Origin of the sequence: Flavobacterium sp. UBA5153 (genome assembly GCA_002413745.1) — a bacterium.
Classification (GTDB): domain Bacteria; phylum Bacteroidota; class Bacteroidia; order Flavobacteriales; family Flavobacteriaceae; genus Flavobacterium.
In genome coordinates this window covers 1-56,332 of record DHXP01000046.1, presented here as the reverse complement: position 1 = coordinate 56,332, position 56,332 = coordinate 1, and the positions used below count along the sequence as shown (strand labels likewise).

The 56,332-nt window shown below is 34.2% G+C and carries 39 protein-coding genes; 24 read left to right on the top strand and 15 right to left on the bottom strand.

From position 1 onward, the window contains the following. Both B2145_RS09560 and B2145_RS09555 read left to right on the top strand, forming a co-directional pair. Positions 1 to 681 (top strand): exo-beta-N-acetylmuramidase NamZ family protein (locus B2145_RS09560; RefSeq protein ID WP_291101531.1); only part of this gene is annotated, 681 nt, incomplete at its 5' end. A 193-nt stretch (positions 682 to 874) separates the two neighbouring features. Beyond that, positions 875 to 2,131 carry an exo-beta-N-acetylmuramidase NamZ family protein gene (locus B2145_RS09555; RefSeq protein WP_291101528.1) on the top strand — a complete coding sequence of 419 codons (1,257 nt, stop codon included), beginning with the start codon at positions 875 to 877 and terminating at the stop codon, positions 2,129 to 2,131. A 480-nt stretch (positions 2,132 to 2,611) separates the two neighbouring features. Here the strand turns inward: B2145_RS09555 and istB are convergent, their stop codons facing one another. Together istB and istA are read right to left on the bottom strand one after the other, a co-directional pair. Beyond that, positions 2,612 to 3,346 (bottom strand): IS21-like element helper ATPase IstB, encoded by a 735-nt coding sequence (gene istB, locus B2145_RS09550; protein WP_291101526.1) that lies wholly within the window; start codon positions 3,344 to 3,346, stop codon positions 2,612 to 2,614. 83 nt (positions 3,347 to 3,429) lie between these two features. Next, complete coding sequence (gene istA / locus B2145_RS09545; RefSeq protein ID WP_291101523.1) at positions 3,430 to 4,989, bottom strand: IS21 family transposase; 1,560 nt, start codon at positions 4,987 to 4,989, stop codon at positions 3,430 to 3,432. Positions 4,990 to 5,138: 149 nt separating this feature from the next. On the opposite strand from istA, the gene B2145_RS09540 reads away from it, so the two are divergent. Continuing rightward, positions 5,139 to 6,011, top strand: coding sequence for an IS1595 family transposase (locus B2145_RS09540; RefSeq protein WP_291101520.1), 873 nt, complete (start codon positions 5,139 to 5,141; stop codon positions 6,009 to 6,011). A 94-nt stretch (positions 6,012 to 6,105) separates the two neighbouring features. Here the strand turns inward: B2145_RS09540 and B2145_RS09535 are convergent, their stop codons facing one another. After that, a complete protein-coding gene (locus B2145_RS09535) occupies positions 6,106 to 7,077 on the bottom strand; it encodes an NAD-dependent epimerase/dehydratase family protein (RefSeq protein WP_291101517.1) in 972 nt (323 codons plus the stop codon). Between the two features lie 803 nt (positions 7,078 to 7,880). On the opposite strand from B2145_RS09535, the gene nagB reads away from it, so the two are divergent. From nagB to cmk, 7 genes are all read left to right on the top strand, one after another. Beyond that, positions 7,881 to 9,821, top strand: coding sequence for a glucosamine-6-phosphate deaminase (nagB, locus tag B2145_RS09530; RefSeq protein WP_291101514.1), 1,941 nt, complete (start codon positions 7,881 to 7,883; stop codon positions 9,819 to 9,821). Positions 9,822 to 10,070: 249 nt separating this feature from the next. Further along, positions 10,071 to 12,983: an FAD-binding and (Fe-S)-binding domain-containing protein gene (locus B2145_RS09525; RefSeq protein ID WP_291101511.1), complete on the top strand. Its 2,913-nt coding sequence runs from the start codon at positions 10,071 to 10,073 to the stop codon at positions 12,981 to 12,983. Between the two features lie 156 nt (positions 12,984 to 13,139). Continuing rightward, positions 13,140 to 15,068: an amino acid permease gene (locus B2145_RS09520; RefSeq protein ID WP_291101509.1), complete on the top strand. Its 1,929-nt coding sequence runs from the start codon at positions 13,140 to 13,142 to the stop codon at positions 15,066 to 15,068. 232 nt (positions 15,069 to 15,300) lie between these two features. After that, positions 15,301 to 16,608: an MFS transporter gene (locus B2145_RS09515; RefSeq protein ID WP_291101506.1), complete on the top strand. Its 1,308-nt coding sequence runs from the start codon at positions 15,301 to 15,303 to the stop codon at positions 16,606 to 16,608. A gap of 314 nt (positions 16,609 to 16,922) precedes the next feature. Further along, positions 16,923 to 19,373, top strand: coding sequence for an endopeptidase La (gene lon, locus B2145_RS09510; protein ID WP_291101504.1), 2,451 nt, complete (start codon positions 16,923 to 16,925; stop codon positions 19,371 to 19,373). A 166-nt stretch (positions 19,374 to 19,539) separates the two neighbouring features. Further along, positions 19,540 to 20,562, top strand: coding sequence for a type IX secretion system protein PorQ (gene porQ / locus B2145_RS09505; protein ID WP_291101502.1), 1,023 nt, complete (start codon positions 19,540 to 19,542; stop codon positions 20,560 to 20,562). 65 nt (positions 20,563 to 20,627) lie between these two features. Further along, entirely contained in the window at positions 20,628 to 21,308 is a 681-nt protein-coding gene (gene cmk, locus B2145_RS09500; protein ID WP_291101499.1) for a (d)CMP kinase, read from the top strand. Positions 21,309 to 21,310: 2 nt separating this feature from the next. Here the strand turns inward: cmk and B2145_RS09495 are convergent, their stop codons facing one another. The 9 genes from B2145_RS09495 to panB all read right to left on the bottom strand — a co-directional run bounded on the left by B2145_RS09495 (position 21,311) and on the right by panB (position 33,646). Beyond that, on the bottom strand, positions 21,311 to 24,727 hold the full coding sequence (locus B2145_RS09495) for a PAS domain S-box protein (protein WP_291101496.1): 3,417 nt from the start codon (positions 24,725 to 24,727) through the stop codon (positions 21,311 to 21,313). Between the two features lie 761 nt (positions 24,728 to 25,488). Next, positions 25,489 to 26,271 (bottom strand): hypothetical protein, encoded by a 783-nt coding sequence (locus tag B2145_RS09490; RefSeq protein ID WP_291101493.1) that lies wholly within the window; start codon positions 26,269 to 26,271, stop codon positions 25,489 to 25,491. A gap of 29 nt (positions 26,272 to 26,300) precedes the next feature. After that, positions 26,301 to 27,038 carry a nitroreductase family protein gene (locus B2145_RS09485; RefSeq protein ID WP_291101490.1) on the bottom strand — a complete coding sequence of 246 codons (738 nt, stop codon included), beginning with the start codon at positions 27,036 to 27,038 and terminating at the stop codon, positions 26,301 to 26,303. Beyond that, positions 27,029 to 28,357: an aldehyde dehydrogenase gene (locus tag B2145_RS09480; protein WP_291101487.1), complete on the bottom strand. Its 1,329-nt coding sequence runs from the start codon at positions 28,355 to 28,357 to the stop codon at positions 27,029 to 27,031. The genes B2145_RS09485 and B2145_RS09480 overlap by 10 nt, the downstream gene beginning before the upstream one ends. Positions 28,358 to 28,420: 63 nt before the next feature. Then, positions 28,421 to 29,764, bottom strand: a complete 1,344-nt coding sequence (locus B2145_RS09475; RefSeq protein ID WP_291101484.1) for a hypothetical protein — start codon at positions 29,762 to 29,764, stop codon at positions 28,421 to 28,423. A gap of 87 nt (positions 29,765 to 29,851) precedes the next feature. Next, positions 29,852 to 30,550: an RluA family pseudouridine synthase gene (locus B2145_RS09470; RefSeq protein ID WP_291101481.1), complete on the bottom strand. Its 699-nt coding sequence runs from the start codon at positions 30,548 to 30,550 to the stop codon at positions 29,852 to 29,854. 17 nt (positions 30,551 to 30,567) lie between these two features. Then, positions 30,568 to 31,989 (bottom strand): ArnT family glycosyltransferase, encoded by a 1,422-nt coding sequence (locus B2145_RS09465; RefSeq protein ID WP_291101478.1) that lies wholly within the window; start codon positions 31,987 to 31,989, stop codon positions 30,568 to 30,570. Then, positions 31,990 to 32,763: a glycosyltransferase gene (locus B2145_RS09460; RefSeq protein WP_291101475.1), complete on the bottom strand. Its 774-nt coding sequence runs from the start codon at positions 32,761 to 32,763 to the stop codon at positions 31,990 to 31,992. A gap of 64 nt (positions 32,764 to 32,827) precedes the next feature. Beyond that, the gene (panB, locus tag B2145_RS09455) at positions 32,828 to 33,646 is read right to left on the bottom strand and encodes a 3-methyl-2-oxobutanoate hydroxymethyltransferase (RefSeq protein WP_291101472.1); all 819 of its coding nucleotides are present in this window, start codon (positions 33,644 to 33,646) and stop codon (positions 32,828 to 32,830) included. Between the two features lie 171 nt (positions 33,647 to 33,817). Between panB and B2145_RS09450 the strand changes: the two genes are divergently transcribed. The 3 genes from B2145_RS09450 to B2145_RS09440 all read left to right on the top strand — a co-directional run bounded on the left by B2145_RS09450 (position 33,818) and on the right by B2145_RS09440 (position 37,644). Further along, positions 33,818 to 34,930 (top strand): sensor histidine kinase, encoded by a 1,113-nt coding sequence (locus B2145_RS09450; protein WP_291101470.1) that lies wholly within the window; start codon positions 33,818 to 33,820, stop codon positions 34,928 to 34,930. Next, the gene (locus tag B2145_RS09445) at positions 34,923 to 35,609 is read left to right on the top strand and encodes a response regulator (protein WP_291101467.1); all 687 of its coding nucleotides are present in this window, start codon (positions 34,923 to 34,925) and stop codon (positions 35,607 to 35,609) included. The genes B2145_RS09450 and B2145_RS09445 overlap by 8 nt, the downstream gene beginning before the upstream one ends. Before the next feature lie 100 nt (positions 35,610 to 35,709). Then, the gene (locus B2145_RS09440) at positions 35,710 to 37,644 is read left to right on the top strand and encodes a KUP/HAK/KT family potassium transporter (protein WP_291101464.1); all 1,935 of its coding nucleotides are present in this window, start codon (positions 35,710 to 35,712) and stop codon (positions 37,642 to 37,644) included. 136 nt (positions 37,645 to 37,780) lie between these two features. Here B2145_RS09440 and B2145_RS09435 read toward each other — a convergent pair whose 3' ends face one another. Next, positions 37,781 to 38,152 (bottom strand): DUF2809 domain-containing protein, encoded by a 372-nt coding sequence (locus tag B2145_RS09435; RefSeq protein ID WP_291101462.1) that lies wholly within the window; start codon positions 38,150 to 38,152, stop codon positions 37,781 to 37,783. A 6-nt stretch (positions 38,153 to 38,158) separates the two neighbouring features. Beyond that, a complete protein-coding gene (locus tag B2145_RS09430; RefSeq protein WP_291101459.1) occupies positions 38,159 to 39,586 on the bottom strand; it encodes an L-serine ammonia-lyase in 1,428 nt (475 codons plus the stop codon). A gap of 367 nt (positions 39,587 to 39,953) precedes the next feature. Here B2145_RS09430 and B2145_RS09425 point away from each other — a divergent pair, with 367 nt between their 5' ends. The 11 genes from B2145_RS09425 to B2145_RS09375 all read left to right on the top strand — a co-directional run bounded on the left by B2145_RS09425 (position 39,954) and on the right by B2145_RS09375 (position 54,257). Beyond that, positions 39,954 to 40,634 (top strand): response regulator transcription factor, encoded by a 681-nt coding sequence (locus tag B2145_RS09425; protein ID WP_291101456.1) that lies wholly within the window; start codon positions 39,954 to 39,956, stop codon positions 40,632 to 40,634. Continuing rightward, entirely contained in the window at positions 40,631 to 41,923 is a 1,293-nt protein-coding gene (locus B2145_RS09420; RefSeq protein WP_291101453.1) for a sensor histidine kinase, read from the top strand. Before B2145_RS09425 ends, B2145_RS09420 begins: the two co-directional genes overlap by 4 nt. A 75-nt stretch (positions 41,924 to 41,998) precedes the next feature. Then, entirely contained in the window at positions 41,999 to 42,418 is a 420-nt protein-coding gene (locus B2145_RS09415) for a PepSY-like domain-containing protein (RefSeq protein ID WP_291101450.1), read from the top strand. 162 nt (positions 42,419 to 42,580) lie between these two features. Continuing rightward, positions 42,581 to 43,603, top strand: a complete 1,023-nt coding sequence (locus B2145_RS09410) for a YncE family protein (protein WP_291101447.1) — start codon at positions 42,581 to 42,583, stop codon at positions 43,601 to 43,603. A gap of 69 nt (positions 43,604 to 43,672) precedes the next feature. Further along, positions 43,673 to 44,911, top strand: a complete 1,239-nt coding sequence (locus B2145_RS09405; RefSeq protein ID WP_291101444.1) for a TolC family protein — start codon at positions 43,673 to 43,675, stop codon at positions 44,909 to 44,911. Next, positions 44,880 to 45,830, top strand: coding sequence for an efflux RND transporter periplasmic adaptor subunit (locus B2145_RS09400; RefSeq protein WP_291101441.1), 951 nt, complete (start codon positions 44,880 to 44,882; stop codon positions 45,828 to 45,830). The genes B2145_RS09405 and B2145_RS09400 overlap by 32 nt, the downstream gene beginning before the upstream one ends. A 281-nt stretch (positions 45,831 to 46,111) precedes the next feature. Next, the gene (locus B2145_RS09395) at positions 46,112 to 46,732 is read left to right on the top strand and encodes a hypothetical protein (RefSeq protein WP_291101438.1); all 621 of its coding nucleotides are present in this window, start codon (positions 46,112 to 46,114) and stop codon (positions 46,730 to 46,732) included. Between the two features lie 117 nt (positions 46,733 to 46,849). Continuing rightward, entirely contained in the window at positions 46,850 to 49,915 is a 3,066-nt protein-coding gene (locus B2145_RS09390) for an efflux RND transporter permease subunit (RefSeq protein WP_291101436.1), read from the top strand. A 241-nt stretch (positions 49,916 to 50,156) separates the two neighbouring features. Continuing rightward, the gene (gene mprF / locus B2145_RS09385; protein WP_291101433.1) at positions 50,157 to 52,781 is read left to right on the top strand and encodes a bifunctional lysylphosphatidylglycerol flippase/synthetase MprF; all 2,625 of its coding nucleotides are present in this window, start codon (positions 50,157 to 50,159) and stop codon (positions 52,779 to 52,781) included. A 6-nt stretch (positions 52,782 to 52,787) separates the two neighbouring features. Further along, complete coding sequence (locus tag B2145_RS09380; protein WP_291101430.1) at positions 52,788 to 53,462, top strand: DUF998 domain-containing protein; 675 nt, start codon at positions 52,788 to 52,790, stop codon at positions 53,460 to 53,462. A gap of 27 nt (positions 53,463 to 53,489) precedes the next feature. Beyond that, entirely contained in the window at positions 53,490 to 54,257 is a 768-nt protein-coding gene (locus B2145_RS09375; protein WP_291101428.1) for an AcvB/VirJ family lysyl-phosphatidylglycerol hydrolase, read from the top strand. Between the two features lie 172 nt (positions 54,258 to 54,429). Here B2145_RS09375 and B2145_RS09370 read toward each other — a convergent pair whose 3' ends face one another. Beyond that, the gene (locus tag B2145_RS09370) at positions 54,430 to 56,112 is read right to left on the bottom strand and encodes a Na/Pi cotransporter family protein (RefSeq protein ID WP_291101425.1); all 1,683 of its coding nucleotides are present in this window, start codon (positions 56,110 to 56,112) and stop codon (positions 54,430 to 54,432) included. Positions 56,113 to 56,332 lie beyond the last annotated feature (220 nt).

The following is a 56,332-nucleotide window of genomic DNA, read 5'->3' as shown; positions in this document are numbered from 1 at the left end:
CCAAACGGACATTATATTGATGGGCCAGTTTTAGAGGAACAATCTAAAAGTTTTGTTGGAATGCACCCTGTGCCAATAGTATATGGAATGACAATTGGTGAATATGCAAAAATGATAAATGGGGAAAAATGGTTAAAGAATGGCGTTCAGTGCGACCTTACAGTTGTTCCATTAAAAAACTACACTCATAATTCTACATATAGTCTTCCTCTGAGACCATCACCGAATCTTCCTAATGATAAATCCATAAACTTATACGCAAGCTTGTGCCTATTTGAAGGGACAAATGTTAGCTGTGGAAGAGGGACTGAAATGCAATTTCAAATTTTTGGTTCGCCATATTTACCTATAGACAGCTATAAATTTGCTTTTACTCCTCAATCTAATTATGGTGCAAAAACTCCGTTAAACATGAATCAAGAATGCCATGGGTTAGATTTGTCAAAAACAGAAAACTTGAGTAGATTGAATTTCACATGGCTTATAGATGCCTATAATTCGTCTGCCCAAAAGGATAAGTTCTTCAATAAAGAATCTTTTAACGAATTGGCCGGTACAACAAAACTTAAAGAACAAATTGAACAGGGACTTACTTTCGAAGAAATTAAAGCAACTTGGCAAAAGGATTTAACTACCTTTAAAAAGATAAGAGAAAAGTACTTAATTTACAAATCTGAATAATTTAAATGTCTTTATTTAACAAAATTGAACTTAAAGCATAGTTTAATGTATGAAATCTAAAAGGAATAGATAGAGTTGTTACATATCTTGATCCAATAGATTTTAAACTTGGAGAATGCGTTACAGCTGGAGTTAGTTTGTTATAAATCAAATCTTTTAAACTATTAAATCAAACCTAAAAAAACAAATTCGTATGAGACGTAAGCAATTATCAAAAGGTATTTTTCTGATTTCAACACTATTTTTCTATTTTTTAACCATAAGTTGTAATGCTCAAAAAGTATCTTCTAAAGAAAAACCAGATATTATTGTTGGGGCAAATCAGTTAGATAAATATATAGATCTTTTAAAGGGTAAAAATGTTGCTGTAGTAGGAAACAATACATCGGTAATTTTTAAAAATGGCAAATCAAATTCCAATTACCAACACCTTGTTGATTCCTTGTTAACATTAGGCATTAAGGTTACAAAAGTTTTTTCTCCTGAACATGGTTTTAGAGGAGACGCTGATGCTGGAGAAAATTTAACAGATGCCATAGATAGTAAAACAGGTTTACCTATAGTTTCCTTATATGGTGAAAACAAAAATCCAGGACAAAAACAAATATATAATTATAGAAAACCGACACCGGAACACTTACGTAATATAGATGTTGTCGTTTTTGATATTCAAGATGTTGGCGTGCGCTTTTATACCTATATTTCTACACTTCATAACATTATGGAAGCTTGTGCGGAAAATGGAATCCCTGTAATTGTTTTAGATAGGCCAAACCCAAATGGAAATTATATTGATGGGCCAGTTTTAGAGAAACAATCTAAAAGTTATGCTGGACTCGGTGCAATACCAATAGTATATGGAATGACAATTGGAGAATATGCAAAAATGACAAACGGAGAAAAATGGTTGAAGGATGGTGTTCAGTGCGACCTTAAGGTTATTCCATTAAAAAACTACACTCATAATTCGACATATAGTCTGCCTCTAAGGCCATCACCGAATCTTCCTAATGATAAATCCATAAACTTATACGCAAGTTTGTGTATGTTCGAAGGAACAAATGTTAGCAGTGGAAGAGGGACTGAAATGCAATTTCAAATTTTTGGGTCACCATATCTACCTAAAGATAAATATAACTTTACATTTACCCCTCAGCCTAATTTTGGTTCAAAAACTCCAGAAAACATGGGTCAAGAATGTTATGGGTTAGATTTGTCAAAAACAGAAAATTTGAGTAGCTTGAATTTAACATGGCTTATAGATGCCTATAATTCGTCTGCTCAAAAGGATAAGTTCTTCAATAAAGAATCTTTTAACAAATTAGCTGGTAACACCAAACTGAAAGAACAAATTGAACAGGGGCTTACTTTTGAAGAAATTAAAGCGACTTGGCAAAAGGATTTAATAACCTTTAAAAAGGCAAGAGAAAAGTACTTAATATATAAATAATAAATTAAAGGAATTTATATGTATTATCTATAAATGCCCTATAACTGTATACGTTAAAAATATCGAGGTTTTAAACCCTCGATATTTTTTTGTATTAAATAGGTCGCAGCATAATATTTTCTCATATTATTAATTAACTTGGGTATGAGTACGTAAAGAAAAGTTGTACCTAACCATTTCTTTACTTATAAAGTGTAATGAAAGCTAAAATATTCTTTCAAATAAATTTTTAGGTATAGGCGTTTAGGTCGCAATTTGTTATTTTTGCCTAATGTCAGTAAGTATTCCGGCGAAACTGTACCACCTATTCCGGTAGAAAGTGTACCACTTTTTTAATGATGTTTTCTGTGGTTAAAATTAGANNGATGTGTTTTTATCTGAATTTGGTAAGTATTCCGGCGAAACTGTACCACCTATTCCGGTAGAAAGTGTACCACTTTTTTAATGATGTTTTCTGTGGTTAAAATTAGATAATTTTTTTTAGTTATTTTTCATTTTTTTACGCATCGATTCACCCTTAAGTTCGAACCGAATTGCGGAGTGAATTATCCTATCCAAAATTGCATCTGCTATTGTTTTTTCTTGGATTAAATCATACCAATTTTTTACAGGAATTTGAGAACTGAAAATAGTTGATTTCCTCTGATTTCGATCTTCTATCAAATCCATCAATATCATTTGTTTTTCTTGATCTATTGCTTGTATTCCAAAATCATCAAGAATCAATAAATCGTGACTTTCTATTTTAGCAAGCTCTTTGATATAGGTTCCATCTGCTTTTGCTATCATTAGTTTATGAAAAAGTTTCCCTAAATTATAGTACAATACTTTGTATCCTTTTATGCAGGATTGCAGCCCTAATGCCGTTGCCAAATAGCTCTTCCCTGTGCCTGTGCAGCCCGTAATTATTATGTTTTCGTGTCTGTCAATGAAAGAGCAGTCTGACAATCTTGTTAGCAAATTTCTATCTAAACCACGTTCCGATGCGTAGTTTATTTCTTCGATTGATGCTTGGTAATGGAACCGAGCGTTCTTTAATAATCGCTCGGTTCTGCTGTTGTTGCGCTGATTGTCCTCGGATTCTATGAGCCAGGCAATAAATTCATCGTTGGTAAATGTGTCTTGGTTTCTGGTCTCAAACGAGGATTCGTAAGCCCGTTTCATCCCTGCAAGACGGAGTTTTTGCATTTTTTCAATTGTTGAGGTAGTGTTCATGATTTGATTTTTTTTGTTAATAATATAAAAGTTACTGGGTTATCATAAAAGACATTGGGTTGTTTTGGTTTCTTCATAAAATTTTAATTGTAATACTCTGACCCTCGGATATTTTCGTGTTGAATTGGGATTGTATAAAACAATTTCACTTGATCTTCTAGCTTGTCAAGTCCTTTTTCTAAGATGTTTTTTATCGGATTATATCCCACGGCATCAAAGAGTAGGGCTCTTTTACAGGCATTGTCGAGTCGTTGGTTTCCAACTTTTTTAGCCATACTTAATATGCCCATACAGCTTTTATAATTCTGCTCTGGGTATTGTTTTTGCAAGAGTATTTTCTCGATAGATTCCTTTGTGTTGGCGCCAATTTTAGCAGCCCAATTTATAAAGTATTCCGAACTCCAATCCAAGTTATAAGTATGGCTCGCAGGCAAGTGTTCTTTTAAAGTTACGTAGTCAAAGGCTTTTCGGCTACGAGAATGAAAGGCGACACGGGTTTGCTGATGATAAATTTCCACCACGCTTTGAGTGAGAATCATCTTGATTTTCTTTCCAATTAAAGTATGGGGAACGCTATAATAATTCTTATCCGGAGAATAATAAACGTGGCAGTTTTTCTGCACCGTAGCCGTTTTGTAGTCTCTTAACTCGTATTTCTCGATTGCCAAGGGTTTTAAGCAGGCCTTTTCGTTGTCATGAAAAAGTGTCCAGCGACTGTGTTCTTTTTTCTGGAAAGGACTTTTATTATGCGCTTCCAAGCATACTTTTATGGCGGCGTTTAGCTCGCCAATGCTGTAGAACTCCGTATTCCTCAAGGACGCATAAATACGGGTGTAGGCAATGTTTACAGCACCTTCAACCAAGGGTTTGTCCTTTGGTTTTCGAGAACGGGTGGGCATTACAGAGGTATTGTAATGCTCTGAAAAACGGGCGAATTGTTCGTTTACAAAAGGTTCGTATTTGTCGGATTTGGTAACAGCCGACTTTAAATTATCAGGAATTACACAGGCGGGAACGCCTCCAAAGAAGAAAAAAGAATTTTGGACACTGGTTATAAAATCGGGGATTTGTTGAGAAAAAGAGGCTTCAATATAAGTGTATTGACTCGCTCCAAGGGTAGCCACAAAGACTTCTACGGGTTTTATTTCGCCCGTTTGCCTGTCGATTATATGTAGTTTTTTGCCTGCATAATCAATGAATAGTTTCTCTCCATATTTATGGCTCACAGGCATATAGCCATCCGATTTCTTACTCCATTGCCTGTAAGACTCGCAGAAACGGCTATACATTACCCCCTGGGGATGTTTCTGTTTGTATTCGTCCCACAAGATATAGCGGGTAACACCAACACGTTTGAGTTCCTTTTCTACATAAGGATAAAATGCCAATAATTCTTTCTGAATCACATCAGTATTACTGCTGGAAATACTTTGTGGGGTTCCAAAAAGCTCGTAAATATCCTCACTTGTAAGCTCTAAAAGTTCCTTGAAGTTTAAATCCGAGGCTTCAATATTAGTGACATATTTTAAAATTGTAGTTCTGGATTTCCCAATGCTTCGAGCGATTTTTCGCATAGAAAATCCCATTTCTTTCATTCGAATAATTTCTCGTATCATAATTGACCCTATTGTTTGATTGCTCATATTTTGTGATTTTAGTATCACAAAATACAGCTAAAAAACATCGTCAAAAAGTGGTACACTTTACGCCGGAATAGGTGGTACAGTTTGCACTGGAATGGGTGGTACAGTTTGGATTGGAATGGGTGGTACAGTTTGGGGTGGAATACTCAATGTCAGATAGAAATATTTTTAGAGGAGTGAATTCGATAAAGTTTAACCAACGATTTAAGGATGATAATGATTGTTTAGAATATTTAGCCCAAGTAAAGTGGGCAGAAGGTTATAAATGCAAACGATGCAATAATGATAAATTTGGCACAGGCAAAAACATTCAAAACAGGAGATGTACAAAATGTAGATATGATGAAAGTCCTACAGCGGGTACTATGTTTGAGAAGTTTAAATTTTCAATTCTAATAGCATTTCATATTGCATTTAAAATTAGTAGTAAGAAAAAAGGAATGTCCTCTTTAGAATTAAGTCAAGAATTTGAATTACGTCAAAAGACTTGTTGGGCATTCAAACTAAAGGTACAACAAGCAATGAAAAGCAGCCTTAAAAGCCCATTAACAGGGATTGTTCACGTTGATGAGTTTGTTGTTGGTGGTCCAGAAGAGGGTAAAAAAGGTAGAAGTAAAGGATTGAAAAAGTTGATTGTTTTAGCTGTTGAGATTTTAGAAGATGGGGTTGGAAGGGCATATGCGGAAACTATAGAACATTCCTCGGCAATTGAATTAGGTGAATTTTTGACAAAATATGTTTCGAAAGAAGCTTATCTCGTCTCTGATGAATGGAGAGGATATACCCCTTTGAAAAAAGAATTTAAAAACCTAAAACAAGTTCCTTCAAAAGGCGGAAAAAATTTCAAAGAGTTACATATTCATATTATGAATATCAAGGGATGGTTGAGAGGGATTCATCATCATTGTAGCAAAGAGCGTATGCAAAATTATCTGGATGAGTACCATTTTAGATATAACAGAAGGTCAAATATGGATACAATCTTCGATGTGTTAATAATAAAAATGGTAAATTATAAATAAATGTCAATAAAATAAGTACTTAACAAATGCGACCAAAGTGCCTATACCTATAAATTTTATATTGCTTATGTTGTTGAAAATCAATTTTTATGATTTAGTTCTTTTCAAAATATTGTTTAATTGACTCTTGAATAGCTTGTAAAGAGGTATAATGAGGCTGATAGTTTAATAATTTTTTAGCCTTTTCGATACTAAAATTGGGACTATGAGCTAAATGATCCCATGTAAGCTCTGCATCTCTTTGATTAACTGTTTTTTTCCATTCTTCCCAAGGCAAAAAACTTAGATTAGCTTTCTGGCCATACCATGTGGCCATTGCAGTTGCGTAGCCTCTTAATGTAAGGGCTTGTTCGGAGACTATATGAAAACTTTCTCCTACCGAACTATTCCAGTTTGTTAGCGCTTTCATAAAGGATTGAGCAACGTCAGCTGCATGAACGTGGTGAAGGGTTTCCATGCCGTTATTTGGTAATGTAATTTCTTTTCCTTCTGCCAATCGTTTGAATATTTCAGGGTTAAGATTTCCTGCTGGGTTTATTGGAATCCATCCAGGTCCCACCATATGTCCAGGATGTAATATTGTTGCAGGAAATCCTTTTTGACGTGAAGCTGAAATTAAATAGGATTCAATTGCAGCTTTATTAATACCGTACTGACCGATAGGATTACGATTTTGCGATTCAATTGTGGGAACTTGTTCGCTATGACCATGTACCCATGTTGTTCCGCAATGCAAAAAATGCTGTACTCTGCCATCAAGTGCTTCTACTAAATTTTTAGCACTGTCAAGGGTAAAGCATATAAGATCTATTACCACATCGGGAGAAAGTTTTTGGATTTGTCTACCAAATATTTTCTTCCTATCCGCCTCAATACGGTCAATCACAATAAATTCAACTGATTGCCAAGCTATATGAAAGCTGTATGGCTTATTCTCTTGACGGCTAATGCAGATTACTTCATGTCCAGCTATTACCAATTGTGGAACTAAAAAAGTACCTATGTGTCCGGTACCTCCAATAATAACAATTCTCATTTTACTCCCTATTATATTTTTTTTTTTCATTTTTTTTTGATTACTCCATATCAATGACTTGATAATGATTGCGAATGAGTTTGGGTAATACGTTTGATAATGTATGATTCTAAGCAATAAAAATAAACAATTAAGGGGAGTAATAAAACTAAAATAGAATTCATAAATAGTTTATTTGACTAATATAATTTTGCAAAATAGATTTGCTGCCGATTTACAGTTTTTTAAGCTATTTCCTCTTGATTGCAGTTTTACTAATGTATCAATGCAAAATAATTGTAAATTTATAAATAAAAATGCATAAATTATATGTTTTTGCGAGTATTTTTGTTTGAATAAGGAGATTTCACTAAATGGCCTGTATAGTGGGTCAACTGTAAGAGAACTTATGCCTGTTTCCACAAAAAAATGCCCGTAATAATGCTAAGATTTGTTTAATTACTCTGCTGTGGTGACTTTTTTTAAAATATTCAGTTAGATATTAATTTTGTTTACAAACCTTCGGTCTCTTTAGAATACCAAATAAATAATAGAAGTGCCCCAACTAGATCACTAAACATAATAGTTCTGGCATTTCCTTCCAATTTAAATACATTAACCATAACTTCAATTATTGTAAAACTGCGTTTACAGAAATCCCAATCGTTCATAATTGTCCAAGAAATCAAATGCCATAAACTTATAACTTTTTAGGCCATTTTTTGTTTATTGCAGTTTTGATAAAATTTAGTTGCAATAAAATATATATTTAACTAATAAAAATGCATAATATTGCATGTTTGTAAGTATTTTTATTTTAAATTTGCTCTATTCATAATAATTAATAGAATATAATGGAAGTTAAACCAATAATTTACCCAAAAAGTATCAAATACGACGAAGCCGGAAAATTTGAAGAAACCCGATTTGAGAAAATACACAATGTTATTTTTTCGACAGCTAAGGAAGGATCAATTGTGGTGGCTAAAGAAATTGCTGATTTGATAATTGATAAACAGGCAAAAGGCGAAATATGCGTTCTTGGACTGGCAACAGGTTCTTCACCCATAAAAGTGTATGAGGAATTGATCCGAATGCATAAAGAGGATGGTCTTAGTTTTAGTAATGTAATCTCATTTAATCTGGATGAATATTATCCTATGACTAAAGAGAACAATCAAAGCTATCATTATTTCATGCATCAGCATCTTTTTAATCATATCGACATAAATCCCGAAAATGTAAACATTCCTGATGGAGCGATATCCATTGAAGAACTGAATCAATATTGTATAGATTATGAAATGAAAATTAAAAATGCGGGAGGTCTCGATTTTCAGTTATTAGGAATTGGTCGTACAGGACATGTTGGTTTTAACGAACCAGGGTCACACATCAATTCCGGAACCCGAATAATTACTTTGGATCATATTACAAGGGTAGATGCTTCTTCAGATTTTAATGGTATTGATAACGTTCCTAAAAGAGCGATTACCATGGGAGTTTCTACCATACTTAGATCTAAAAGAATTGTATTAATGGCTTGGAGCCAAAATAAAGCAGATATAATAAAAAGAACGATTCAGGGAGATATAAGTTCTGAAGTTCCTGCTACATTTTTGCAAAATCATAATAATACCACTTTCGTTTTAGACCAATCTGCAGCCTCAGAATTAACCCGATTTAAAACGCCATGGTTGGTTCAAGAATGCATTTGGACTCAAGAATTAAAAAGCAAAGCTATTGTTTGGCTATGCGAAAAAACAAATCAATCCATTTTAAAACTTACTGATAGAGATTATAACAATAACGGAATGTCAGATCTTTTGGCTAAAGAGGGTTCTGCTTACGATTTGAATATTAATATGTTCAATGTATTGCAGCATACCATTACTGGATGGCCAGGAGGAAAGCCCGATACAGAGGATTCTCATAGACCCGAAAGAGCTAACCCTGCTAAGAAAAGAGTGATCCTTTTTAGTCCTCATCCGGATGATGATGTGGTTTCTATGGGAGGAACATTTTCTAAATTAATCAAGCAAGGACACGATGTTCATGTGGTATATCAAACCTCTGGAAACATTGCAGTTACGGATGATGAGGCGCTTAAATTTGCTGAAGTATGTAATGATTTTGTTGGAGAAGATATTAGTAAAATAAATTTTTCTGCAGTTATAGATTTTTTGAATAATAAAACAGAAAATCAGATAGACTCTATTGAAGTTCGCAAATTGAAAGGTCTTATCAGACGACGGGAGTCATACGCTGCTACAAGATACATTGGTTTAAAAGATGAAAATACGCATTTTTTAGATCTTCCTTTTTATGAAACGGGACAAATAAAGAAAAATCCATTGGGAACAGCAGATGTTGAAATTGTTGCAGCTATTATCGCAAAAATAAAACCTCACCAAGTATTTGCTGCCGGCGATTTAGCGGATCCGCATGGTACTCATGAAGTTTGCCTTAATGCAATATTTGCTGCAATGAAACAACTCAAATCAGAGCCTTACATGAATGATTGTTGGTTGTGGTTGTATAGAGGTGCTTGGCATGAATGGGATATTCATGAAATTGATATGGCCGTACCATTAAGCCCAGACGAAGTTATGCTAAAAAGACACGCTATTTTGTACCATCAATCTCAAAAAGACAGAGTTATGTTCCAAGGGAACGACTCAAGAGAATTTTGGGTAAGGGCCGAAGATCGTAACAAGCATACTGCAAAATTGTATGATGATTTAGGCCTGTCTGAATATGAAGCTATTGAAGCTTTCAAACGTTTTGATTACTAAAATAAATTATATAATATATTACCAAATAGTTTAAAGTACTAATTCAATTCGAGAATCAATAAAATCATTATTTTTCACTTGATTTTCATTTCAATTATTTTAAATGTTATGATTATATAAATTGGGTTTATCGGGCTAACTGCCATTCAATAGAAATTAATATTAAACTTAAAGTTTTCTTACCAAAATTATCAAATTATAAAGGCCTATTTTTATATTTGTGAAAATAACAGCAATATATTACACTAAATGTTAACCAATCTCCAATTACAGCAATTATCCGAATCGTTAGACGGAACTCTTTTATTCGACGACCTTCATAAAACCCTTTATGCCACTGATGCTTCTGCTTATAGAATGATACCGCTTGCAGTTGCTTATCCAAAAACGAACGAAGATATTGTCAAGCTGATTCATTTTGCAACAGAAAATAAAATTTCTTTAACACCAAGAACAGCCGGGACTTCCTTAGCTGGACAAACGGTCGGAAATGGAATAATTGTGGATGTTTCAAAACATTTTACCAAGATTATTTCATTTGATGCAATCAAAAAAACAATAACGGTGCAACCTGGAGTCATTCGGGATGAGTTGAATTTATATTTGAAGCCGTACGGTTTGTTTTTTGGACCCAATACCTCCACTTCGAGTCGTTGTATGATTGGAGGAATGGTGGGCAACAATTCCTCGGGAACTACTTCAATTCGATACGGAGTTACCCGTGATAAAATTATGGAGATAAAAGCGATTTTGAGTGATGGTTCTTTGGCAATATTTAACGAACTTTCTTCGAATGAATTTATCGAAAAAACAAAAGGCACTTCGCTAGAAAGCAAAATTTACAAAACCATTTATGAGGAACTTTCGAATGAAGAAACCCAAAAAGAAATTGTTGCCGAGTTTCCAAAACCCGAAATTCACAGACGAAATACGGGATATGCAGTTGATTTATTATTAAAATCGGAATTGTTTTCAGGTGACGAGAAAACTATAAATCTCGGCAAATTACTTTGCGGAAGTGAAGGAACTTTAGCATTCTCAACTGAAATCACCTTGAAAGTGGATGATTTGCCTCCAGTAAATAATATTATGGTCGTAGGTCATTTCAACAGTATTCAGGAAAGTCTCGAAGCGGTTGTCGTGGCGATGAAACATCATTTGTATACCTGCGAAATGATGGATGACACGATTTTGGATTGTACCAAAAACAATCGAGAGCAAGCAAAAAACAGACTTTTTATAGAAGGAAATCCCAAGGCGATCATGATGTTCGAAGTTGCTTCGGATTCAATGGAAGATGCAGAAAATCAAGCCAATGCTTTAGTTGCCGATTTGCAGAAAAACAATTTCGGTTATGCCTTAATTAAATTATATGGAGTCGATATTGATAAAATTATTGAACTCCGAAAAGCTGGTCTTGGTCTTTTGGGAAGCATCGTTGGCGACAATAAAGCCGCAGATTCCATTGAAGACACTGCAGTGGAATTGAGCGATCTGCCTAATTATATCGCCGAATTTTCAGCGATGATGAAAAGTTACGGTCAAGAAGCGATTTATTATGCACACGCCGGAGCGGGCGAATTGCACTTGCGTCCGATTTTGAATTTGAAGAAAAAAGAAGATTTGAAACTGTTTCGAACCATCGCCACCGAAGTGGCACACTTGGTAAAAAAATATCGAGGTTCGTTGAGCGGAGAACATGGCGACGGAATCGTTCGTGGGGAGTTTTTGCCGTTTATGATTGGCAACAAAAATTACGAATTGTTAAAACGAATCAAAAAGGCTTTTGACCCCAATGAAATTCTAAACATTGGAAAAATTGTAAATACTTCAAAAATGGACGAAAACCTTCGGGTGGAATCCGGCAGGGTGGAACCAGATATTCAAACAATCCAGGATTTTTCGGATAGTATGGGGATTTTGCGGGCTGCCGAAAAATGCAACGGTTCCGGCGATTGCAGAAAATTGCCTTCGGCCGGAGGAACTTTGTGCCCCAGTTATCGTGCCACCCGCAATGAAAAAGATACCACTCGGGCTAGAGCCAATGCTTTGAGAGAATATCTGACCCATTCCGAAAAAGAGAATAAATTCAATCATAAGGAATTGTACCAAGTTTTCGAATTGTGCGTGAGTTGCAAGGCTTGCGCAAGCGAATGTCCCAGCAATGTGGACGTTGCAGCTCTGAAAGCAGAGTTTTTATACCAATATCAAAAAGCAAATGGTTTTTCTATCCGGAATAAAATCTTTGCCAATAATGCAAAACTGAATAAACTGGGAAGTCTCTTGCCGAGTTTTACGAATTTTATGGTAAATCTACCTTTGGTAAAGAAAAGTATGGGAATAGCTCCAAAACGAGAAGTTCCCTATTTGGCCAAAATCACTTTTAGAAAATGGTATGAAAATCACCGAACAATAATAAAAAGAGATTCTTTTACAAACGGAAAAGTCTATTTGTTTTGCGATGAGTTTACCAATTATTATGATGTTTCTGTTGGAATTGACACTTATGAATTATTGACAAAATTAGGGTATGAAGTCGAAATAATCGACCACGAAGAAAGCGGAAGAGCCTATATCTCGAAAGGTTTTCTTAAAGAAGCGCAAGCCATTGCGAATAAAAATGTGACAATCTTCAAGGATTTAATTTCAGAAGATACACCATTGATAGGAATCGAACCCTCGGCAATTTTGACTTTCAGGGACGAATACTGTCGATTGGCAAAGGATAAAGAAAGTGCCGAGAAATTGGCAAAAAATGTACTTACCATTGAAGAGTTTTTCAAAAAAGAAATTACAACGGGAAAAATTCATTCGGAGCAATTTTCTGATGTTGAAAAATCCATAAAAATTCACGGGCATTGTCATCAAAAATCATTGAGTTCCATTGAAGCTACGTTTGCGATGTTGAATTTACCAAAAAATAGTTCAGTTACAATATACAATTCGGGTTGTTGCGGGATGGCAGGTTCCTTTGGTTACGAAAAAGAACATTATGACATCAGTATGCAAATGGGTGAAGACACTTTGTTTCCAAAAATTCGATTAACAGATACAACAACGGCAATCGCCGCCGCAGGAACAAGTTGTCGCCATCAGATTTTTGACGGAACCAATAGAAAAGCGCTTCATCCGGTAACTATTTTGAGAACTTGTTTAAAATAAGAATTACTTTTTTAAAGTATAAATTAAATTTGTTAGGCTAAAATTTATCAAATTAAAATTGATTTATATATTTGATTTTCGAATAAGATTTACATTATTTGCAAAATAAAACTACAAAATTCACGGAATATTTATTTTAAAGATAAAATTTACAATATGGCATTTTCAAGTTTATTTAGAAAGAAGACGGTTCAGGATATTTTAAAACAAGTTGCAAAAAACGAAGCTGATGGACACAATGCGTTGGGGAAACACTTAACAGCTCGTGATTTGACTGCTTTTGGAATTGCAGCAATCGTTGGTGCAGGTATTTTTAGCACCATTGGTAAAGCCAGTTCTGATGGGGGCCCGGCAGTAATATTTCTATTCTTGTTTACGGCCTTAGCTTGTAGTTTTGCCGCTTTTGCTTATGCTGAATTTGCCTCGATGGTTCCCGTTTCAGGAAGTGCTTACACGTATTCTTATGTAGCCTTTGGTGAAATAGTTGCTTGGATTATTGGCTGGGCCTTGATCATGGAATATGCCATTGGCAATATAACGGTCGCCATTTCGTGGAGTGATTATTTTACGGGTTTACTCGATAGTATGGGCATTCACTTGCCCCAATGGGTTCAGATGGATTATTTAACTACCTCGAATGGATTTAAAGATGCCACTGCCTTGATGCAGGGAGGAAAATCTTTCGGAAATTTAAGTTCCAATTTACAAGCTTCTTACACGGCTTGGACAACTTCTCCAACTTTGGCAGGTTTTCATTTTGTTGCCGATTTACCGGCATTACTGATAATTATATTGATTACAGCTTTGGTTTATCGCGGAATGAAAGAATCCAGAAATGCAAGTAATATGATGGTTGTCGTAAAATTATGCATTGTACTTTTAGTTATTGCTGTCGGTGTTTTTTATGTAGATACAGCGAATTGGCATCCTTTTGCTCCAAATGGTGTTGGAGGTGTTTTGAAAGGAGTTTCGGCGGTGTTTTTTGCATACATTGGTTTTGATGCGATTTCCACAACTGCCGAAGAATGCAAAGATCCTCAACGTGATTTGCCACGAGGAATGATGTGGGCTATTATCATTTGTACTATTTTATACATCGCAATTGCATTGGTGCTTACAGGAATGGTTAAATATAATGAGTTGAATGTGGGAGATCCATTGGCTTTTGTATTTGATAAATTAAATCTAAAATGGATGTCGGGAATTATTGCGGTGAGTGCCGTTATTGCTATGGCGAGTGTTTTATTGGTTTTTCAAATGGGTCAACCAAGAATTTGGATGAGTATGAGCCGTGATGGTTTATTGCCAAAAAAGTTTTCGACAATACATCCAAAATACAAAACACCTTCTTATGCAACAATCGTTACCGGTTTTGTTGTTGCCATTCCGGCTTTGTTTTTGAATTTAACAATGGTTACTGATTTATGCAGCATAGGAACTTTATTTGCCTTTGTTTTGGTATGTGCCGGAGTTTTGGTATTGCAAAACAAACCCAATATTCCTCGAGGAAAATTCAAAACTCCTTATGTAAATTCTAAATATATTATGCCGTTCATGATTGCTGTTGGATTGTATTTTTCTTTTGGTTATAATAAAATAGCAACAATGGATTTCTTGACCAATGAGAGACAAATCAATACGCCGGAAGTTATTGTTACTTCTTTAAATAAAGAAAAATCAAAAGAAGTATTCGATTTCATTTCCAATAATTATGCTGATAAAAAAGTGGTTTCAGACGATTTAGAAGAAGTTTTGAGTGGTTTTAAAGCGGACGATGTCCAGTACAAAACGGTCGTGGATTCATTGCCTATTGATAATTCATTGAAATACGAAAGCGGTTTCAGTCTTTTTAAACATAAAATTCCAATGTGGATTTTCCTGATTGTTTTAATGGGATTAACGGTTTGGTCCAATAGACAAAATTTATCCTTAATTCCATTATTGGGTTTGATTTGCTGTTTGTATATGATGGCGGAATTGAGCGTTTGGAACTGGATCTATTTCACGATATGGTTGCTTATTGGACTTTCGATATATTTTGGCTTCAGCCGTAAAAACAGCAAGTTGAATATTCTGGAGGCATAAATTGAATTTAGTTTTGAATTCAAACACAATGAAATAAAAGTCATTGGATTTGGTTGGCAGATTGAAATTTCACATAATTACAAATCATTTATTTGCCCCAAATCCCACTAATTTTTGCAGATTAATCTGCAAAAATTAGTGGGATTTGGGGCGATTTTTTTTGGTGCTTGAAAGCAAAACAAACTTTATTATATTGTTTTTAACTATATTTGAAACCAATAAAATTGCACAAATGGAAAATTTACCAAAAGGAAGTCCTAAATTAATCAATGCTTGGGCATTTTATGATTGGGCAAATTCGGTTTATTCGTTAGTAATTGCCACGGCGGTTTTTCCCATCTATTATGAATCTGTGACCAGCGGGAATAATGGAATGATAAATTTCATGGGAACTCCATTTCACAATACCACTTTGCTGTCCTATTCCTTGTCATTTTCGTTTTTGATAGTTGCTTTTTTATCACCTATTTTATCTGGGATTGCAGATTATACGGGGAATAAAAAGCGATTTATGCAGTTTTTCTGTTATCTGGGGTCCATCTCCGTGATGACTTTATTTTTCTTTAAAGATCAGGATACATTATGGATAGGTATCTTGGCTACTATATTGGCAAGTATCGGTTTTTGGTCTAGTATTGTTTTTTATAATTCGTATTTGCCAGAAATTGCTTTTCCTGAACAGCACGATAGAGTGAGCGCCAAAGGATTTATGTACGGCTATTTTGGGTCTGTAATTTTATTGACTTTTAACTTGACTATGGTGATGAAACCCGAATGGTATGGAATTTCAGATCCTACATTGCCCGCAAGGATCTCGTTTTTATCCGTTGGAATTTGGTGGATGGCTTTTGCACAAGTGACATTTTATTATTTGCCCAACAATGTTTATAATAAAAAACCCCGAAAAGATTTTATTTTTAAAGGGTTAAGGGAACTAAAAGTGGTTTTGAAAAGTTTAAAAAAATTGACGTCCTTGAAACAATTTTTAACTGCATTTTTTCTTTACAGTATTGGTGTTCAAACAATTATTTTGTTGGCTGGAATTTATGGAAAAATTGAATTGGGAATTGAAACGAGCCAATTGATAATCACTATTTTATTGATACAATTGGTGGCTATTTTTGGTGCCTATATATTTTCAAGAATTTCCGAAAGAATTGGAAACATCAAAACACTGAAACTTACCATTGCCATTTGGGGGTTAATATGTTTTGCGACGTATTTATTGGATAAAGATAACAAATATATCGATTTGCAATTCTATTCGCTTGGAGGAGCAATAGGAATGGTGCTTGGCGCAATTCAATCTTTGTCACGTTCTACTTATTCAAAATTATTGCCTGAAACCGAAGACCATGCCACTTTCTTTAGTTTCTTTGACGTGACCGAAAAAATTGCCATAGTTTTGGGAACTTTTATTTTTGGTTTCGTGGGATCAATAACTAATTCGATGCGGAATTCTATTTTTATTCTCGCTGTTTTCTTTTTGCTGGGCTACATCGTGTTAAGCTTTATGAAAAAAACGGAGTTTGTTGAATAAATTTTTATCCGATTTTTTTGGTTCCAATGAAAAATAACTTCTGACGATTCATTTTATCGTGTCTTTTTTAACAGGAGTTATCTTTTTGAATTTATGGAAGAAGATTGTTTTTCCAAATAATATTGGATTCTTAAAACCTCTTTTTTAAGGGGAATAATTCGTTTTAGATTAAATTTTGGCATAATGATTGTCTATTTTTAATGTTAAGCGAGTTAACCGTGTCATACATCGATTTTATTTAAAATTATTGTTTTGATACCTTATATTTGTTTAATAAATGAATGTTTTTAATGACAAAAAGACTCAAATAACACATGTCAAATCATAAAATACTTACTCTTGACAATCTGTCACTTCAAGAATTTGACTCAGAGGCAGATTTAATACCTTTATTGACTCCCGAAGACGAGGAGGAAATGAATAACGAAGAATTACCGGATTCCCTACCCATTTTGCCTTTGAGAAATATGGTTTTATTCCCTGGAGTTGTAATTCCAATTACTGCCGGACGCGATAAATCCATAAAACTGATTAATGATGCTTATGCAGCAGGAAAAATAATAGGAGTGGTTGCCCAAAAAAATGAAGAAGTTGAAGATCCTACAAAAAATGATATTCATAAAATAGGAACCGTTGCTCGAATTTTACGGGTTCTAAAAATGCCGGACGGTAATACAACTGTCATTCTTCAAGGGAAAAAGCGTTTTCGAATAGATTCCATAATTTCGGAAAGCCCTTATATTACGGCTAATATTAAAGAAGTTCCCGAGAAAAGACCGGGAAAACACGACACAGAATTTTTGGCAATTATTGATTCCATCAAGGAGTTAGCCATTCAAATTATAAAGGAAAGTCCCAATATTCCTACTGAAGCCACATTTGCCATAAAAAATATTGAAAGCCAATCGTTTTTAATCAATTTTGTCACATCTAACATGAATTTATCTGTTAAGGAAAAACAAGATTTATTATCGATTAATGCTTTGAAAGAAAGAGCGCTTGAAACCCTTCGTTACATGAATGTTGAGTTGCAAAAACTCGAATTGAAAAACGATATTCAATCTAAAGTTCGTTTTGATCTTGACCAACAGCAACGCGAATATTTCCTTCATCAACAAATGAAAACTATCCAAGAAGAACTGGGTGGTGCTTCACAGGAAGAGGAAATGGACGAAATGAGCTTGAAAGCCAAGACCAAGAAATGGGACGAAAAGACACAAGCACACTTCGAGAAAGAATTGGCTAAAATGCGAAGAATGAATCCGCAAGCGCCTGATTTTGGTATTCAAAGAAATTATTTGGATCTGTTTTTGGAATTGCCATGGAACGAATATTCCAAAGATAATTTTGATTTAAAACGAGCACAAAAAATTCTGGACAGAGATCACTTTGGATTGGAAGAAGTGAAGAAAAGAATGATAGAACATTTGGCAGTTTTGAAATTGCGAAATGATATGAAATCACCAATAATCTGTTTGACTGGACCTCCGGGTGTTGGTAAAACATCCATTGGAAAATCAGTTGCCGAAGCTTTGGGTAGAGAATATGTAAGAATATCACTTGGTGGTTTGCGTGATGAAGCAGAAATTCGTGGTCATCGAAAAACCTATATTGGTGCAATGCCCGGAAGAATTATTCAAAGTTTGAAAAAGGCAGGAACATCAAATCCTGTTTTTGTTTTGGATGAAATAGACAAATTGTCAAGTAGTCATCAGGGTGATCCATCTTCGGCATTATTAGAGGTTTTAGACCCGGAACAAAATAATTCATTTTATGACAATTTCCTTGAAATGGGTTATGATTTATCGAAAGTGATGTTCATTGCCACTTCAAACAATATGTCCGAGATTCAACCTGCATTGAGAGACAGAATGGAAATTATAAAAATGTCGGGTTATACTATTGAAGAAAAGGTAGAAATTGCTCGTCAGCACTTGTTTCCAAGACAATTGAAGGAACATGGTTTGACTACCAAGGATTTAGCCATTGGAAAAAAACAATTGGAAAAAATCGTTGAAGGCTATACTCGTGAGTCTGGCGTTCGTGGATTGGAAGCAAAAATTGCCCAAGTTATTCGTAATGCTGCAAAATCAATTGCGATGGAGGAGGAGTATAACAAGAAAGTGACTGACGAAGATATTGTAAAAATTCTTGGTGTTCCAAGACTGGAAAGAGACAAATACGAGAGTAATGACGTAGCGGGAGTAGTGACAGGTTTAGCTTGGACAAGTGTGGGTGGAGATATTCTTTTTATAGAATCCTTGATTTCTCCTGGAAAAGGGGCGATGACCATCACAGGAAATTTGGGGACAGTAATGAAAGAATCAGCAACGATAGCACTGGAATATATTAAAGCCAATGCTGAACTTTTAGGTCTAAATCCAGATATGTTGTTAAAATACAATATCCATTTACACGTTCCTGAAGGAGCAACACCAAAAGACGGACCAAGTGCAGGAATTGCCATGCTGACTTCTTTGGTTTCTGTGCTTACGCAAAAGAGAGTGAAGAAAGGATTAGCCATGACAGGTGAAATAACATTGCGCGGAAAAGTATTGCCCGTAGGCGGAATAAAAGAAAAGATTTTGGCCGCCAAAAGAGCCAATATTAAGGAAATTATTTTGTGTCACGAAAACAAAAGCGATATCGATGAAATAAAACCGGAATATATTGAAGGACTAACTTTCCATTATGTTAAGGAAATGGATGATGTATTGAAAATTGCCATCACCAATCAAAAGGTGAAAAACGCAAAAGTATTATAGACAATAGATTTTCAAGAAAGTAAAAATTCCATCCCGAAGTTTCGGGATGGAATTTTTATTTCATTAGAATTCGCTCCGAAACTTCGGAAAGAAAATGAAAATTTATGCCATTATAATTTTATCTTCGCATTTGTGTTTTTATTATACAGAAAAAGCAATTTAAAGTATGCTCAAAAAACTTTACTTAGTTACCTTATTTTTGGGTTGCACTGTGTCTTACAGCCAAATAGGGGGTAAGTATGTTTATCAGTTTCTAAATTTGGTTACTTCTCCAAGACAAGCAGCTTTGGGAGGAAAAACGATTACGATTTATGATGACGACGTCAATCAGGCACTTTTTAATCCTGCGGCAATAAATACTGAAATGGACAATCATTTGGCCCTAAATTATGGAAGCTATTTTGGAGGCGTTACCTACGGAACAGCCTCTTATGCTTATACGTTTGATAGTCATTTACAAACTTTTCAAGCAGGAATTAATTATGTGAATTATGGTAAATTTGAAGGTTATGATGAAAATGGTCAACCCACAACCCAATTTACAGGTAGTGAAATCGCCCTTTCATTTGGATATGCATACAATGTTCCCAATTCAAATCTATTTATAGGTGCCAATGCAAAATTGATTTCTTCGACTCTGGAAAGTTATAATTCTGTTGGTGGAGCTATCGATATTGGAGCAATTTTTATAGACGAAAAAAACGACGTCAATTGGGGTTTGGTGATACGAAATATAGGAACACAGTTTACAACTTATTCAGGCACAAATGAAAAATTACCATTGGAAATTATGGCAGGAGTTTCGCAGGAGTTAGAAAATGTGCCCATTCGCTGGCACCTTACTTTTGATAATTTGCAGCAGTGGAATATTTCTTTTTCTAATCCTGCTCAAGTTCAAACAACACTTGATGGAAATAAAACTGAAGAAAAAATATCAGTGATGAATAATGCTTTGCGTCACGTAATTTTTGGAGTGGAACTTTTTCCAAAAAAATCGTTCAATCTTAGATTGGGATATAATTTTAGAAGAGCAGAAGAATTGCGAATTTTGGAACAACGTAATTTCTCAGGAATTTCGGCAGGATTTGGATTAAAATTCAATAAATTAAAATTCAATTATTCCTATTCAAGATATACATTGGCAGGAAATACAAGTTTATTTGGTTTAACCATTAACTTTCAGGAATGATTTGTTTTTGGGTAACAGATGAAAGAGTTAGTACAATAGATTTTCGGAACTTTAAATTTTAGACTTTGAACAAAAAAATTACCATTGCGATAGACGGATTTTCATCGACCGGAAAAAGCACATTGGCCAAAGAATTGGCGAAACATTTAGGATATGCATATGTAGATACGGGAGCAATGTATCGTGCAGTTACTTTGTTTGCAATGCAAAAGGGATACATTGGTGAAGATTTTTTTGACAAACAATCACTTATAGACAGTTTGCCTTTTATAAAATTAGTATTCAAATTCAATCCAGATTTGGGTTTTTCAGAAATGTATTTGAATGAAGTTAATGTAGAAAAGGAAATTCGTACCATTGAAGTTTCTAATTATGTAAGTAAAGTGGCCGAAATACCAGAAGTGCGTTCAAAACTGGTAGAGCAGCAAAAAGAAATGGGCAAAAACAAAGGAATTGTGATGGACGGCAGGGATATAGGAACCGTGGTTTTTCCCGATGCCGAACTCAAGATATTTATGACGGCAAGTGCAAAAACGCGAGCACAAAGACGTTATGAGGAACTTATTCAAAAAGGGGATAAAGTTAGTTTTGAAGCTGTTTTAAAAAACATTGAAGAACGTGATTATATCGATACGCACCGAGATGATTCTCCATTGGTAAAGGCTAAAGATGCAATAGAATTGGACAATTCGACTATTTCGAAACAAGAACAATTTGAAAAAGTTTTAAAATTAATCAAGGTATAAATTTAGTTTATCCATTTGATCATTGTTTCTTCAATAACTCCTTTTTTAATGGGTTTTGAGATATAATCATTCATTCCCGCTTCTATACATTTATCTTTTTCCTCTTTATCCGTTCCCGCGGTCACGGCAATTATTGGAACGTTCTTGCCTGTTTCCAGATTCCGTATGGCCTTTGTTGCTTCCCAACCGTTCATTATCGGCATCTGGATGTCCATGAAAATAATATCTGGATTTATGGTTTCAAATTGTACAAAAGCTTCTTGACCGTTTAAAATTTCAAAAACAACCGCATTTAAAAACACTTTTTTAACAATTGTATTCAATAATAACATGTTGATTTTATTGTCTTCAACAATCATTACTTTAAGTTGTTTGGAGTTATGGTCATTTGTTTTAAAAATAACGTCATTATCATTATCGTCAGGACTATGCATTTGGCTTTCGTTTGCCTCTTCATTACTGGTATTTAAATCTATATCAAAATAAAAAGTGCTGCCCAATTCTATTTTACTTTCAAGTTGCAAATGGCTGTCCATTAAACCTAATAATTGATTCGAAATAGTTAGACCTAATCCTGTTCCTCCATATTTCCGGGTTGTTGAGTTGTCTTCTTGGGAAAAAGCCCTGAAAATTTTCTTCTGGTTTTCTTCGAGTATTCCAATGCCTGAATCTATCACTGCAAAACGGATAATGGTTCTGGAACCATTTGTTTTTTCAAGTACTGAAACGTTTAATTTAACGGAGCCTTTCTCTGTGAATTTTACGGCATTAGACAAAAGATTGATCAGAATCTGTTTTAAACGAACAATATCTACCCAAAAGTATATTGGAACTTCCGGAGAGATATTTAGTTCTAAAAGAAGCTTTTTTTGATTGGATTCGTAAAATATTAAATCATTTATTTGACTCAAAATTTCCCTAATTTCGAATTTTTCGATAAATAAATCTAGTTTTCCCGCTTCAATTTTTGAAAAATCAAGAATGTCATTTATTATGTTTAACAAGGAATGAGCGGATTGGTTTACGGTAATCATATATTTTTCTTGAATATTTTCAAGATTGGTTTTCATTAACAAATCAGTAAAACCAATTATTCCGTTTAACGGCGTCCTGATTTCATGGCTCATATTGGCAAGGAATTCTGATTTTGCCTTATTGGCAGCTTCAGCTAATTGTTTTGCTTTTATGGCATCCTCGGCTTCTTTTTTATTTGTTATATCAAAAAATATCCCTCCAATATAACCAACTTTATCATCTTTTTTAATGGCATCTCCAAATTCTTCAACCCATACAGAATGACCGTTTTTATGGATGATTCTATAAATTATTTGGATCTTGGTGTTTTCTTCGATTAATTTTTTTGATGCATTTAGGGCATATTCCATGTCATCAGGATGAACTAAATCAATGAAATTAATTTTGTTTTCAAGAAATTCAGATTTATTATAACCTGTTAAGTTTTCTATTTCATCATTAATATAAATCTTGCTCCATTTCTCGTCAATATTAGATAAATATACAGTACCTGGAATATTATCGGCTAATAAGCGAAACTTTTCCTGGCTTTCAAATAGTATGGTTTCATTTCTATTTCTTTCCAATGCTGAAGAAATATTATTGGCAAGTGTCTGAAGAATATTGATTTCATCTTCCTTCCATTTTTTTTCCTTGTCACAATTATCAAAACCTATAAAACCTGAAAATTCATTTTCAATGTATATCGGTAAAATGAGTATCGTTTGAATTTTGTTGGCCAATAATAATTCTTTAAAAAAAGAATCTTTGAGTTGGCGGGTAACGGATTTGAAATGTTTTTTGTTTTTTGCCTGAGTTATGACTTCTTTTAGATTTTCATAAGTAAACTTTCGTAACTCAGTAATTTGCAAAGGAATGCCTTCCTTTGCCCATTTGAATTTTTGGCTGAATAAATTAGTTTTAAAATCTAACTCATAATAAAAAAGATGGTCTGATTTTGTTGCTTTTCCCATTATTTCATAGGTCTCGATAAACATTTCATTGATGTTTTTACTCGATACGAATTTTTCGGTACACAATGCCATTGCAGATAACAGTTTGCTCTTGTATCTCAGTTTTTTCTCTGCTTCATGCCGCCTTTGTGATGTTATGGCTAAAGAAATTATATCTGATATTGTTCGGGCAAAACTGATGTCTTCATCGTCCCAATTTCTTTGAACTTTTGTAGTCTCAAAACTAATGGTTCCAACTAAATCTCCATTGGAAAAAACAGGAATGTCAAGAACCGACGTAATGTTTTTTCTTCTAAAATAGCTTTCTTTGAATTCAGAGAGTTCCCATTTGTTGAAAACATCTGGAGCGCAAATTTGAATTTTGGTCTTTATTGATTCAAAATATACTGGAAATTCCTCTCTTTTTAAAACCACTTTTTCTCCATATTCATTGGTGTCTAGTTTATATAATTTTTTACGAGTAATGGTATCATCGGTATATTTCCAAAAACTGACCCGGTTACAGCCAGAAGATTTTGCGGCAGCTACTATAATTGTTTCGATTACTTCATTAAAATTTTTATAACTCCTGAAATTTGTCGTAGATAAAATTTTAATGGTTGTATTATACTGTTCTATTTTTTCTTGGCGTTTTTGATTTTTAGCTTCTATGTTTTTTAAATTGGTAATATCTCTGGCAATTCCGGAGTAACCAATAATTTTACCTGAATCATTCCTGCGGATAATTACTTTTTGGGAAACCCACAGTTCTTCTCCGTTCTTTTTCATTAACGGAAATTCAATAGTTGGGAAATCATCTTTGTTTTTTAGCAAAATATGATAAAACCCCATTATGTTATTGATGGAATCTTTTCGTAAGAATTCCGAATAATTTCGGTTAATAATTTCATTTTCATTATAACCTAAAATATTGATTGTGAAAGTATTAATAAATGTAAAATTGAAATTATCATCTACTTCAAAAATAATGTCAATTGAATTTTGAATCAATTTTTCATATTGATTTTGAATGTTAATTTCTTTAGTTATATCATTTCCTACCCCAATAATTAGATTTTCGGAGTGTTTTTTATCTTTCCATTGGATGTATTTGTATTCGCCATTTTTACATTTTAATTTTCTGATATATAAACTCTCGTCAATATTATTTTCATAATATTTTTCTTTAAAAAATTCCGGATCTTCGGTAAGTTTCCAAAATCCTAATCCCATAACTTCTTCTACGGAATATCCTAAAATTGAGGTTATCGTTTCACTACAAAAAGAAATTTCACCCATCTTATTTGTTGCGATTATAAGTGAGTTTCCTTTATTTACAATTTCATTGGTAAAACGGAATTTGTCTTTAATATTTAATAAAGATACGTGTCTTACATAATTTATTATCAGAACTATTAAAGTGTAGTTAAATAAAATATCGGTTGATTCCAATGATATTATTTCAAAAGCAAAAAGGATGAATAGGAAGACAAAAACGGATATGACAAAAAACCAATACAATTTTATTGGTTTTAGAACATCATAGGAAAAGAAAAAGGATATTACAAAGGCTATAAGGGGTAGTATATCAAATGAATTAAATATTATATTTCTGGAGATTGAACAAAAAGAGATTATAAAAACTACCTTAAAAATATGCTGTATGTTCCGAAATACATAGGATGATTTTTTGCTGACAAAATAAATTATCAAGAAAAAAGCACCTAAACTGCAATTTATGATTAATAAACTTTTAGGTCTCACATTGAAAATTTCGAAAGTAATTTCTATAAGAGGAACTAAAATTCCTAAAAACAAGAAATAGAGTTGGTATTCTTCATTTTTCGATTCCTTTTTGGGGTAGTCTTCTGCGTATTGATTATTTAGTGCAGATTTAATTTTTAAAAATTTGTAAATCAATAAAAAAACAAATAAAATTAAAAATGGAACTACAATTCCAAATAAATGATTACTGATAATCAATTGATCTATCGAAATAGAACTATCGATAAACATAATGTCAGGAATAGAAAAAAAATCTTTTAGGCTCGAAATAATTGTTAATAAAAGATTATACGACATGTTATGTAGAACTTTTTGGTTAGGTATAAGATTAGATTTGGGGTCGCATCTTAAGTTTATAAAAATAAGTTTTTTTTTGTAATAATGACAAATAAAAAAATTAGTTATTATTGTCAGAAAAATCACTAAAATTAAGTAGCTGTTTTCTCTGATTCGCTTTCAGATTCAAATCCAATAATTGTACTATAAATACAATAATTCATTGAATATATAAATGGAATTGTGAAAAATATCCCAATAATAAATCCGATTAAACCCGTCATCGACGCAACACCGGCCACAAATACTAATCCAAACAATAATAACGGTTGTTTTGTAACAATTGTAATACTTGATTTAATGGCATCAACAGCTTTCAATTTTCCAAAAACAATAAGTGGAATTGTCAAAAAAGTTAAAAATGATATTAACAGGGCAATCAACGAACCAATCATTTTGATTCCTGAAAAATCAAGTAGAAGGGAAAATCCTGAACTAGCTAATGTAATTAAGAAAGTTGAGACAAAAATTTCCTTAAAATAAGGAGCTTTGTAATATTCGAACATTGTTGAAACATGAAATTCTTCTCCTTTTTCTCCGCAATCTGCCATTTTTAGAAATCCTGCCTGAAAAGGGCTCATCAAACAGGTAAATAAAATTAGACTAACTGAATAAATTAACAGAAAATTTTCCGAAAAATTCTCGGGTTTTAAATTCTCGGGTTTTAAACTTTCGGTCACGGTGTCAACACCAAAAATAGAAACTGCCACCCCTGCAATCAGTACTCCAAAAAGAATTGTAAAAACCAAAAGCATTAATCCGGCATACAGGGCTATTTTTTTATAATTTTCGAATGTATGTTCGAAAACAATTCCAAAATCAAGAGGGTATCCATTGGTTTTTATTTCTTCTATTTTGTCTTTTATGAGCTTCATATTTTAGTTATTTGTTGATTGTAAAAATGTTATATTTTATAATATACTTCTTCAAAAGGGATTCTGAAACGTTCTCCGTAAACACCATGTTCCTCTCGGAGACCGCAAGCTATTACCATATTTATTTCGGATGAAGACGGCAAATTTAGTATTTTCTTGACTCTTAACGAGTCAAAACCTTCCATTGGGCAGGTGTCATAGTTTATGGCCGCCATACTTATCATAAAGTTTTGTGCGGCAAGTCCGGCACTTTTATGCGCTACAACACGCATGTCACTTTGCCTTGCTTGTCTATAAATGGGTCTAAAAATTCCAATGATTTGAAACGCCAGAAACTTTATCATTCCTAGAATCCCCAAAAAATCAAAGTAAAGGCTTGGCACAATTTTTTGGTAATAATTCATCGCAAACTTTTCCCTTTTTGAATATTCGGATGCTGGTTTATTTCCATATTGTGATTTTAAAAAAGCAATATTCGATTGCGCTCTTTTTTTCCACAAATCTTTTCTGACCACAACAACAACCATTTGTTGTGCCGTTTTTGCCGCATTTTGGTCAAAACTTGCCGTTGTGAATTGCTGTAGAATTTCAGGAGAAACGATGTGGTAAAACTCCCAGAGTTGCATATTACTGCTTGTGGCGGCCAGAGTTGCCAATTTGATACATTCTTTTATTTTTTGGTCATCAATGGGTTCATTCTTAAAAACCCGAACGGAACGTCGATATTGTATGGCAGCACTTACCGTTTTTTCATTGGTTACAACCATTTCAATATTTTTTTAATTGATGTTAACTTGTCTTTATAAGGTGCGTAACGCATTGGTAAATCTAACCAATTTGCTTTTTTTACGATTCCTTTTTTGTGCGAAAAAATGTCAAAACTCAGGCTTCCATGATAAGCACCAATGCCGCTATGACCTACACCTCCAAAAGGCAATCTCTTATTGGAAAAATGAACCACAGTATCATTGATGCAACCTCCACCAAAAGAATAGTCTTGAATTATTTTTTTTGAAAAGGCGTGGTTTTCGGTAAAGAGGTATAATGCCAATGGTTTTTCGTATTTGGAGATCACAGTATCAATTTCTGCATCATTTTCATAAGTAAGAATAGGTAATATCGGTCCAAATATCTCGGCTGCCATAATTTGACTTTCCAATGAAGTTTCCTCAATGAGAGTAGGGGCGATATAGCAAGTTGTTGCATCGGTTTGTCCCCCAAAAATCACTTTGTCTGGCTCAATCATGTCAACCAGGCGTTGCCAATTTTTTGTATTGATAATCCTTGCAAAATCAGGCGATAGTGAAGGATTGGCGCCATAAGCTTTGGTAATTTCGTCCTTTAAATAAGTTACGAAATGGCTTTTCATATCCTTTTGAACCAAGATATAATCGGGTGCAATACAAGTTTGTCCTGCATTAATGAATTTCCCCCAGACGATTCTTTTGGCTGCGAGTTTTAAATTGGCAGTTTCGTCAATTATACAAGGATTTTTTCCGCCAAGCTCAAGTGTCACTGGAGTCAGATTTTCTGCGGCTGCTTTTGCCACAATTTTGCCCACGGCGACACTTCCCGTAAAAAAGATGTAATCCCAGCGCTTAGAAAGTAATTGTTGTGAAACTTCAATCCCGCCTTCAATAACTTCAACATGGTTTTTATCGAATATTTTACGAATTATTTTAGCAATAATTTCGGAGGTTTTTGGTGTGAGTTCCGACGGTTTCACCACGACTTGATTTCCTGCAGCAAAGGCCGAAATCAAAGGACAAAGTGCCAATTGGAAAGGATAATTCCAAGGAGCAATTACTAATACTTTTCCATAAGGTTCTTTATAGATATAATCTTTGGAGGGAAAATTGAGTATTGATGGAAATACTCTTTTTGGTTTGGACCAACGTTTTAAATTCTTTATGGTATCTTTTAATTCCAAAATAACATAACTGGTTTCCGTGAGCACTGCTTCAAAAGCAGGTTTTTTGAAATCGTCGTATAAAGCTTGAATAATTTCGTTTTCATGAATGATAATGGCATTCAACAACTTTGTCAAGGTTTCTTTTCTGAAGTTGATGTTGGTTTTGTTTTCCATAATTCAAAATGGTGTCTTTTAGCTATTGAAAGTTATTTTGGAAACGGGATAAATCAGTCTAAATTATAGAAACCCAAATCGATATCCCATGTAAATATCGGCTTGTTTACTATTACTTGTTAGCGCCGTTATTATTGAGTTTGATCCAAGGAAAAATCCGCTTAATCTAAATCCTAAACCACCAGTTGTTCCTGAAATTTCATTAAAAGCGATTGGCATATATGCTTCAAAAAAACCTAAAGAGACTCTTGGTGTAACTGAAAAAATATTTTGGGAGGTGATTTGGCTATTTTTATTATTATTGTTCATTTTTTGTTGCAAAAATAGCGTAACATTCAATTTTGGAATTACTTTTAAATCGGCATAAAGATTTAAAACCGTTGGAAGTTTTACCTTGAAATCTTTTTTATCATCGACAAGGGTTACATAACCACTGTTCAAAAGGATATTTTCGATGTCTTTTACACCATTGGCATTTTGAAATTGATTTAAATTTAAACTTTGCGTACCTTGTATTTGTAATTTATAATCTTTTGAATAATTATCATTTGATTTGAAAGTCATACTTCCCATGTTTTTTAGGGCAGCACCCACCTTCAATTGATATGATTTTCCAGAACCTTTCAATTGATAGTCAAAACCAATGTCTGCAGCCATTCCGTTTAAACTACCAAAAAGAGATTGTGTATAATCACTGGTGTTATTAAAGCTATTGGCCAGACTACCCGTATAAGCAATATTCAAATTGGCATTGGCATCGGTAAGTTCTGAATTTCCAAGGGCATTTGTGGTAATTTTTCCCTGAAAATTTCCAGCGCCAATGTTAGCATAAGAACCCGGAAACAAAAGTTTTAATGTTAGGCCACCACTAAGTTTGCTTTTTTCATTTTCATAAATTTTGTGGGCAACTGAGAAACCAATTTCACCCCAAGCTGTAGTATTTATCCGTTGGTTGTTAGTATTGGAAATTATACTTGACCCACCGAAAGAATTTAATAGACTGTTTGTGAAAGCTTTACCAAGATTTGGATCAACATCAACAATGGTTGCTTTAACATGACCTTTTGAAGTTACCGCAAATCCCCAGTCTAATAATTTTATTGCGGCTCCCAATCCGTAAAATTCCGCATCAACATTAAAATTTACCGCACCGTCCCCCTTAAAAATCAAGTTTTCTAAATTATTTCCATTTACGATATCTTTAAAACCAACTTTATTATTGGATACATTAAGACTTGCAGAAAGCAGTTGTACTTCAAATTTGCTGTTTAAATTTGATAATTCCGATGGATTCATTCCGACATTTATAATCCCGACACGGGTGGAAGTACTTATTCCAGAATAATGATCTTGTGCAAAGGTTTGAATAAAAAATAAGGAACAAAAAATAAGCACGATGTTTTTCATAATAGTAGGTTTTTTTTGATGTTCCAAATGTAATTAAATATGTCAATTTATTATAAAGGGAATTGTTATTATTTAAACAAATTTTAATTATATTTCACTCAATGTATTCCAAATCACATCATTTGGAACTGGGGCGACAATTATGATATTTTCTTTGGAAACGGGATGTATGAAGACTAATTTTCTGGCATGAAGATGAATGCCTCCATCGAGATTACTGCGATCGAAACCGTATTTCAAATCGCCTTTTATGGGTGACCCGATAGCCGAAAGTTGCGCTCTAATTTGGTGATGTCTTCCTGTATGAAGATTGATTTCCAAGGCAAAATAGTTGTTGAGTTCTTTGATAATTTTATAATCTAAACTGGCAATTTTACTATCGGTAACTTCCTTACTATGTGCTTTTGAAGTATTGTTTTTCTCGTTTCTTTTCATAAAATGAACGAGTTTGTCTTCGGATTTTAAAGGCTTGTTTTTTACGATTGCCCAATAGGTTTTTTGGGTTTCCCTATTTTTGAACAATTCATTCAACCGCACTAATGCTTTACTGGTTCTGGCAAAAACTACTATTCCGGTTGTTGGCCTGTCCAATCTATGCACGACTCCCAGAAAAACATCTCCGGGCTTGTTGTATTTGTCTTTGATGTATTCTTTCACAACATCGGATAGTGGTTTATCACCCGTTTTGTCGCCTTGCACAATATCTCCCACACGCTTGTTAACCACGATAATATGATTGTCTTCGAGCAGGATTTGTAAGTTATTCTTGTCAGATAGTATTTTCATCAACTATTGTTGCTTCTTTATTTGGTTACAAAAATGGAGGTTTTATAATTGCTTTCCGCCAAATTCATTTTTTCGAAATATTTTTTGGGGATTTCTTGTTCGTTTTTCGTTGGAATTACGAAAAATATCTTTTTGTTCAAACTTAAAATGGAATCCAATTCCACTTCGGATTTTAGAACTTTGGCTTTGCCATTCGTATAAAATTGCCCCGAATAATTTTTTTCTTTCCAATAATACAACGGTATTTGTTTTTTTTCGTTTTTGGCATTTAGATTTTCCAAAAGATACTTATCGGAATTCATATAATAATCTAATTTTCCCGTGGCAAATAATGCAAAATAAGCAATAAATACTATAGCTGGAAAAATCAGTGCAATGCGAATTATCAGTTTCTTTTTTGTAAAATCTTCCCACCAATAAACGATTAAAAACATTATTGGGATTGCTACTGGAAGCATATAAGTATGCAGAATATTTTTAGAAAGCGTGAAAAATAGGGGAGTCCAGAGCATCCATAAAACCAAGAATGAAACCCAGCTATTTTTGAATATTGTTTTTCTTGTTTTCCATAATTTATACAACACAATTTGCATCCACGGAAGTCCAAAAACGAGCATAAAAGCCCAGATCATTCCTTTTGGTTGAGAGTGACCACTGCCGTATAAATCGCCTTTCCAGCCAGGTTCTACAAAGCGTTTGTAGTGTTCTCCCACTATGAAATAATCGAGAAAACCGGGTGTTTCTTGCTCTGCAAAATAATACCAAGGAATGGCAATTATTGCTGTTATAAGAATTCCGATGATTATCGAAAATTTAGAAAACAGTTCCCGAAATCTTTTGATATCCAAACAACACCATAAAAAAAGTGGTGGAAAAGTAAGTACAATTATTAATGGCCCTTTTGCCAATAATCCAAATCCTAACGCAACAAAAAACACATAATTCCAATAGGTTTTTCTCTCACTTTTCATAGTTTGCCAAAAGGAAATCATCATTATCGCAACACAAAATTCCAGAGTTGTATCTGTTGAAACAACGCCTGTATGGATTAAGAATTCAGGCATGGTCAATAAAATAAAACCTGGCAAATAAAAAGAAATCCCGCTCTTTTTCGCAATTTTTCCTGTAATAATTATTAATAGAATGCTTAATAAAAAAGAAGGGAATCTTGCGGCAAATTCATTTACTCCAAAAACAGCAAAACTTCCTGCAGATAGCCAAGTGGATAAGGGTGGTTTTGCCCAAAATGGAATTCCATAATCTATTTGTAAAACAATCCATTGGTTTGTTTCTTGCATAATTCTTGCAATTTCGGCATATCTTGCCTCAGTTTTATCCAATAAAGGAATTGTTGCTGTCAACAACAATCTAAAAAATGCGATAAGTATTACGGAAATGTATAGAATATAGGAGTTGTTTTTCAATTTTTTTGAAATCATTTACTGTAAGTTTGGGTTAGATTTATTCTTTGCTATTTTTTTATATTTTCGGCTAATTTCAAATAAATCAAGCCAAAGCTTAAAAAAATAGGTTGCTTTTACTTTAGAATCTCCCTTTTCGATCCATAATTTCAGTGGAACTTCGTGCATTTTTTTTATGGCTTTTTCCTTCCCGAAAATATGAATCATCCTGTAAAATATTTCCACGTCAAACAACCATTTTGATATGAATTCTTTTTGGAACAACTCCTCCGAGATCTCTTTTGTAAAAAGTTTACTGCCGCATTGCGTGTCATAAACTTTGATGTCAAGTATGTTAGAAATAAAAGTGGCCACGACTCTTCCTATCAAAAACCGACTGTTTTCACGTTCAATCGTAGAACCAATTTTCCTGATTCGTGAACCAAAACTAAAGATTATTTCCCCTTGCAAATGATTCCGGAGTTCAATAAATTCTTCTAATGTCGTTGCTAAATCAGCATCGAGATAACCAATGTATTGGTGTTTGAAGTTTATGTTGCAATAATTTATTCCCACTCTAACGGCTTCAGCTTTGCCCGAATTTTTTTCCAAAGAAAGAATGTGAATTTGAGTTTCGTGTTTTGACTTTAAAACATTTAGAATTTCCAAGGTATTATCTGTGGAACCATCATTTACAAAACAAATAAATGCCTCTGGATTATTTTCCAAAAAATTGGAATATTCACTATTTGAAATACCTTTTTCTTCATTATAACAAGGTATAATAATGGTGGTATTAGGTATTGGTAACATATAACTATTGTTTTATTTTTTGTCAAAAATACAGTTAAAATTACATTTTAACTTTAATTAAAAGTTAATACTGTTCTTTCTCATTTGGAAAGTCACTTGATTTTACGTCAGCAACATATTGGCTGATGGCAGTTGTCATCCCTTCATACAAATTCATATAGCGACGCAAAAATCGTGGACTAAACTCATTATTCATTCCCAGCATATCGTGAATGACCAAAACTTGACCATCAACGCCACCACCAGCTCCAATCCCTATTACGGGAATAGAAATACTTTGGGCCACTTTTTCGGCTAAATGTGCAGGAATTTTTTCGATAACTATTGCAAAGCAACCCAATTTTTCTAAAAGCTTGGCGTCTTCCATTAATTTTTTGGCTTCTTCTTCTTCTTTGGCACGAACGGTGTATGTTCCGAATTTATAAATAGATTGTGGGGTCAAACCCAAATGTCCCATAACGGGAATTCCGGCATTCAATATTCTTTTAATTGACTCTTTAACTTCACTTCCTCCTTCCAATTTCACGGCGTGTCCACCACTTTCCTTCATAATTCTTATGGCAGAACGTAACGCTTCTTTTGGGTCAGACTGGTAACTTCCAAAAGGCAAATCAACCACAACAAGCGCTCTTTCAACTGCTCTTACTACTGATGAGGCATGATAAATCATCTGATCTAAAGTAATGGGCAAAGTCGTTTCATGTCCAGCTATAACATTCGAAGCCGAATCTCCAACTAATATCACATCAACACCAGCTATATCAACGATTTTTGCCATGGTATAATCATAAGCAGTAAGCATGGAAATTTTTTCTCCGTCGGCTTTCATTTCGCTTAATGACTTTGTGGTAATTCTTTTATAATCTTTTTTTGATGCAGACATTCTATATATTTAGGAATTAAGATTTAGGAATAAAAGTGTAAAATTAGTCAAATTAAACATAAATCAAACAATCATAATATCTTTATAAAATCTTTATATCAAGTCGTGTTATATTATAAAATACTTACATCGTATCATTTAACTTTGTACCATTAAAAACAAGTAATTATTGTGAAAAGTATTTTAAGTCAAATAAAAATAAAAAATCAATATTTAATAAGCCTCTTGTCGGTAAGTATTGTTGCTTCACTATGTTTGTTTACCAGAAATTACCTGGAACATAAAGTTGTTGGTTATTTATTATTGGTCGTAGTTTCTTTATTAGCCATGTTTTTAGATATTCTTCCGGTGTTAATAAGTGCTGTTTTAAGTGCATTAATTTTAAATTTTTTCTTCATAGAACCGTATTATACATTTCATATTAATAGTGCAGAAGATACCTTATTATTGTTTTTATTCTTTCTGATAGCCCTCATTAATGGAGTTTTAACCCATAAAATCAGAAAGGCAGAAAAAATATTGCAAATAAAAGAGGTTAGGGTGAGTACAATGAAACTCTATAATGCGTTGTTAGATTCATTATCACATGAATTGCGCACACCCATTTCTACAATTATGGGTGCAATAGATACCATACAAAGCAAAACCATAACTATTTCCGATGAAAATAAGCAAAAATTATATTCAGAAATCGAAAAAGCATCCTTACGATTAAATCATCAAGTGGAGAATTTATTGAACATGTCCAGACTAGAATCGGGAGTAATACAGCCAAAAATGGATTGGTGTGATTTAAAAGAATTGATTTATAATGTTTTAGATAACCTAAAAGATGATTTGCAGTTTCATAAAATCGTAGTTAATGTCAATGAAAATTTGCCTCTTTTCAAATTAGATTATGGTTTGACGGAACAAATTATTTATAATTTGATTTTTAATGCTTCACAATATACGCCAAAGGGAGCCAAAATTGAAATCAAAGTGGAATACAATCCAAATGTTGATTTTGAATACAATCCAGAAAAATCAATGCCTTGCGTGATAACAATTGCCGACGATGGAAACGGTTTCCCTGTAGAAGAAATCGACAAAGTATTTGATAAGTTTTATAGATTACAAAATTCAAAAACGGGTGGAACAGGACTTGGATTATCTATCGTAAAAGGTTTTGTTGAAGCCCAAAACGGCACAATAACATTAGAAAATGGCGAGGAAGGTGGTTCTGTTTTTAAAATTAGATTCCCAGCATTAATTATGAATACCAAAGATATCTCAAATGAATAATTCAGCCAAAATATTAATCATAGATGATGAAGTCCAAATCAGGAGGCTGCTTGAAATTGCTTTAGATTCAAATGGATACGAAACTATTTTTGCCGTAAATGCAAAAGAAGGTTTGTCGCTAGCTGCAAATCATCAACCGGATTTAATCATTCTGGATTTGGGTTTGCCAGACGAAGACGGACAAGTTGTTTTAAAACGACTGAGAGAATGGTATAAAAATCCTATCCTAATTTTAACAGTGAAAAACACCGAAGACGAAATTGTAAAAGCACTTGATAACGGAGCCAATGATTATTTGTCAAAGCCATTCAGAACGCAAGAATTGTTGGCAAGAATTCGAACCGCATTGCGTAATTTAATTCAGCACGAAAATGAACCCCTAGTCGAGTTTGGGGATGTTTTTATTGATTTTACTTCGAGAATTGTCAAGTTAAAAAATGAAATTCTAAAACTTACCACAACCGAATATAATTTGCTTTCCATTTTAGTAAAGAATGAAGGGAGAGTTCTGACACATCAATATTTGCTGAAACAGGTGTGGGGAAACAGTTATTCAGATCAAACACAATACTTACGCGTTTTCGTGGCCCAACTCCGCAAAAAAATTGAAGAAGATCCAAATAGACCCAAATTTATCATAACAGAATCCGGAGTGGGTTACCGCTTTAATATGGATTAAAAAATTAATTATTTTTTCAAAATGGATGTAATTATAGTGGTTCAAATCATTGTGATAAGGATTTCCATGCCAACAAAATTATCTTAAAATTAAATTTAAAATGAACAAATCTACCCTTCAAAAAGTCACTGCTGCATCGCTTTTAGTAGCCTTGGGAATTATCTATGGTGACATTGGAACAAGTCCTTTATATGTAATGAAAGCCATTATTAAAGATAGGGAAATATCAAAATTACTCGTTTACGGAGGCGTTTCCTGTATTTTTTGGACGCTTACTTTTCAAACAACAATCAAATATGTTTTATTGACACTTTCGGCAGATAATCACGGTGAAGGCGGAGTTTTTTCACTTTATGCTTTGGTAAAACGTTTTGGAAAAGGAAAACTGGTAATCCCGACAATTCTTGGTGCAACGACACTTTTGGCTGACGGAATTATTACTCCTCCTATTTCTGTGGCTTCAGCCGTTGAGGGTTTGGGAGATGTGGTTCCCGGTATTCCGATACTTCCAATAGTAATTGTTATTTTATCGGGATTGTTCTTTTTTCAAAGGTTTGGAACTCAAAAAGTGGGTTTCTTTTTTGGCCCGGCCATGGTGGTTTGGTTTTCGATGCTTTTTGTCTTGGGATCTATTCAAATATTGGAACATCCAGCAATTTTCAGTGCATTGAACCCAATGTATGCCTATGAATTATTGGTTGAATATCCCCACGGTTTTTGGCTGTTGGGTGCCGTTTTTTTATGTACCACTGGTGCCGAAGCGTTGTATTCAGATTTGGGGCATTGCGGGAAAAAGAACATCAGAATCACTTGGATTTTTGTTAAAATATCCTTGGTTATCAATTATTTAGGACAGGCGGCTTGGCTGATGACTCAAGGAAATACATTTCTTGAAGGGAGAAATCCGTTTTTTACCATTATGCCCCAATGGTTTCTTTTTTCGGGAGTAATAATCGCCACATTTGCTGCAGTTATTGCCTCTCAAGCATTGATAAGCGGTTCCTATACTTTAATTAATGAAGCGATGTCGCTCAATTTCTGGCCTCGCGTAACAATGAAAAATCCAACCAATTTAAAAGGACAAATATATATACCATCTATAAATACTATTCTTTGGTTTGGCTGTATTTTGATGATTTTGTATTTTAAAAATTCCTCAAATATGGAGGCGGCTTACGGTTTTTCGATAACTGTAGCGATGCTGATGACAACGGTGCTTTTAAATTATTATTTGATTTATGTTAAAAAATTAAACAGGGTTTTGATAGGTGTAATTATAACGGCTTTCGGTGTTATTGAAATAGCCTTTTTCATTGCCAATATCATAAAAATTAAACAACGTTGGATGTTCCTGTTTTTTGAGCTTTTCATTTTCATGACGATGTATGTATGGTATTATGCAAGAAAAACGAATAATAAATTCCTGAGGTTCACTAATTTAGTTGAACATACTCAACAGCTTGAGGAACTGAGCAATGACGACAGTATTCCTAAATATGCCACCCATTTAATTTACTTGTCAAAAGCGGATAGAAATTACGAAATAGAAGAAAAAATATTGAAATCCATTTTTTCCAAAAAACCGAAAAGAGCTGATGTTTACTGGTTTTTTCATATCAATAGAACCAATGACCCTTTTACTTTGAATTATGAAGTTATCGAATTATTAGATGACAAAGTAATCAAAATTGTTCTCAATGTTGGTTTTAGAATTCAGCCAAAAGTGGAGTTGTATTTCAAGAAAATAGTTCAAGATTTGGTTAAAAACAAAGAATTAAATTTGCATATTCGTCCGGATGGTTCTACAAAATATAATTCGGAACCCGATTTCAAATTCATTATTTTAGAAAAATTCTTGTCTGTCGAAAATGAATTTTCAGTAAAAGAAGGATTTTTATTGAATTCCTATTATTTGCTGAAACATTGGTCACTTTCTGACACGAGAGCCTACGGATTGGACAAAAGTGATGTTGAAATTGAAGAAGTACCCATCGTTTATCAACCCATTGCAAAATTGGAATTGGAAAGGAAGTAGATTTGACAGGGCAAATAAAAATCAGATTTCAGATTAAGAATGGTAAACATCTTGACTGAAATCTGATTTTTTTGCTGTAAACTGCGACAAAATATCTTCTTAACAATCAGCCATGTTTAATTGAAGATTGGTAATATTAATTTTTTTTAACCAAACTGAAATCAATCAAAAAAGCAATTATAATTCCAAGAATATAATAAATCAAATCGCTCCAAAGAAAGCCTTGTCCCATTGCATAGTGACCTAGCGGAGTTCTTCGAATTGCTAAAATCCATTCGGCTCTATAAAGTTGAAGGAACTCAATGCAAAAACAAAAAACTAAAGCAAGTATTATTGTCTTTACAAAACTATTATTTATAAGGAGGAACCGCATACAATAATAAACCATAACAGCATATAGGGTGTCTCCAAAAAACGTTGGAATACCATCAATATTTCTAGATAATATACCAAGTATGATTACAGAAACTATTATAATGAAATAAGAAAATCGATTGTTTTTTAGCATAATAAATTAACAATCTGCCATATTCACGGCAATTGCCAAACCTCCTTTGGAAGTTTCTTTGTATTTATTGTTCATATCCTTTGCCGTTTCCCACATCGTATTGATGACTTTATCCAATGGAACTTTAGCGTTTTTTGGGTCGGTTTCCAAAGCCAATTCGGCAGCGTTTATGGCTTTAATCGCTCCCATAGTGTTTCTTTCGATACACGGAATCTGGACCAAACCGCCAACCGGGTCGCAAGTTAATCCAAGATGATGCTCCATCGCGATTTCGGCAGCCATCAAAACTTGTGCGGGAGTTCCGCCCATTAATTCGCATAAAGCCGCCGCGGCCATTGCCGAGGAAACTCCAATTTCTGCCTGACAACCACCCATTGCCGCTGAAATAGTGGAACCCTTTTTGAAAACACTTCCTATTTCGCTGGCAACCATCAGGAATTGTTTGATTTCTTTTTCGCCGGCCTCGTGGTTTTCTATGACCAAATAATACATCAAAACTGCCGGGATTACGCCAGCACTTCCGTTGGTCGGGGCAGTAACCACACGACCTAAAGCAGCGTTAACCTCGTTTACCGCCAGTGCAAAACAGCTCACCCATTTCAGGATTTGGCGAAATTTCACTTCTGTTTTTCTAATTTCTTCGAGCCAAGTTTGTGGCGAATCATAATTGGCCAAGCCAATGAGGTGTTGGTGCATATCAAACGCCCTGCGGCGAACATTCAAGCCACCGAGAAGGATACCTTCGGAATGGCAACCGATGTACATACATTCGAGCATCGTGTTCCAAATACGCATTAATTCGTGATGAATTTCAGCTTCGGGACGCATCGATTTTTCGTTTTCGTACACGATTTCCGAAATGGTTTTGTTTTCCTGAATGGTATAATTCAAAAGCTCTTCGGCTTTGTTTATGGGGAAAGGAAAGGCACATTTTATCTGGATTTTCTTTTTGGCATTGTCACGCTCTTCTTTCACTACGAATCCGCCACCAATGGAGTAAAAGGTCGAATTGTATTCGCTTTCGTCCAATGTGTAAGCCGTAAAAGTCATTCCATTAGCGTGAAAAGGGAGAAAATTTTTATTGAAGACAATGTCTTTTGAAAAGTGGAAGGGAACAATTTTTTCGTTCCCCAGATTGATTTCATTTTCGGCCTTGATGGATTTTGTAATTCCCGAGATGTTTTCTATTGGAATATATTCGGGATCTTGGCCGCTTAAACCCAGCATAATGGCTAAATCCGTGGCGTGGCCTTTTCCCGTCAAGGAAAGCGAACCATATAAATCTACTTTTACCCTGTTGATGGAATGAATTAGGTTTTCATTGCGCAATTCTCCAAGAAAACTTTCCGCAGCACGCCAAGGGCCAAGTGTGTGTGAACTAGAAGGACCAATACTAATTTTCAGCATATCAAAAACCGAGATACATTCTTCCATTAACTATATCGTTTTAGTTATGCAAAGATAACAGAATGAAATAAAGATTGGAGTTAAAAATTCTCTTGTATTATTTTTTTTATAATTGACATTGCTTTAGAAAATTTACTTTTTAATTATAAATCGTTTTCCATTTCAATTCTGTTTCTTTAAAAATATCAATTTCTAAAGAAACAGAATTGGAATAGATTTCATTTGTATCATTGGATTTTTATTATTTGTATTTAAAAAGAGATTCTTTTGCACGGATAAAATTTATAAATTAATGATTGATAATTTATTTTAGTAGATTTATTTACGATAAGATGGTTAAGTTTATACATTATATTAGAATTTACATTCTTATTACAATTAAAGCATTTATGTTATGAAAATATTATTAATTGAAGATGAATTTGAGTTACAAAAAAGCATCAAGCAATACTTTGAAATGGAAGGTAATATTGTAGAAATTGCTTTGGATTATGGTAAAGCGGAACAAAAAATAGCCATTTACGATTATGATTGTATATTAGTTGATATTACTTTGCCAGATGGTTCAGGATTGGATTTAATAAAAGAAATAAAAAACAAAAAATCCAAAGCTGGAATTATTATTATTTCGGCAAAGAATTCTCTTGATGATAAAATATATGGCTTAGATCTTGGTGCGGATGATTATTTACCAAAACCGTTTCACCTTTCGGAACTCAATTCGAGAATAAAAGCATTAATTAGAAGAAAAAGTTTCGATGGAAATTTAGAAATTGTTACCAATGAAATTAAAATTTTACCATTCGAAAGAAGTGTTTTTGTTCACAATAAAAAGGTGGTCTTGACTTCAAAGGAATATGATTTATTACTTTACTTTATAGCAAACAAAAATCGTGTAGTGAGCAAAAATGCTTTAGCAGAGCATCTTTGGGGGGATAATGCCGATAGATTGGACAACTTTGATTTCATATACAATCACGTAAAAAATTTGCGTAAAAAACTACTCGAAAAAAAATGCGAAGATTATTTGCGAACTATTTATGGAATAGGTTATAATTTTAAAACGCAAGAATGAAATTACTCGTAAAAACCAGTTTATATTACTTGATAGTAAGCATTCCCATTTTAATAATTTCGGGATTTATATGTTATTATTTTATTACCAAAGAAGTAAGAGATAGCAATAATGAATTATTAACCAATCAGAAAACTATTGTTGAGCAATATTTAAAAAATAATGATGCTGTTTCCTTACATTTAATCACAAAAAGCAAAGAAGCCCAAATAGATAAAATCACGAATCCCAATTTTAAAATGGGTACAAAAGATATATTCTCCGACACTTTAATTCTTGATAAAAAGGAAAATGAGTTGGCACCTAATCGAATGATTACGGCTTTTGTAAAGATTCGAAATACAAATTATCAAATCAAGATTTGGCGCAGCACCCTAGAATTTAACGATTTGATTGAAGGTATTTTATATCTATTGATTTTTATTTTGATTTTCTTGTTTTTGAGCTCTTTGCTAATTAATTTTTGGATTTCAAAAACACTTTGGAAACCATTTTATAATACAATTCATAAACTAAAAACTTTTCGTGCCAGTGACAACCATATTCCTGTGTTTGAAAATGCCTCTGTAAATGAATTCAATGAATTGAATAATTCCCTTATCGGAATGACGAACAAAATGATTTTAGATTACAATGGACAAAAGAAATTTACAGAAAATGCTTCCCACGAAATTCAAACACCACTGGCAGTAATAAAATCGAAAGTTGATTTGCTTATTCAATCTGAAAATCTAAAAGAAAATGATGTTGAACTAATAGTTGCTATTGACGATGCTTGTTCTAAATTAATTCGGTTAAACAAATCCCTTTTATTACTTACAAAAATTGAGAATAGGCAATTTAAAACTATAGAAAAAGTGTCATTTGAAAAAATTATTGATGACTCATTGGTTTTATTTGAAGAACATATTAAAGCCAATAAGATAGAAGTTATTAAAAATATTGAAGATGATTTTTTTGTTAATATGAATCCAGATTTGGGTCTGGTTCTCATTAATAACTTACTTCAAAATGCCATCAGACATAATATTGAAGGTGGAAGTATTATTCTTTTTATTCAAAAAAATAAGTTTATTATATGCAATAGTGGTAAAGAAGAACCATTGAATATGGCTAGTCTATATGAGAGGTTTCAAAAAAAATCAGCTTCAAATCAATCAATAGGATTGGGTTTAGCGATTGGTAAAGAAATAGTCGAAATTAGTGGATTGTTATTGAAATATAAGTTTATAAATAGCAACCATCGTTTTACTTTGACGATTAAAAAAACTGATTTTCAACAGTTTTAAAATAGAAATAAAATAGAATTGCAACTCATATTTGTAGTGTAAAATAATTTACAATCTAATTTAAATTTAAAAACAATGAAAAAAGTAATTATGATTTTAGCAATTGTATTAATATACAGTTGCTCATTTGCAAAAACGCCACCAAAAGCTGTTACTGATGCGTTTGCAAAAAAATTCCCAACTGCAACTAAAGTTAGCTGGGGTGTTGAAGGTCCAAAAGAATGGGAAGCGGAATTCACATTGGAAGGTGAGAAAATTTCAGCCAATTTTACTCAAGATGGGACTTGGTTAGAAACCGAAAAAGAAATTAAATCTACCAGTTTGCCAAAAGCAGTTTTATCAGCTGTAAAATTAAAATACAATGATTGGAAAATTGTTGAAGCTGATAAAACAGAAACTGCTAAACACGGAACAATTTATGAAGTTGATTTGAAAAAAGGGTTGAAGACAAAAAGTCTAGCATTTAAAGAAGATGGAACATCTATAAAAGAATAGAATTTTAAATATATAGTAAAAAAAATTGGGAGTTAGGTTTTGATACTAATTCCCATTTTTTAATACATATCCCATTTTTATTTGATGGTCAAAAGTAATAAAAAAAATAAAATCTAATATCAAATTGTAATTCTGATATTTACACTCTAAAAAAATAACACAATGAAAAAAATATTTTCAATATTCTTTATCGGTTTTTGTGTAACAAACGGCATAAGCCAAACGTATCAAGTTTCCAAAAAAATAAATATAGAAGGCAACGAAGGCTGGGATTATCTCTCTGTAGATGACGTTAATCAACACTTATTCGTTTCCCACGGAAGCGTTGTAAACGTGATAGATTTAAAATCCAATAGAACTATCGCCACCATTCCAGACACAAAAGGGGTACACGGTATTGCCGTTGCCAACGATTTGAACAAGGCTTTTATCAGCAATGGAAAAGATAATTCGATAACGGTTGTCAATTTAAAAACCTTTGAATTAATAGAAAAAGTGCCAATAGAAGGTCAAAAACCTGACGCGATTTTGTATGACAAATTCTCGGCAAAAGTCTTTGCTTTCAACGCAAAAACGAATGATGCAACAGTCCTGGACGCCAACACCAATAAAGTTATTAAAACTATTCCTCTTGGCGGAAAACCAGAGTTTTCGGTCACCAATACTAAAGGTTTGGTTTATGTTAATATTGAAGACAAAAACGAAATCAAAACCATAAACGCAAAAACTCTTGAAGTGATAAATACCTGGAGCATAGTGCCGGGTGACGAGCCTTCGGGATTGGCGATGGACACGGAAACCAACAGATTATTCTCCGTTTGCGGCAATAAATTAATGGTTGTCATTGACGCTTCAAACGGCAAAGTAATTGCAACTTTGCCTATTGGCGATGGTTGTGATGGCGTTGCTTTTGATGCCCAAAAGAAACTGGTTTTCAGTTCCAATGGAGAGGGAACCATCACGGTGGTAAAAGAAGAAAATGCGGATAGTTTTTCGGTATTGGAAACCGTTAAAACCCAAAAAGGAGCAAGAACAATTGCATTAAATATAATCACAAACCAATTGTATTTGCCAACAGCTGAATTTGGTGCAAAACCGGAACCAACTGCCGAAAATCCTAAACCTCGCGCATCAATTTTACCCAATTCTTTTGTAGTTTTGATTGTTGAAAATAACAAAAAATAGTTTTGGAAACCGGCACAGTTTTTCGAAACCTATGCGGTTTTTACTTAAAATTAATCTTATTTTTACGAAATGAACTTGAAGTTAATCGTTATACTTTTTTTGTGTTGCATTAAATCCTATTCGCAAGAAAAAGATTTAAACTATTTCCTTGGAAAAGCACAAACCAATTCGCCGTTAATTACTGATATCAAGAACCAAATACATTCCGCTTCGTTGGATAGTTTGCTGTTTAGGGCAACCAGAAAACCGCAAGTTTCAGGGAATTTATTGGCTAATTATGCTCCAATTATTGATGATTTTGGTTACGATACCGCCTTGAGTAATCATCATACGGTTTCGGGAATGGTGGGAGTCAACCAGCGAATTCTGGGCGCAAACCAAATCAATTCGCAAGCGGAAACCTTCAAGTTGATCAAAGATGCCTTGGTTTTGAACAAAAAAATTGCCGTCAAAGATTTAAATAAAAGCATAATTGCGCAATACATTTCGACTTCGGCAAGTGGGGAACAAATTGTGTACAACCAAGAAATTGAAAAACTGCTGAAACAAGAAACTTTAATTCTGAAAAAGCTAACCCAAAATTCGGTTTACAAACAAACCGATTACCTAACTTTTAGTGCCACGGTCCAGCAACAAGAGTTGGTGTTACTTCAGTTAAAGCAACAATACCAGAACGATTTGGCTTTGCTCAATTATTTATCTGGCGAAACCGATACGGTTTCCGTCAGTTTGAAAAAGCCCGAAATTACCTTAAAATCAATCCAAAATTCAGATCAAATCGTGTTTATGAAACAATTTGAAATCGATAGTTTAAAACTCCAAAATCAAAATAAATTGATTGACAATGCCTATAAACCATCGCTTTCCTTGCTTGGCGATGCGGGTTATTGGTCGAGTTTTGCTTATTTGCCTTATAAAAATATTGGATTCAGTTTGGGTCTTGGGCTTTCAATCCCCATTTATGATGGCCATCAACGAAGCCTGCAACATCAAAAAAACGAAACTGCTTTGGCAACCAATTTGGCCTACAAAAGCAATTTCAACAGGCAATACCAACAACAATTGTTGATGCTCAACCAGAAGTTGAGGCAGCAAGCCGAAATCGGAAACCAACTGCAATCGCAACTAGTGATTGCTGAAGCCTTAATTGAGGCCAACAAAAAGCTGTTGCCAACCGGTGACGCACAAATCACCGAGTTTGTCATTGCTCTTGGGAATTTAATCAACATCAAAAACGCCATTTCTCAAAACAATATCAACAAGCTCCAAATCATCAATGAAATCAATTATTGGAGTTTTAACGAATAATTCTATGAAGAAAACAATTCTATTTTTTGCCCTAATCGCGCTCTTTTTGAGTTCCTGTAAAGACAAAATCATACCGGAACAAAAAGTCGATTCCAGTGTTCCCGTGACCTTGACCTCAATCGACACCAGCGGAATCGAAAGTTATACCGAGTTGAATGCCACCGCAACTTATTTGATAAAAACAATTATAAAAGCCAATGCAACGGGTTACCTGAGTTCGGTAAACGTGGCTTCGAACGATTATGTGAGTTCGGGGAAAGTGCTGTTTACCTTGAAAACCCGCGAGTCAAAAGTGTTGGGCAACACGATCAATAAAATTGACCCCAGTTTGAATTTTGGTGGCGACATCAAGGTCAAAGCAACTTCAAGCGGTTTTGTCAATGCGATAAATGTGCAGCAAGGAAATTATGTTCAGGACGGCGACCAGCTAGCAATAATTAATGATGCCCGCAGTTTTGCCATCGTTTTGAGTTTGCCTTATGAATTAAAAAAATTCGTCAGGATAGGAGCGACTTTCGATGCTTTTTTGCCTGATGGCATAGCCATAAAAACAACTGTTTCTAAATTTATGCCCACAGTTGACGCGGTTTCGCAAACCCAAAGCGTAGTTTTGAAAGTCATTGGAAAACAGGATATTCCCGAGAATTTGATTGTGAAAGTCCGAATTAGAAAATCTTCGAATTCCAATGTGATTTCCTTGCCGAAAGCGGCCGTTTTGAGCGATGAAACCGAAACCGATTTTTGGATTATGAAAATGATCAATGACAATACCGCCATAAAAATCCCGATTCAAAAAGGGGAAGAAACTGAAGACAAGGTCGAAATTTTGTCGCCGGTTTTGACTAAAAATGATCAAATCTTGCTTACCGGAAATTACGGAGTTGCCGACACGATTAAGGTTAAAGTGATTGGGAAATAATTACGAATACCAATTGAAATGGACACGGATTGTAAATTCGCGTTATCGGAATAAGATGTTAAAAAACGAATTACAATGAACAACTTTTTTGTCAGAATAAAACTCTTTTGGACAGCGCGGAATTGCATTCCGTGCCGACAAACAAGAGCAATAAACACAATGTATATTGTCGATCTATAAAATGAAAAATAATTATAAATACCAATTGAAATAGACACGGTATGCAAATCCGCGTTATCGGAGTATTTATGAGTTAGCAGAAAACTTAAAAAAAAACGCAAATGAATGAAATTGAAAATCATCCAATAAAAATTGGTTTTATTCCCAAACAAATTGAAACTCTTATAATAGGTACATTTCCTCCGAAAGAAGTCTATATTAATAACAAGCATTTTTTCTTTTATTCATCAGCTAGAAACCATTTTTGGAATAGAATGGAAAATATTTTCCCAAATTTTAAACTAAAAAAAACAAAATCTAAATGTTCTGAAATATCACCAGAACAAAATAAAATCGACAAGGAAAATTTTTCCTCAGAAAAAAAAATTGGTTTTTTAGATGTTTTTACAAAAGTTAGTAGAATAAAAAATTCTACAAAAGATGATGATTTGATTTCAAAAGAAAATATTATAGAAAATGGAATATTATACAAAGTTCTAGATGAAAATGAAAGTTTAAGTAGAATATGTTGTACATACAAATTGGCTTTTGAAATATTAAAATGCAAACTTGACAAAACTAAATTCTCAATAATAGAAGATAGTATTTCAGCAAATGGACAAAAAATAAATTTTTCTTTTAAAGGAAGAAAAATCGAAATTTATCTATTATACCCAGCTACAAGAAGTCGTGAGAAAAATGAAGTTAAAGATATTCAATATAAAAAATTACTATTTAAATAAAGCCTTACAACTCGAATATGAATAAATCATATCAGTTGGATAGGCGGAATTGCATTCCGTGCCAACAAACAAAAGCAAGTAACACAATTTATATTGTCCATCAATAAATAAATCACAATGAACAACTTTTTTGTCAGACATAGAAACGGATTGAGTACCATTATCTTCCTGATTATTTTAGGAGGATTTTTTACCTATTCGAAGATGCAAACCAGTTTGTTTCCCGAAATCACTTTCCCAAAAATAAAAATCATTGCTGATGCAGGTCAACAACCTGTGGACAAGATGATGATTACGGTGACCAAACCGCTTGAAAATGCCATCAAAAAAGTTCCTGATTTAAAAACCGTCCGAAGTACCACCAGCCGAGGAAGTTGCGAGATTTCGGCTTTTATGGATTGGAATTCCGATATCGATTTGGGCAAAACAAGAATCGAGGAACAAATCAATCAAATCCAGAATGATCTTCCTCCGGGCACGCAAATTTCGGTCGAAAAAATGAATCCGTCTATTCTTCCCGTTATTGGTTACTCCATAGAAAGCGAAGGACGATCGGCCATTGACCTCAAAAAAATAGCCAATTTCACCATAAAACCCTTTCTTTCCCAAATTGACGGCGTTTCCGAAATCAGGATTATCGGGGGGAAAGAAAAAGAATATTGGTTGTCCTTGGATTACAGCAAAATGAGCGTGCTTGGCATCACGCCCAATGCGATTTCGCAGGTTTTGAGCCAGACCAATTTCATCAAATCGAATGGATATTTATCGGATTATCGCTATTTGTACCTCACCATTACTGATGCGCAAGTCGACAAAAAGGAGGAACTCGAAAACCTCGTAATCAGCAACAGCGGCAAGGGGATCGTGACCTTGAAAGACATCGCTTTGGTTGAAATCAGGGAAGCCAAAGAATATATAAAAGTCAATGCCAACGGGAAAGAAAGCATTCTGGTCGCGGTTTTGAAACAGCCCAATGCGAATTTGATTTCGCTCAACGATGCAATGAACGGGAAGTTGCAAGCACTTAAAAAAATCCTTCCAAAAGACATCAAAATTACGCCGTTTTACGAGCAAGCCACCTTTGTCAATGAAGCCGTAAAAAGCGTCACCGACAGTTTATTAATAGGATTATTATTGGCCATAATTGTCGCCGTTTTATTCCTGAAATCGGCGAAAGCCAGCGCCACAATCTTGATAATTATTCCGGTCACCTTGTCATTGACATTGATCGTTTTGTACTTTACCGGACAGACTTTCAACATCATGACATTGGGCGCCATTGCGGCAGCTTTGGGGTTGATTATTGATGACGCGATTGTCGTGGTCGAGCAAATTCACCGAACCCACGAAGAACATCCTGACGAGCCAACGGTTTCGCTTTTGCAAAAGGCAATTCACTATTTGTTTCCGGCGATGCTGGGTTCGTCCATCAGTACCATCGTAATTTTCTTCCCCTTTGTTTTGATGAGTGGCGTTGCGGGTTCGTACTTTAAAGTGTTGACAGATACAATGATAATTACTTTGGTTTGTTCGTTTTTTGTCACTTGGTTGTTGCTTCCGGTGGTGTATTTATTGCTGACAAAAAACGAAAATGTTCCCGCAGTTATTGAAGGTGAAGCCAAAAAAGAAGTTAAAATACACACGGTAAAACACCAAAATTGGGTGGCTTATTTTATCGAAAGGCCGCTAATAAGTATCGTGTTTTGCCTTGTTTTATTGCTTTCTATTTTTGTGATTCTGCCCAATTTAGAAACAGGTTTTTTGCCGGAAATGGATGAGGGAAGCATTATTTTGGACTATCAATCCCCGCCGGGAACTTCATTGGAGGAAACCGACAGGATGCTGAAAGAAGTCGAAAAAATAATCATAAAAACTCCGGAAGTCGAAGCCTACAGCCGAAGAACCGGGACGCAAATGGGCTTTTTTATCACCGAACCCAATCGGGGTGATTATTTGATTCAATTGAAAAAGAAACGAAGCAAAACCAGCACCGATGTCATTGATGAAATTCGCAAAAAAGTGGAAGCTACGCAGCCTGCTTTGCGCATCGATTTCGGTCAGGTCATTGGCGATATGTTGGGCGATTTGATGAGTTCGGTTTCGCCAATTGAAGTCAAAATCTATGGAAGTAATCAAAAGGAATTAGAAAAAATTGCCAAAAGGGTTTCTACAATTATTGAAAATGTAAAAGGAACTGCCGACGTTTTTGACGGAATAGTTGTAGCCGGACCAAGCATAAATATAGTTCCCAATTATCGACAATTGGCTCAGTACGGAATAACGCCTGCCGATTTGCAATTTCAAATGCAAACCGCGTTAGAAGGTAATGTTATTGGTAATTTATTGGAAAGTGAAAGGATGACACCTATTCGATTAATCTATAAAAATTCAGAAAAAAGAAGTTTGGAAGACATCAAAAAACTACAACTATTTTTGCCCAACGGACAATCGATTCCTATTACGAGTTTGGTTTCCATTTCAGCCCAAAAAGGAGTTGCCGAGATTGAGCGTGAAAATTTGCAAATGATGAACGTGGTTACGGGAAGATTGAACAATCGGGATTTGGGAAGCGTGATGGATGAAATCCAGAAGAAAGTGTCAAGCACCATTCATTTGCCAAGTGGCTATTATCTTGAATATGCCGGGGCTTATAAAGACCAGCAGCAATCGTTCAAGGAATTGTTGATGATTTTGATTGCCTCGAGTTTGCTGGTTTTTGGAGTGATTTTATTTTTATTCCGTGATTTTAGGGCAGCCATCGTGATCCTTTTCATTTCGATTTTGGGAATTTCGGGAAGTTATATTTTGCTGTTTATTACAAATACGCCGTTGAATGTGGGAAGTTATACCGGAATCATTATGATTGTGGGCATCATTAGCGAGAATGCCATTTTTACTTTTTTGCAATTTCGAGAAACATTCAAGTTGACCAGAAATGTAAACCAGTCCTTGGTGTATTCTATTTCAACACGATTACGCCCCAAATTGATGACCGCTTTGGGAGCCATTATTGCCTTGCTTCCTTTGGCAATTGGTATTGGAACTGGTTCGGAATTGCATCAACCGCTTGCCATCGCCGTGATTGGCGGTTTCCTGTTTGCGATGCCTTTGTTGCTGATTGTTTTGCCGAGTTTGTTGCGATTGGTTTATAGAAATGAAAAACATTTCAAGCATTTGAATTGATTTAGATTGGCAATACTACCGGATTTCATATATTAAATTCTGTATCGTAAATAGGGTTTAATAAGTGCATTTAATGAGTTTTGGCTTCTTTAAAAAAAAACACACAAGATTTGCAAAAATTACAGTTTGCTTAAACGTATTCAAGCGGGTTACTTTTGTAATTTTAAGTTACCGTTGGGGGTCAATTTAAGCAAATAAATACTTATGTTTACGTACCCAAATCAGTTTCTAATTTTCAACTATGAAAACAGAAAAAATTTCACATTCTTTATTGCGGTTCTTCAAAGAAAGAAGCGTCCCATTCTTGCGCGAAAACGGAAAAATTATTGCCCAATTTATACTCACTGTTTTTTTTATCGCAATTGGTATTTGGTTTATTAAACATGAACAAGCTGAATTGTTTGAAGTAAGAAACGCAATCGGCAATGCAATCTGGCAATGGGTTTTAGTGGGGGTTGTGTTAACTCTTATTTATATTTTACTTCAAGGTTTGATGTATATTGCATCATTTGCGTCAGTGAAAATTAATATTTCTTTGGCTGATGCCATCCTGCTTTTTATGAAGCGTAATTTTATCAGTGTTTTTTTGCCTGCGGGTGGCATCTCGTCGCTTGCGTTTTTTACGGGAGCACTTGAAAAGAAGGGAATAAAGGAAACACAAATTCATTTTGCATCTTCTATTTATGGGTTTGTAGGAATTCTTTCCGTATTGATTGTGGCCATACCTGCTTTTATGTATGCATTGGTGGAAGGCACGACAGGTTCTGGGGAGTGGTATGCTTTAGGTGTGGTGGTGCTTTTGATAGTTGGGTTGACAGTAATGTATCGTTCTATTCTGAAAAAAGGCTTAGCTTATAAATGGTTGTCGAAACTGATTCCATCCACAGAAGTTTTTATGGATGATTTACAGAACAATAGAATTGACAAAAAGAAATTTGGGCTGATAGTTTTTTATTCAGTACTTATTGAAGCGGTAGGAATTTCTCACTTGTACATTGCCATGATTGCCTTGCATTTTTCGCCATCACTTTTCACCGCCGCGATGGGGTACATTGTTTCGGTAATTTTCTTGATTATTTCACCATTTTTGCGAGGATTGGGGGCTATTGAAGTTTCGATGAGTTATGTTTTAATACGGTATGGTTTTGGAAATATAGAAGCTATTGCCATAACTTTTCTGTATCGTTTTTTTGAATTCTGGATACCATTATTTTTAGGGGCCTTCACTTTTTTATTTAAAATAAATAAGTTGCTGATGCGAATTGTTCCAGCACTGTTACTGATGAGTTTGGGAATAATAAATATCATATCGGTTTTAACTCCTGCCATAACCGAACGATTGATGACGGCAAAAGATTATTTGCCCATTCAGGCTATTCGCACTTCCAATTATCTTGTGATGATGGCAGGATTGTTTTTATTGGTTACCGCCACCTTTATGCTTAAAGGATTGCGGACAGCTTGGTGGTTTGCTTTTGTGTTAAGTGTTGTTTCTTTTATTGGTAACCTTACAAAAGCAATTGATTATGAGGAGGCAATTGTCGCTTTGATCGTTATTCTGGTTTTACTTTTAACACGGAAAGAATATTACATTAAAAACAATCCACGACTTCGATTAATTGGTTTGCAAACATCATTACTGAGCGTAGCCGCAGTAATTATTTATGGTGTTATTGGATTTTATTTTTTGGACAAAACACATTTTAATATTGATTTCAGTTGGATTCAATCCATCCGCTATACTTTTCAGAATTATTTTTTAGTTGGAAGTGATAATTTGGTTGCTGTCGATGCATTTGGGGAAAATTTCCTGGATTCCATAAAAGTCAGCGGTTTTCTGTCACTTGGGTTTTTAATTTACACCTTGATTAATCCCTATATTCAAAAAAATAATGTTTCGGAAGAAGATCAAATTTTGGCAAATGATTTGCTGCAACAATATGGAAACTCTTCTTTGGATTTTTTTAAAGTATATAGCGACAAGTTGATTTATTTTTCGCAAAACAAAAAAGCATTTGTTTCTTATCGTGTTTCTGGAAATTTTGCGGTTGTACTCCAAAATCCAGTTGCTGAAAATGAACATGAAATGAAAACCTGCATTGTTGAGTTTGACACTTATTGCTACGAAAGCGGGTTGAAAAGCATTTATTACCGAGTTCCGGAAGAAAGTTTACCGGTTTATAACTCGCTTGGAAAAAAGAATTTATTTCTCGGACAGGAAGGAGTCGTGGATTTAGCGACATTTTCATTGGAAGGAGGCAGCAAAAAATCACTGCGAAACGGCCTGAGGAAAATAAGCGAAAAGGGTTTAGAAGCAACGGTTTATACAGCTCCAATAAAAGACGGATTATTGCAAAAACTAAAATCGGTCAGTGATGAATGGTTAATGGATACGGAAAGAAGCGAAATTATTTTTTCTCAGGGAATGTTCGTTTGGGAAGAATTGAAACAACAAACCATCATCACGGTCCAGAATTCCGAAGAAAAAATTATTGCTTTTCTGAATATTATTCCTGATTATGTAAAGGGGGAGGGAACCTATGACCTTATTCGCAAAACAAAGGATGCGCCCAATGGAATAATGGATTTTATTTTGATAGAACTTTTCAATTATTTAAAATCCCAAAACTATGAAGCCGTAAACTTAGGGCTTGCGCCCATGAGCGGAATAGACGATCCCCAAACATTTAAGGAAAAGTCAATGAAATATGCTTATGAGAAAATAAAATCATTTTCACATTATAAAGGGTTACGCGATTTTAAAGAAAAATTTTCTCCTCGTTGGAAAAATGAATATTTAATATATACGCATGATTATGATTTACTCCAAGTGCCGACTGTTTTGGCAAATGTTATAAAAGTTTAAAGCAGTATGGATGAAAATAATACAATTATAAAAATTGCTTCGATTGCCTGTATTATAGCATGCGTTGGTGATTTTGCGGGCATGTTTTTTCTTGGGAATTTTTATCCGGGCTATAGCCAATTACGAAATACGATGAGTGCTTTGGGAGCCTCCATAAGTCCTGTTTCAGACGAGATTTCAATATGGTGGATTATTGCCGGTTTTCTTTTTATATTTTTTGGAATTGGTTTTAAAAGGTCTTTTATTGAGAAAGGCCGAAATGCAAAAATTGCTTCTTGGCTAATTATTCTTTACGGAATTGGGGAAGAAATTGGTTCGGGAGTTTTTAAGGCGGATCATATAGGGCTTGCTTTGACGAAAACAAATATCATCCACAATATATTTGGAGGTATGGGAGTTTTAGCAATGTTATTGTTGCCGATATTTATGAAAAAAATAATATCAAGAACGCAGATGCCTGCTTTTCATAGGATGTCAACTGTGATTTTTACTATAGGAATTATGATGGTATTGCTATTTTCTTCCAGATTTTTAAATGATAAAACTAATGTGCTGTCTCTTTATAAAGGCTTATGGCAACGATTGTCAATGCTTAATAACTATGTTTATTTAACAACAATTGCCTTTATTATGCTGAACAAAAAATCTGGTAATCTTACTATTGCCAAAGAAAAATTTTAGTGTTTATTCTATTTTAAATTATATCGAATGAAGAAACTATTTATTTGTTTTTTTCTGCTGTTGATCTTAAAAAATCAAGCCGTTGCATCACCCATTGATAGCTCAGTGTTTGGGAAAATTATGACTTGCGAACCTGCTTTAACGCCGCTTAATGACTTAGTTCCTTTTATTTCTGGTGATTTACCGTTGATTATCATTCCTTCGGCAATTAAAAACACATTGCCGTTGGTATTTGTAATTTCAGGTGATGGTGGCTGGACAAGTTTTGACCAAAACTTTAGCAAACAACTTGCCGAAAAAGGAATGCCTGTCGTAGGCTTGGATGCGCAAAAATATTTTTGGAAAGCAAAAACTCCTGAAGAATGTTCGGCGGCCATAGCCAAAGCGGTAGAACATTATATGCAGCAGTGGGACAAAAAATTATTTGTGCTTGTGGGTTATTCTTTTGGGGCGTGCGTTGCACCGTTTATTGCTAATCGTTTTCCGACTCCATTAAAGGAAAATGTAAAGGGCGTTTATTGTTTATCGCCTGATAAAACCGCCGATTTTGAAATTCATCTTGCAGATATGTTGTCTTTTAATACAACTGGGAAATACAATGTGCTTGATGAAATAAAAAAGATAAAAGAATTTAATCCTATATGCGTTTTTGGGGAAGAGGAGGGTAGTTCCTTACGGAATCATTTTTCAGAATCAGGAGCAAAAATAGTAATACTGCCCGGGAATCATCATTATAATAATGATTATCATGCTTTGGCAGAAATTATTTTGAGAAGGTTTGTAATAAAAAAATAAATAATTTTTAAATAAAGCCAAGGGATTGATCTTTTATTTTGGGCACGGATTGTAAATCCATAAGATCAGATTTTCTACTCAAAAGGGTTGTTATGGAATTAGTATCACCAAGTTTAAATAATTTCAGATATTTCCTCTCAAAGCCCGAGGCATTTTATATCTAAAGAATTTTCTACGTTTTATATACCGGTATCCCATTAAAATTCTCCGCTTGTTTTTCTTCCAATAAAATATCTTTTACAGCCATTAGCATAGCTTTATTTGAAGTAAAGAGTTCGCGATTAAAATTAATAACCGTGGTTATATCTATATCCTCAATTGGAGCATGCTGCGCCTCTGTATAAAAATTATTGAGAGCAGAACTATAGTTATTTTGTATAGCATCAAAAATGCACCGAAGCTCTTCGAAACTCTCCTTTTTTCCCTGAGTGAGAAGCACATTCAATTGATGATATAGATTTTCTGTATCTTTTTTGTGGTGTATAAAAAAATTATACTTGATGTCTTTTGATGAATGTCTTAGGTTACTGATATTAGTTCCAATATCCTTTACACTTTTTACCGAGTGCATGGAACTGCGCACGGCAGAAATTAGTTGGTTGAGCTCAGCTTGCTGCTCACTTTGTAATTTTGTTCTCAGTTCTAAATAAAATGCCTGTAATTCGCCCTGCAATTGTTTCAAGAATTCATATTTTTCTTCTTTGGTTTTTGAAAGGAAACTTCTTTTCTCATTGATATTTTTAAAATCAGTTTGTTCTCGAAGCGAGAGTGTGTCAATCTTAAATAACTCCAGATTAAAAAGCATGGAATCATGAATGAAATATTTCGTTTCTCTTCGGAATAAATCCAGTGCTGTCTCAGGTTCGGCAATAGTGGCATGTCCTATAAAAGCAGCTGCCGAAGCATCAGTATCTTTAAAAAACAATTCCAGAAATTTTATGAATAAATCGAGTATCGGAAGAATAATTAGGATTGCAATAAAATTAATTAAACTTGAAAAAGTAGCCAAGCCAATTAGTGGATCTTTTATATTTAAAACATTGGTAATCAGTGATAAAATAGGATGCAGCAATAGGAAAGCAAATGTTGTGATGAAAATATTGAAAAGTAAATCGCCAAGGATTATTCGTTTTTTTGAAGTATTTCCGCCTATACCGCCCAACACTATTTTAATAATAGTGCCCGTTTCTGAGCCAAGTACAACTGTAGCAGCAATAGGGAAACTGATAGCACCAGCATGAAGTGCACTAAGCGTAAGTGCCATAGTGACCGAGCTGGATTGAATGAGCACGGTGATGATAAAACCGATGAGCAAAAAAACGAACAAGGGCATATCGGCATATTTTGAAAAATCAAAGTCCTGTACCTGTGATTCCATTGCCGTTTTCATAAAGGAAAGACTTATGAACAATAAACCAAAACCGAAAAGAAAATAGGAGACATTTTTCATCGATTTGCGATTGCCATATAGGATAAGGAATAAGCCCCCTAAACATATAGCCGGGTAGGCAATGGCTTCAATATTTACTTTAAAACCAAGACTGGCGATTAGCCAACTATTAACCGTTGTGCCTAGGTTTGCACCAAGAATAATTGCCATGGCATTTTTCATGCTAAAAACTCCTGCACCCACAAAGGCCAGCAACATCAATGTGACCATAGAACTGCTCTGAAGAATACCGGTTATAATTATACCACCCACTACAGCGCCAATCTTGTTTTTGGTCATGCGCTGAAGGAAGAGTTTGAAATTTCTCCCCGAAAGATTTTTTAATGATTCCTCAAGCAAATACATGGCAAAAAGGAACAAGCCAATGCCGGCAGCAAGTTTAAAGATATGGTTGAGGATTTCCATAGTAAAAATATTATTAAAGATAATAATAAATTAATTCATAATTAATCTGGAGGAGGAATTTTTGTTTTGTTATAAACAAAGCCATTTTTATTTGATTGCCCGTATTAATGCAATAACAATAGTAGAATTCCAGAATTAAAAAAAATAATTTTAAAAAGGTGGTTTAACTAATAGTGCGGGTTTTATTTGCATATCCAGATTGATTCCTATAAAATGATTA

What these genes read in the sequence shown, in the direction of transcription:
- B2145_RS09490 (WP_291101493.1), bottom strand. Translation starts at nt 26,271, where the DNA reads ATGAAGCTCATAAAAGACAAAATAGAAGAAATAAAAACCAATGGATAC.
- B2145_RS09525 (WP_291101511.1), top strand. Translation starts at nt 10,071, where the DNA reads ATGTTAACCAATCTCCAATTACAGCAATTATCCGAATCGTTAGACGGA.
- B2145_RS09485 (WP_291101490.1), bottom strand. Translation starts at nt 27,038, where the DNA reads ATGGTTGTAACCAATGAAAAAACGGTAAGTGCTGCCATACAATATCGA.
- B2145_RS09380 (WP_291101430.1), top strand. Translation starts at nt 52,788, where the DNA reads ATGGATGAAAATAATACAATTATAAAAATTGCTTCGATTGCCTGTATT.
- B2145_RS09435 (WP_291101462.1), bottom strand. Translation starts at nt 38,152, where the DNA reads ATGCTAAAAAACAATCGATTTTCTTATTTCATTATAATAGTTTCTGTA.
- B2145_RS09425 (WP_291101456.1), top strand. Translation starts at nt 39,954, where the DNA reads ATGAAAATATTATTAATTGAAGATGAATTTGAGTTACAAAAAAGCATC.
- B2145_RS09390 (WP_291101436.1), top strand. Translation starts at nt 46,850, where the DNA reads ATGAACAACTTTTTTGTCAGACATAGAAACGGATTGAGTACCATTATC.
- B2145_RS09480 (WP_291101487.1), bottom strand. Translation starts at nt 28,357, where the DNA reads ATGGAAAACAAAACCAACATCAACTTCAGAAAAGAAACCTTGACAAAG.
- B2145_RS09445 (WP_291101467.1), top strand. Translation starts at nt 34,923, where the DNA reads ATGAATAATTCAGCCAAAATATTAATCATAGATGATGAAGTCCAAATC.
- B2145_RS09460 (WP_291101475.1), bottom strand. Translation starts at nt 32,763, where the DNA reads ATGTTACCAATACCTAATACCACCATTATTATACCTTGTTATAATGAA.
- porQ (WP_291101502.1), top strand. Translation starts at nt 19,540, where the DNA reads ATGCTCAAAAAACTTTACTTAGTTACCTTATTTTTGGGTTGCACTGTG.
- istA (WP_291101523.1), bottom strand. Translation starts at nt 4,989, where the DNA reads ATGAGCAATCAAACAATAGGGTCAATTATGATACGAGAAATTATTCGA.
- B2145_RS09395 (WP_291101438.1), top strand. Translation starts at nt 46,112, where the DNA reads ATGAATGAAATTGAAAATCATCCAATAAAAATTGGTTTTATTCCCAAA.
- B2145_RS09470 (WP_291101481.1), bottom strand. Translation starts at nt 30,550, where the DNA reads ATGAAAATACTATCTGACAAGAATAACTTACAAATCCTGCTCGAAGAC.
- B2145_RS09400 (WP_291101441.1), top strand. Translation starts at nt 44,880, where the DNA reads ATGAAATCAATTATTGGAGTTTTAACGAATAATTCTATGAAGAAAACA.
- B2145_RS09555 (WP_291101528.1), top strand. Translation starts at nt 875, where the DNA reads ATGAGACGTAAGCAATTATCAAAAGGTATTTTTCTGATTTCAACACTA.
- B2145_RS09475 (WP_291101484.1), bottom strand. Translation starts at nt 29,764, where the DNA reads ATGAAAAACATCGTGCTTATTTTTTGTTCCTTATTTTTTATTCAAACC.
- B2145_RS09520 (WP_291101509.1), top strand. Translation starts at nt 13,140, where the DNA reads ATGGCATTTTCAAGTTTATTTAGAAAGAAGACGGTTCAGGATATTTTA.
- B2145_RS09370 (WP_291101425.1), bottom strand. Translation starts at nt 56,112, where the DNA reads ATGGAAATCCTCAACCATATCTTTAAACTTGCTGCCGGCATTGGCTTG.
- B2145_RS09420 (WP_291101453.1), top strand. Translation starts at nt 40,631, where the DNA reads ATGAAATTACTCGTAAAAACCAGTTTATATTACTTGATAGTAAGCATT.
- nagB (WP_291101514.1), top strand. Translation starts at nt 7,881, where the DNA reads ATGGAAGTTAAACCAATAATTTACCCAAAAAGTATCAAATACGACGAA.
- B2145_RS09405 (WP_291101444.1), top strand. Translation starts at nt 43,673, where the DNA reads ATGAACTTGAAGTTAATCGTTATACTTTTTTTGTGTTGCATTAAATCC.
- B2145_RS09540 (WP_291101520.1), top strand. Translation starts at nt 5,139, where the DNA reads ATGTCAGATAGAAATATTTTTAGAGGAGTGAATTCGATAAAGTTTAAC.
- istB (WP_291101526.1), bottom strand. Translation starts at nt 3,346, where the DNA reads ATGAACACTACCTCAACAATTGAAAAAATGCAAAAACTCCGTCTTGCA.
- B2145_RS09535 (WP_291101517.1), bottom strand. Translation starts at nt 7,077, where the DNA reads ATGAAAAAAAAAAATATAATAGGGAGTAAAATGAGAATTGTTATTATT.
- lon (WP_291101504.1), top strand. Translation starts at nt 16,923, where the DNA reads ATGTCAAATCATAAAATACTTACTCTTGACAATCTGTCACTTCAAGAA.
- B2145_RS09465 (WP_291101478.1), bottom strand. Translation starts at nt 31,989, where the DNA reads ATGATTTCAAAAAAATTGAAAAACAACTCCTATATTCTATACATTTCC.
- B2145_RS09515 (WP_291101506.1), top strand. Translation starts at nt 15,301, where the DNA reads ATGGAAAATTTACCAAAAGGAAGTCCTAAATTAATCAATGCTTGGGCA.
- mprF (WP_291101433.1), top strand. Translation starts at nt 50,157, where the DNA reads ATGAAAACAGAAAAAATTTCACATTCTTTATTGCGGTTCTTCAAAGAA.
- B2145_RS09415 (WP_291101450.1), top strand. Translation starts at nt 41,999, where the DNA reads ATGAAAAAAGTAATTATGATTTTAGCAATTGTATTAATATACAGTTGC.
- B2145_RS09410 (WP_291101447.1), top strand. Translation starts at nt 42,581, where the DNA reads ATGAAAAAAATATTTTCAATATTCTTTATCGGTTTTTGTGTAACAAAC.
- panB (WP_291101472.1), bottom strand. Translation starts at nt 33,646, where the DNA reads ATGTCTGCATCAAAAAAAGATTATAAAAGAATTACCACAAAGTCATTA.
- B2145_RS09430 (WP_291101459.1), bottom strand. Translation starts at nt 39,586, where the DNA reads ATGGAAGAATGTATCTCGGTTTTTGATATGCTGAAAATTAGTATTGGT.
- B2145_RS09375 (WP_291101428.1), top strand. Translation starts at nt 53,490, where the DNA reads ATGAAGAAACTATTTATTTGTTTTTTTCTGCTGTTGATCTTAAAAAAT.
- B2145_RS09440 (WP_291101464.1), top strand. Translation starts at nt 35,710, where the DNA reads ATGAACAAATCTACCCTTCAAAAAGTCACTGCTGCATCGCTTTTAGTA.